Raw genomic sequence first — 55,860 nt, 5'->3', positions numbered from 1 at the left:
GTCCTGCGCCGAGATGGGCAACGGCATCTGTGTGGTCGGAGCCAAGAACAAGCCCCTCGAGGACGTCACCATCGCCCGGATGACCGTCACCGGGTTCTCCCGGATCGGCGTCATGTCGGTGGGCACGTCCAACCTGAACGTGCACGGCGTGGCCGCCGTGAAGAACGGGCAGTGGGGCCTCGCCGAGGAGCGCTCGGTGCACAGCACCTACCGCAACAACGTGGCCCGGGGGAACGGCGACGCCGGCCTGTTCCTCGCCAACTCCGTCATGACGGAGAAGGGCGCCACCGACACCGACGGCACGGTGGTCGAGCACAACCTGCTGGAGAAGAACCGGATCGGCGTCACCGTGCGCCGGCTGCGCAACCTGACCGTCTCGGACAACTCGGTCACCGGCAACTGCGCGGGCGTGTTCGTCGTCGGCGACGAGAACAAGCCGAAGGCCGGTCACATCACCGTCGCCGACAACCAGGTCGTCAAGAACAACAAGTACTGCAAGAAGACGGCCCGGCTGGCCTTCCTGCAGGGCTCCGGCATCGTGCTGACCGGCACCGAGGACACCCTGGTGACCGGGAACACGGTCACCGGCAACTCCGGCAAGTCCCCGCTGTCCGGCGGCGTCGTGCTCTTCAAGAGCTTCGTGGGCGCCAGCAGCGACAAGAACCAGGTCACCCGCAACAAGCTGTCGGGCAACGCCCCCGCCGACCTGGTCAACCAGGAAGCCACCAAGCACGGCAACTCCTTCAAGCAGAACACCTGCAAGAAGTCCAAGCCCGCGGGTCTGTGCTGACCGGACGGCCGTACGACACCCCCACAAGGAAGGAAGGCGGCACATGACCGCACCAGCACGTGACCTCTCGGCGCCGCTGAAGCAGGCGCAGGCGGAGGGCGCACCGCCGCCGTCGATGCGGCTGCGCGAGCTCGTGTTCGGGGCGGCGTGTGCCGCCGCCGTACGCGCGGCCGCCCGGCTGCGCGTCGCCGACGCGCTCGGGGACGCCCCGATGACCGTGGAGAGCCTGGCCTCCACGGTGAAGACGGACCCCAAGCCGCTGCGCCGGCTGCTGCGCGCCCTGTCCTGCTACGGCGTCTTCGCCGAGCGCCCGGACGGGACGTTCGCCCACACCGACACCTCCCGGCTGCTGCGCGAGGACGACCCGCACAGCCTGCGCTACATCGCCCTGTGGTGCACCGAGCCGTGGACCTGGGACGCCTGGCCGAAGCTGGACGAGGCCGTGCGCAGCGGCCGCAACGTCGTCGAGGACCTCTACGGCAAGGAGTTCTTCGTCTATCTGAACGAGGACGCGCCGGAGTCGGCGGACGTCTTCAACCGGGCGATGACCACCTCCAGCGAGCAGTCGGCCCGTGAGGTCGCCGCCCTGCTCGACCTGTCCGGCAACCGGTCGGTCGCCGACCTCGGCGGCGGGCAGGGGCATGTGGTGGCGAGCCTGCTCGACAAGTACCCGGCGATGAAGGGGTACCTGCTGGATCTGCCGAAGGTGGTGGAGAAGGCACTGCCCCGGCTGCGTCCGGGCGGTGACCTGGAGGACCGGGCGCGCATCGTGCCCGGTGACATCCGGGAGGCCGTGCCGGTCGACGCGGACGTCTACGTCATCAAGAACATCCTGGAGTGGGACGACGAGTCCACCGCGCGGCTGCTCGCCAACGTGATCGCGGCGGGCGGACCGGGCGCCCGGGTCGTGGTGATCGAGAACCTGGTCGACGACACCCCGTCGATGCGGTTCAGCACCGCGATGGACCTGCTGCTGCTCCTGAACGTCGGCGGGGCCAAGCACACCACCGACAGCATGGTGCGCCGGCTGACCGACGCGGGGCTGACCGTCCGGGACATCAGTCCCGTCAACCCGTATCTGCACGCCTTCGACTGTGTGGTGCCCGCCTGAGCGGCGGCTCCCCCGCACACGCCGGTGCCGGGCCCGCGTCGTACGCGGGTCCGGCACCGTTGGCTGGACGGCGGTTCAGGAACCGCCCTCGCGCTCCCAGAGGTAGAAGCGCTGCGCCATCGCGTCCTTCGGGGAGCGCCAGGTCTCCGGGTCGTACGCGCTGACGTACGCCTGGAGACGGTCGCTGACGTCCCTGAACTCGGGGTGCGAGGTGACCTTGGCGATGGCCGGTCCCGGCTCGCGCTCGGACTCGATGAGGTGCATGTACACATCACCGAACTGGAAGAGGCTGCGCCGGGTGACCCCGACGAGGTGCGGCAGCTCTCCCCGGTCGGACTCCGCGAACACCTTCGCGATGTCGGGCGCGGAGCCCGGTGCCATACGGGCGACGATCAGGGCCTGGTGCACGTGTCTCTCCGTTCCTAATCTTGCGACGGCCGGCTCAGTCGGCCAGGGCCGGGTCGGGGCGACGGCCGGTGGCCGCCTTCTCGATCTTGTCCCGGATCAGGGCCATCTGGACCTTGGAGTTCCGGTTGATGTTGTCGGTCATCCACTCGTCGTCGACGGGGGCTTCCGGCTTCATCGCGAAGTCCTGGGTCCAGACCATGCGGGTGCCGGCCGGTACCTCCTCGTACCGCCAGAGGATGTTCATGTGCGCGAAGGGGCCGGTCTCGACGCGGCGGGCCCGGACGCTCAGGCCGGGGCGGTCGGTCTCGCGCTCGGAGACCCAGCTCCACACCTTGCCGTTCTCGTCGGGGTGCATGGTCAGCCGGAAGGTGACCTTGTTCCCCTTCTCCTCGAGGATCTCGGCGCTGGCGTACTCGCTGAACAGCTGCGGCCAGTTGGCCACGTCGTTGGTCATGTCCCAGACCAGGTCGACGGGCGCGGCGATGGTGATCTCGTTCTGGGTGTGTCCGGTCATGTCAGGCTCCCGCGGGCATGGCGCTGTTGACGAGGTCGAGGAACTGGCGGGGCGTCTTGCACCGCTCGGCGTCGACCGGCATGGGCACGCCGTGCCGGTTCTCCAGCTCGCCGACGATGCCGAGCAGGCCGAGCGAGTCGACACCGAGGGCGTCGAAGCCGCTGTCGGACCGCTCCTGCAGGTCGGTCGGGGAGACGGTGACGCCGGCGGCCTTCTTCATGAGTTCGGACAGTTCGTCCACGGTGATGCTCATAGGGAACTCCTTCTTCTCCGCTGCTGGGCAGCTGTTTCTCTCCGGATCACCCGGCCGCGCCGTGGCGCAGCACGAGCGCCGAGTTCGACCCCATGAGTCCCCGGCTGAGGACCAGCGCCGTGCGTGGTGCGGCGGCGCGGGCGCTGCCGGTCACGAGGTCGAGGTCGTGGCAGATGTCGAAGACACCCGGGGTCGGCGGGATCAGGCCGTGTTCCATCGCGAGCACCGCGGCGGCGGTGTCCAGGACGGGGGCCGCGCAGTAGCCCCGGCCGATCCCGGTCTTGGGTGCGGTGACCGGCACGCGTCTGCCGTGCGCGCCGAGGGCGTCGGTGATGGCCAGCGCCTCCGCCCGGTCGGCCTCCGGGACGCCGAGGGCGTCGGCGAAGACCACGTCGACCTCCTCGGGGGCGCAGCCGGCCTCGGCCAGTGCCCCGCGGATCGCCTGGGCGAGCCCGGCCCGGGACTCGGCCCAGCGGGAGGCCCCGGTGAAGGTCGAGGCGTGCCCGTCGAGGGTGGCCCGGACCGGCAGCCCGCGCCGACGGGCCGAGCCGGTGTCCTCCACGACGAGCATGGCGCCGCCCTCGGCCGGCACGAACCCGCAGGCCTGCTCGGTGAAGGGACGGTAGGCCCGGGCCGGGTCGGTCTCCCGGCTGAGCTCCTCGTAGCCGAGCTGACAGACCACCGAGTACGGAGCTATCGGCGCCTCGGTGGAGCCGGCCACGATGACGTCCGTGCCGCGCCGCACCGCGCGGGCGGCATGGGCGAGGGCGTCCAGGCCGCCGGCCTCGTCGGCGGCGACCACCGAGCAGGGTCCCTTGAAGCCGCGCCGGATGGAGATCTGGCCGGTGCTGGCCGCGTAGAACCAGGCGATGGACTGGTAGGGGCCGACGAACCGGCTGCCCTTGCCCCACAGCTGCTGGAGCTCGCGCTGGCCGAACTCGCCGCCGCCGGAGCCGGCCGCGGTGACCACGCCGATGTCGAACGGCGAGCCGTCGGTGTCGGCGCGGCCGAGCCGGGCGTCCTCCAGTGCCAGGTCGGCCGCGGCCATCGCGAAGTGCGTGAAGCGGTCGGTCTGGACGATGAGGCGTTCCTCGACGGCGGCCGCCGGGTCGAAGTCACGGACCTCTCCGGCCACCTTCATGGGCAGGTGCTCGCAGCCCTCGCGGGTCACCTTGTCGAGGACGTTGCGTCCCTCCTGGACGGACTTCCAGAAGGTCTCGGTGCTGGATCCGTTGGGCGCGACGACACCGATGCCGGTGACGGCCGCCCGCCGGGCAGGCGGTTCGCTCATCGTGTCCGTCCTCTCTGCCGGGTCAGGACCACCGCGGACTGGAAGCCGCCGAACCCGCTGCCCACGGACAGGACACCGCTCAGCGGCCGTTCGCGGGCGACGCGCGGCACGTAGTCGAGGTCGCACTCGGGGTCGGGGGTCTCGTAGTTCGCGGTGGGCGGGACGACCTGGTGGGCCAGGGCGAGCACGCAGGCGACGACCTCGATGGCGCCGATGGCACCGAGCGAGTGGCCCACCATGGACTTGATGGAGCTCATCGGCGTGCTGTACGCGTGCTGTCCGAGCGCCTTCTTCACGGCTGCGGTCTCGTGGCGGTCGTTCTGCCGGGTGCCGGAGCCGTGCGCGTTGACGTAGTCGATGGCGGTGGGGTCGAGGCGGGCGTGGTTCAGGGCGGTCTCGATGGCGCGGGCCATCTCCAGGCCCTCGCTGGTGAGACCGGTCATGTGGTAGGCGTTGCCGAAGGTGGCGTAGCCGTCGAGCTGGCAGTAGATGTGCGCGCCGCGGGCCTTGGCGTGCTCCAGCTCCTCCAGCACGAGCACCGCGCCGCCCTCGCCCATGACGAACCCGTCACGGCGGTTGTCGAACGGGCGCGAGGCGTGCTCGGGGTCGTCGTTGTTCGGGGAGGTGGCCTTGATCGCGTCGAAGCAGGCCATGGTGATCGGGGAGATCGGGGAGTCCGAGGCACCGGCGATGCAGATGTCGGCGCGGCCCTCCTGAACGGTGTGGAAGGCGTAGCCGACGGCGTCCAGGCCCGAGGTGCAGCCGGTGGACACGGTCTGCACCGGACCCTGGGCGCCGAAACGTTCCGCCACCGCGGAGGCCAGAGTGCTCGGGGAGAACGCCCGGTGCAGCTGGGGCTGCGCCTGCCGGTGGTCCACGTCCCAGCGCTGGCCGGCGCCGCTCACCAGGACGTAGTCGTGCTCCAGACGGGTGGTGCCACCCACGGCCGTCCCCAGGGAGACCCCGACCCGCCAGGGATCCTCCCGGCCGAGGTCGAGCCCCGAGTTCCGGACCGCCTCGTCGCCGGCGACCAGGGCGAACTGTATGTAACGGTCCGCCCGTGCGATCTCCTCGGCGTCCAGGCCGTGCGCCGCCGGGTCGAAGTCGCACTCGGCGGCGATCCGCGACCTGAGGCCGGAGGGGTCGAAGAAGGTGATACCGCGCGTCGCGGTCCGGCCGGAGGCGAGCAAGTCCCAGAACGCCGGTACGCCCACACCCCCCGGAGCCACGATGCCTATGCCCGTAACCGCCACGCGCCGGGTCACGACCGGACCTGCCCCACGGCGACGGCTTCCGTCTCCTCCGTGTCGACGTGACCCTGGCTGGGGCGCGGGGCCAGCGGGCCGAGGTGGAAGACGATCCGGGCCTCGACATTGCCCACGTTGCGGAAGCGGTGCTTCATGTTGATCGGGATCATCAGTCCCTGCTCGGGCCGCAGCGGGTGCGGCTCGCCGTCCAGGTCGACCTCCAGGTCGCCGCAGACGACGTACACGAACTCCTCGGAGTACGGGTGGTAGTGCTCGCCGATGCGGTCGCCCGGCTGCACGATGGCCACGCCCATGAAACCGCTGGTGGAGCCCACCGTGGCGGGGGTCAGCATGGCGCGCAGATCGCCGCCGCGCTTGGTGTTGGGCTCGACCTCGCTGAGGTCCACGATCTTCGGAATGGGCTGCATGTCTGCGTTCCTCCCTGGGGGTGATGCGGCGGTGGGGGGTCAGGCGTCCGGCGAGCGGCGGTCGGTGATCAGCTGCATGCGCACCGCGTCGCCGGCCAGCAGGGCGGTCAGGGCGTGCGCCGGGGTGACGTCCACGGGCGTGCCGGGCCGCTGCTCGACCAGCCGTACGACGACGTCGTCGCGCTGGAAGACCGTGCTGTGCAGCACCGGGCTCCCCGGGTCCTCGGCCGCGCCCTCGTCCTGCTGCGCGAGCAGCTCGGCCAGCCGCATCCCGCAGCCGGGACGGGCCGGGTAGTACAGCGCGTACCGCTCGCCCTCGGCCGGTTCCTCGGCGCCGACGTGGTGGACGGCCGGCAGCGCCGCCCGGGTGAAGAACACCCGTGCGGAGTCCTGGTCGTCGAGGTCGCGGTCCTGCTCCAGATAGGGGTTGATGGCCTCCTCGACGGCCCGCACCTCGGGCTGCCGGGCGACATGGCGCAGGGCGGCCATCAGGTCGCCGCGCACCTCGATGGCCCGCACCACCCGGTTGCCGTGCATGAAGAGAGAGGTGCGGCACAGCCGGGTGGAGTCGTCGACCTTCGCCTCGGGCGAGGCGTAGTCCGCGAGGATCCTCGCGACCTCGGCCTCGCTGCCCGGCCGGACCGTGAAGGTGAGCGCGTGGCGGATCACGCCGTCGCCCATCCGCGGCTCGGCCTGCAGGGTGCGTACGGAGTCCGCCGCCGGGCCGCCGGTCTCGCGGACGACGTGGAAGCGGAGCGAGCGGGTGTCGCGGACGCAGTTGTGCAGCGGCTTCACCATCTCCACGTGCTCCTCGCTGTTCACCCAGGCGAGGAACGGCGGGGCGCTCTCCCACTCGCTGGTGATCAGCCACTGCGAGGGGTTCTCGATCGACTGGCAGAGCTGGTCGCTGACGTGACCGGGTACCTGGGCGACCTGGTTGCACAGCTGCTCGTAGGCCTCCAGGAACTGCTGCTGTGCGCCGTCGTAGACGTCCACCAGCAGGACGACCCGGAGCCGGGAGCCGTCGAACACGGACTGGGAGACCCGGGTCGACAGCGGGCGGGTCGTTCGGGTCGGCTTTTCCGAAACCTTTTCCGAGAGCGTCGTCATGCTTCGTACATCTCCTTCGCGGGGGCAGCGGCGGGCGCCTTCGCCGATGACGCGGCGTCAGCGCTTCTTGATCCTGTGCCGGTCCTCCGAAGCGCGCGACTCGCGTGAACCAGGTGGGTGATTGAGCACGCGGAACCCCTCCCGAGGGGGCCCGGACGGGCATGGACGTTCCAACGCACCTGACGCACCAACCCCCGCCTCTGGAGTGCCCGATGCACCAGAAAACCGATCACCAGGTCCCCGTCCTCGTGGTGGGCGGCTCCCTCGTGGGCCTGTCCATGTCCCTCTTCCTGGGCCGACTGGGCGTCCGCCACATGCTCGTCGAGAGACACTCCGGGACCTCGATCCACCCACGCGGCCGGGGCAACAACGTGCGCACGATGGAGCTGTTCCGGAAGGCGGGCATCGAGCCCGACATCAAGGCCGCGGCCTCACTCCTCGCGGAGAACCACGGCATCCTGCAGACCCCGACGCTGGTCGGCGACGCCGGCGAATGGCTGTTCAAGGAGATCGACCCGGGCGGCGGACTCGCCCGGTTCAGCCCCACGGGCTGGTGCCTGTGCAGCCAGAACGACCTGGAGCCGGTACTCCGCCGCTCGGCCGAATCCCTCACCGGCGAGCTGCGCTACTTCCACGAGATGGAGTCCTTCGAACAGGACCCCGAAGGAGTGACGGCGTACGTCCGCGACCGTGACTCCGACCGGATGTACACCGTCCGGGCGGACTACCTGGTCGCCGCCGACGGTCCGCGCTCCCCGGTCCGCGGCCGGCTCGGCATCGGCCAGACGGGCCCCGGCGACCTGTTCGCGAACGTCAGCATCACCTTCCGCTCCAAGCTGCTGGCCCGCACCGTCGGGGACCGCCGCTTCATCTGCTGCTACCTCACCGACCCCGAGGCCGACGGCGCCCTCCTCCCCGTCGACAACAAGGAGCGCTGGGTCTTCCACGCCCCGTGGCACCCCGAACGCGGCGAGACCCTCGACGAGTTCACCGACGAGCGCCTGACCCGGCACATCCGCCGGGCCGTCGGCGTCCCCGACCTCGACGTCGAGATCACCGGCCGGGCGTCCTGGCGGGCGGCCGAACGCGTGGCCGAACGGTACGCGTCCGGGCGGGTCTTCCTGGCCGGCGACTCCGCGCACGAGATGTCCCCGACCGGCGCGTTCGGCTCCAACACCGGCATCCAGGACGCCCATAACCTGGCGTGGAAACTGGCGGCGGTCCTCGACGGCTGGGCCGGCCCCGGACTCCTGGACTCCTACGACGCCGAGCGCCGCCCGGTCGCCCTCGCCACCAGCGCCCGCGCCTCCGCCCGCTCGGTGGAACACAGCCACCCGGGCTTCGCGCCCGCCCCCGGCATCGGCGCCGGCAAGCGCGGCGGCATCCTCAACATCGTCCTCGGCTACCGCTACCCGAAGGGCGCGGTACTCGGCGCCGACCCCGGCCAGCCGGTCGTACCCGATGGGATGAACCTCACCGGCCGGTCCGGCAGCCGGGCCCCGCACCTGTGGCTGCGCCGCGCGGGCGACCGCATCTCCACGCTGGACCTCTACGAACGCTCACTCGTCCTGCTCAGCGACGCCGGTTCCCCCTGGCACATGGCGGCCCGCCGGATCGCGGACACGGAGCGGGTACGCCTGGACGCGTACGGCATCGGGCCGACGGGCGATCTCGTGTACGACACCGAAGACACCGACTGGGCGGCAGCCCACGGTGTCACGGCCGACGGCGCGGTACTCGTCCGGCCCGACGGATTCGTCGCCTGGCGCGCGGAGGGCCCGGCGGAGGGCGACGCGGAGGCGGAGCTGCGGGAGGTACTGGGGCAGGTGTTGCGGAAGAGGTGAACCGGGGTGGGGGCCAGGAAGCTGCCGCGACTGCGGCGCCCCGTAAGGGACGCTGGGGGTACCCCCGGCCGAAGGCTGGGGGAGGAACTGCGCGACCAGCCCCCACCGGCCGGCAGCCGAAGGACTGCCTCAGATCCGTACCTCTACGGTCTTCGCCAGCCGGTCGTGCAGCCCCCTGCCGTCCCGGTCCCACACCAGCGCCGGCACCGCGAGGCACAGCAGCACCGTGCGGGCGATCGCGCGCAGCGGCTGCACCCGGCCCGTCTCGACGCCGACCACCCGCAGCCCGAAGAGCCGCTTACCCGGCGTGAAGCCGACCGTGCCCACCGTGAGGACGCCCAGGACCAGAAAGACGAGCAGCGCCCAGTTGCTGGTGGCGGGGCTGTAGCCGTCGGTGATCAGGCCGTATGCGATCAGCACGCACAGCGCCCAGTCCACGACCAGCGCGCCGAGCCGCCTGCCGGGGCGGGCGATGGAGCCCGGTCCCTGCTCCGGCAGACCGAGCTGCTCGCCCCGGTACCCGAACTCCGCGCCCGCCTCTTCCATGGCCGCGCGGGGTCCGGAGAGCCACGATCCGATTGCTTGCCTGTTGTCCACCCGTCAACGGTACTGCCCGGGTGTCGGCCCGGGTTCCGGCGGGGTGTCCGGGGGCTACGGTGAAACGAGCCCGGTTAACTTCAGCGAAACAAATGGGTCACGCCCGAGAAATCACCCGTCCCTAGGGTCGAGGACAACGTGTGCCACCGCACTGGCCGCACGAACGAACTACCACCCCGGCACGGGAACGGCCGGGAGTAGGAGGAGCTGGATGTTCCAGAACGCCGACGAGGCCAAGAAGTTCATCGCGGACGAGGACGTCAAGTTCATCGACGTCCGTTTCTGCGACCTGCCGGGCGTCATGCAGCACTTCACGCTGCCCGTCGAGGCGTTCGACCCGGACGAGGAGCTCGCCTTCGACGGATCGTCGATCCGTGGTTTCCAGGCGATCCACGAGTCCGACATGGCGCTGCGTGCGGACCTGTCGACCGCCCGGCTGGACTCGTTCCGCCGGGACAAGACGCTCAACATCAACTTCTTCATCCACGACCCGATCACGGGCGAGCAGTACTCCCGCGACCCGCGCAACGTGGCGAAGAAGGCGGAGGCGTACCTGGCGTCGACCGGTATCGCAGACACCGCGTACTTCGGCCCCGAGGCCGAGTTCTACGTCTTCGACTCCGTCCGTTTCGCGACCTCCGCGAACGAGTCCTTCTACCACATCGACTCCGAGGCCGGCGCCTGGAACACCGGCGCCCTGGAGGACAACCGTGGTTACAAGGTCCGTTACAAGGGCGGTTACTTCCCGGTCCCGCCGGTCGACCACTTCGCCGACCTGCGTGCCGAGATCTCCCTGGAGCTGGCCAAGTCCGGCCTCCACGTCGAGCGCCAGCACCACGAGGTGGGCACCGCCGGCCAGGCGGAGATCAACTACAAGTTCAACACGCTGCTCGCCGCCGCGGACGACCTGCAGCTCTTCAAGTACATCGTGAAGAACGTGGCCTGGCGCAACGGCAAGACCGCGACCTTCATGCCGAAGCCGATCTTCGGTGACAACGGCTCGGGCATGCACGTCCACCAGTCCCTGTGGGCCGGCGGCTCCCCGCTCTTCTACGACGAGGCCGGCTACGCGGGCCTGTCGGACACCGCCCGCTACTACATCGGCGGCATCCTCAAGCACGCCCCCTCCCTCCTCGCCTTCACCAACCCGACGGTGAACTCGTACCACCGTCTGGTCCCGGGCTTCGAGGCCCCGATCAACCTGGTGTACTCGCAGCGCAACCGCTCCGCTGCGATGCGTATCCCGATCACGGGTTCGAACCCGAAGGCCAAGCGCGTCGAGTTCCGCGCGCCCGACTCCTCCGGCAACCCGTACCTGGCCTTCTCCGCCCTGCTGCTCGCGGGCCTGGACGGCATCAAGAACAAGATCGAGCCGGCCGAGCCGATCGACAAGGACCTCTACGAGCTGGCTCCCGAGGAGCACGCGAACGTCGCCCAGGTCCCGACCTCCCTCCCGGCCGTCCTGGACCGCCTGGAGCGCGACCACGAGTTCCTGCTCGCCGGTGACGTCTTCACGCCCGACCTGATCGAGACGTGGATCGACTTCAAGCGCACCAACGAGATCGCCCCGCTGCAGCTGCGCCCGCACCCGCACGAGTTCGAGCTCTACTTCGACGTGTGATCGACGCCTGGGCCGTTCCTCGGCGCCCCCGTTCCGGTTTCTCCGGGCGGGGGCGCCGTCGTATCGTGCATCGGTACTGATGTTCGAGACGGGGGAAGAGGATGACCCAACAGGGGGACGAGGAGCGCGAGTTCGATCTGCGCTGGGCCGCCGAGGCGGAGCACAAGGAGCCCTCCGCGCGGGCGCGGATGCTGGCCGCGCGATGGAAGGAGAACCCGCCGGAGCCGGCGCCGTTCCGGGCGGATCCGGGGCCGGTGGCGCCGCGGCGCTCGCCGTGGATGTCGACGGCTCTGGTGCTGGGGTGTGTGGCGGCGGTGATCCTGCTGCTGGGGTACATGCAGACACGGGCGCCGTACTAGCCGCGTAAAAGGGGGACCCGGGCTCACAGGGAGCCTTTGCCGCCACTAGGGACGTTCGGAACCTTCCCATGGGTCCGGACAGGTGCACACTGGACAGCGGGACGAGTGCCTGACTGCGGGGTGAGGCGAGATGCAGAGCCGCTTCCGGAGCGACCGGCGGCTGACCGTACGGATGACGGTCACGCTGTTCCTGCTCGGGCTGTTGTACGTGGGCTTCGTTGCCGCGTTGATCGTGCTGCTGAAGTCGTGGCTGCTGGTCGTGGTGCTGGTGGGCGCGATGTTCGTGGCGCAGTTCTGGTTCTCCGACCGGATCGCGATGTTCGCCATGCGCGGGCGGGTCGTGGAGCGGGAGGAGTATCCCGAGCTGCATGCCGTGGTGGACCGGCTGTGCGCGATCGCGGACATGCCGAAGCCGGTCGTCGCCGTGTCCGACATGGACATGCCGAATGCGTTCGCGACCGGGCGGAATCCCGATCATGCGGTGGTCTGCGTGACCACGGGGCTGCTGCGGCGGCTGGAGCCCGCCGAGCTGGAGGGTGTGCTCGCGCACGAGCTGTCGCACGTGGCGCACAAGGACGTCGCCGTGATCACGATCGCGTCCTTCCTGGGCGTGATCGCCGGGCTGATCGTGCGGTTCGCCTTCTACTCGCAGGTCTTCGGCGGAGGCCGGCGGGACCAGAACACGGCCGCCGTGTTCGCCGCCGTCATCGGGGTCTCCGCGGCCGTGTACGCGATCAGCTTCCTGCTGATCAGGGCGCTGAGCCGGTACCGGGAACTGGCCGCCGACCGCGCGGCCGCGCAGCTCACCGGCCGGCCGTCCGCGCTGGCGTCGGCACTCACCAAGGTCTCCGGCGACATCGCCCGGATCCCGACCAAGGACCTGCGCACCGCCCAGGCCTTCAACGCCTTCTACTTCACCCCGGCCACCGGCAAGGAGCCCGGCATCGAGCGCTTCTTCTCCACCCACCCGCCCCTGGAGCAGCGGCTCGAGCAGCTGGGCCGGATCTCGGCGGAGCTGGGCGAGGCGGCGACGCCCGGGAAGGCCGGGTGAGCATGGGGTTCCTGGACATCCTGCTCGGCCGTACGAAGCCCGTCGCCCCCGACCTCGACCAGCTGTTCGCGCTGCCGTCGGCGGCGGTGACGCTGCAGGCCGCGGCCGGGTTCACACCGACCGGCGTGGGCGCGGTGTGCTTCGCCACGGTGGAGGGCGCGGCCTTCGAGCAGACGCACCGGGAGGTCCAGGCGCTGCTCGACGCGGATGCGGACCGCGCCGGTCCGCCGGTGGAGCTGCACCAGGACGACTACGGATACTCCTGGCTGATCTCCCGGCGCACCCCCGACCAGCTCCCGCAGCTGGTCAACGACCTGCACGCGGTGAACAGCTCGATGGAGGTCAACGGCTTCGGCCCGCAGCTGCTCTGTTCCCTGGCCGCCTTCGAGGACGAGCGCGAGCGCGGGCTCGCGCTCGTCTATCTCTACAAGCGGGGCACCTTCTATCCCTTCGCTCCGCTGCCCGGGTCCGGTCAACGGCGGGACAGCGCACTGGAATTGCAGGTGAAGGTGGCACTCGCGAACGACCTGAGGACCGAGCAGGACCTCAGCCGCTGGTTCCCGGTGTGGGGTGCCCCCGGCCTCTGACCGGCCGGGAGCACCTGCCTGCTACTTGCCCTTCTCGTTCTGCTGGCGCCGGACCTCGAAGGGGCGCTCGCGACGGTAGCGGCGCTCCCACTTGGCCTGCTGGTCACGGCGGTCGCGGTAGGTCTTGTAGTCGCTGGCCATGCCCCCTCCCCCGCCGGACGAACCGCCCGACGAGGAGGCCGACGACGAGTTCCGCCCGTACTGGACGTACAGGAAGAGCAGGGCGACGGCGGCGAGCCACCAGTTGTGGTTGCCGAAGCCGAGGATGACCAGAACGACGGTTCCGGATAGGACGATGGTGCCCATGACGGGTCTCCGTGGCGTGGGTGTGTGAGCGGTCGACGGATCCGACGGCACGCGGGGGACGGGCGGCCGTCCGTCGGTGCGTAGCAGAGTAGCCCCGAGTCCATGGGCTGCGGCCGCCCCTGCGGAAAGCGGTGGTCGACGACTCCGCAACGCGTGTCCAGCGTAGGGAGACGGTCACTCGGTGTGCATCCCGTTTTCCGGGCCGGCGCCCGCGTGCGTGAATATGCGGCATGGCCGAACTCATCGATTTCACGTGCCCGTACGACGGCGAACGGCTCCACGGGGTGCGGGCACCCGGTGCCGACGGCCCCACCGCCGTCCTGCTGCACGGCGCCGGCAACGGCAGCGAGAAGCGACTGCGGCCGCTACTGGCGGAGTTCACCGCCCACGGCTGCCGGGCGCTGGCCTTCGACTTCTCGGGGCACGGCGAAAGCACCGGCGCACTGCGGGAATTGAGCCTGCGCCGCCGCTTCGCGCAGGCGACGGCCGTGATCGACGCCCAGGTGGCCCCGGACGGCCCGCTGGTCCTGGTGGGCTTCAGCATGAGCGGGCAGACGGTCGCGGATCTGGTACGGCACTACGGCGGGCGGGTCCGGGCGATCGGCCTCTGCTCACCCGCCGTGTACACCCCGGAGTCCTGGGACGTCCCCTTCGGCGACGGCACCGGCCGCTTCACCGAGCTCATCCGCACCCCGGACGCCTGGCGCGCCTCCCCCGCCCTGGAGGCGCTGCGCTCCTACGGGGGCCGCTCGGTCCTCGCGGTCCCGGCCGTGGACGCGGTGATCCCGCCGGCGGTGACTTCGGCCGTCCAGGACGCGCTGGCCGCCCGCTCCCGGTACACGCGCTTCGAACTCCCGGACGCGGGGCACCGGTTGGGCCTCTGGTTCCGCGATCATCCCGAGGACCGGCGGGAGTTCGTGCGGATGCTCCTGGAGCGGCCCGCCGGCCGGCTCAGATCCCCGGGGCCGCCGTCAGGACGCCCGCGGTGACGGCCGCGCCGAGGGTGGCGTGGTCGGCGGCGGTCTGGTCGGCGTAGGCGAGGGCGAAGTCGGTGACCGCGTGGTCGAAGGTGTCGGTACCGCCCAGATAGGCGGCGACGGCGATGCGGTCGCCCGAGCGGGCATGGGCGCGGGCCAGCGTCGTACCGCACAGGGCGGCGTAGACCCGCAGGCCCTTCGGGTCCATGGCGGCGACCTCCGCGGCGCCCTTCATGTCACGCAGCTGACGCCAGTAGAAGGCACGGCCCTGGGGACCGGTCATCCAGCCGAGGAAGACGTCCGCGGCGGCCTGCAGCAGCCGCTGCCCGGCGACGACCCGGTGGCCCGGGTGGGCGTACGGTCCGCTCGGCAGATGCGGCTCCAGTACGGACGTCCGGGCCTCCTTGATCTGCAGGAAGAGCGGGTCGTCGGCGTCCCGGCCGGCGAGGAGCACGATGAAGCAGCGAGTGCCGACGCTGCCGACTCCGACGACCTTGCGGGCCGCGTCGACGAAGCGGTAGCGGTCCAGGAGGAGCCGGCGCTCCTCGGCGAGGGTGGAGCGGTAGTCGCTGAAGATCTTGCGCAGCGAGGCCATGTCGGAGGCGCCGGCCGGTTCGAGCAGCGGCGGGTCCTGGATGATGCGGCGCCGGCCGCCGACCACCTCGGTGAGCGTGCCGAGCGCGTGCAGGCTGGTGCGGCGCCGGGCCCGGGTGAGGCTGTCCTCGATCCGGCACCGGCGGCGCGCGGAGCGGACCAGGGGCAGCAGTCCTTCGGCGTCGATCCGCTCGTACCAGACGGCCAGCTCGCCGAGGCCCGCCAGCCGCCGTATCGCGGTCCGGTACCCGGCCACCGCCGCCCGGGTCGCGGCCCGGGCCTGCGGATCGCTGTGCCCGTTCTCGCGGGCGGCGACGGCGACGGAGACGGCGAGCCGTTTGACGTCCCACTCGAAGGGGCCGGGGAACGTCTCGTCGAAGTCGTTGAGATCGAAGAGCAGGGCCCGTTCCGGGGAGGCGTACAGCCCGAAGTTCAGCAGATGCGCGTCGCCGCACAGCTGCACGGCGAGTCCGGAGTGCGGCTGTGCGGCGAGGTCCGCCGCCATCACGGCGGCCGCGCCGCGCAGGAACGCGAACGGCGAGGCGGCCATCCTCCCGTACCGGATGGGCAGCAGCTCGGGCACCCGGTCGCGGCCCTGCCGTTCCAGGACGGTGACGGGGTCGGGCCGGTCGACGGGCGGCAGCCAGAAGGCGTGGGTGGAGCGGGGGGCGCGTTTGCGGGCGGCCTTGCCGCGGGCGGCCCGGTCGGCGGGTGTGGTCACGCTGCGCTCCCCTCGGTCGACTGCTCCCTCCGTCACCTGCTGATCGCAGTGAACGGGAGGGACAGGGGCGTCCGCATGCCGGGTCCGCCGAACAGGTGACTGTCAGAGGCGTCGGGCAGGATGCGGTACGGGAGTCCACGGGGGTCTGGAGGTCGGTATGGGCGGCGCGGAGCGGCACATCGGGGTGGCGGAGCGGCGGGCCCGGCTGGCGGTGCGCCACCGGCTGGCGGGTCCGGCGCGGGCGGCGGGCCCGGAGGAGGTCGCGGACTCGCTGGTGGCCCTGCACGGCTCGGATCCGGCGACGGTGTACCTGGCGGTGGGGGCGCGGCTGGCCGACGCGGCGAAGACCGTGCCGGAGACGGAGCGCGCGCTGTACGCGGACCGCACGCTGGTGCGGATGCACGGCATGCGGCACACGGTGTTCGTGTTCCCGGCGGACCTCACGGCGGTCGTGCACGCCTCCACGGGCCTGACCGTGGCCGCCCGGGAGCGGGCCGCCCTGCTGAAGGACATGGCCAGAGCCGGTGCCCCGGACGCGGCCTGGCTGGCGGAGGTCGAGACGTCGGCGCTGGCCGCGCTGGCCCGGCGCGGCCAGGCGACGGCGGCGGAACTGGCGGCGGACGAGCCGCGTCTGCGGGAGCAGTTCGCCTACGCGGCCGGCCGGAGCTACGAGGGGGTCCACACCGTCTCGACGCGCCTGCTGCGGGTCCTGGGCGTGGAGGGCAGGGTGGTGCGGGGCCGGCCGCTGGGCTCGTGGACGTCGAGCCAGTTCCGCTGGGCGGTGGCGCCGGAGCATCCGGAGACGGACCCGGCCGAGGCCCGGGCCGTCCTGCTGAACCGCTGGCTGGCCGCCTGCGGCCCGGCCACGGAGGCGGACCTCCAGTGGTGGACGGGGTGGCGGGTGACCGAGGTCCGCCGGACCCTTGCGGCCGTCGGCGCCCGGCCGGTCTCCCTGGACGACGGCACCACGGGCTACGTCGCGGCCGACGACCTCGCCCCGGTCCTTGCCCCGCCGGAACCCTGGGCAGCCCTCCTGCCCGGCCTCGACCCTACGGCGATGGCCTGGCGGCAACGGGACTGGTACCTGGCGCCGGAACTCCGCCCGCCGCTCTTCGACCGCAGCGGCAACGTGGGGCCGACGGTGTGGTGGAACGGGCGCGTGGTCGGCGGGTGGGCGCAGCGGGCCGACGGGGAGATCGTCTGGCGGTTCCTGGATCCCGGTGTGCGCCGGGAGGCCGAGGAGGCGGTCGCGGACGCGGCGGCGCGGTTGCGCGGCTGGGTGGGGACCACAAAGGTCACACCGCGGTTCCGGACGCCGCTGGAACGGGAGTTGAGCGGCTGAGCACGGCGGGGGTGCCGGGCGCCGGGCGCCGTACGAGCGCACGGCACCCGGCGCCGGCGGTTCAGCGCGAGTAGCGCATCAGGGCCCGCACCATGTGGCACGTCGTGTCCGACGGCGGGTGGATGCCGATGTCCTGCGCGGTGCTCCGTATCGTCTCGTTGCGCGCCTGGTGGGGCAGGTAGACGCCGGAGTCGAGCAGGGCGATGGCGAGGCGCATGGCCTTGAGGCGGCGGTTGTGCGTGACATACCAATCGCGTGGCCGCCCGGCCGGCAGCGGGCGCTTCTCCGCCGGCGCGTAGGGCGAGTCGAGCAGGACGGCGCGCTTGGCGGTGGACTGGGTCGGCAACGGCTTCGGCTTCAGTGCGGCAGCGGGCACGGGCATCCTCCTGTCGCGGACGGAGAGCCTCCGGACGCCCCGGCGACCCTCTCGAACACTGCTTCCAGTGTACTGGCCACCACTGACAACGAGACAGCCCGCGAGGCACTGAACAGCCCAGGTGGGAAAGGGTATTTCGGCTGGGGCGGAATGGACTCGGGATACTCCCACGACACTCCCCCAAATCGAACAGAGCGGCTCCGGACGGCGGCTCGCGTACGGTCTTGCGCATGGAGATCTGGATCAACCCCGCCTGCTCGAAGTGCCGTAGCGCGATCGGCCTGCTGGACGCCGAAGGGGCCGACTACACCGTCCGCCGCTATCTGGGGGACGTGCCGGGCGAGGACGAGATCAGGGCCGTACTCGAACGGCTCGGGCTGGAGCCGTGGGACATCACCCGCACCCAGGAGGCGGTGGCGAAGGAGCTGGGGGTGAAGGAGTGGGCGCGGGACGCGGCATCGCGGGACCGGTGGATCGCGGCCCTCGCCGAGCACCCCAGGCTCATCCAGCGGCCGGTCATCACCGCCGACGACGGGACGGCGCTCGTCGCCCGCACCGACGAGGCCGTGCGGGAAGCGCTGGCCAGGAAAGAGAGCTGAACAGTCGTCATCACAGATGTGACACAGGTTACTTCGGCAACTCCTGTAACCGCTGAGTAACGCCGTTCGGTATTTCGTACCTACCGACGTACGCTCCCCCACTTCCTCAGGAGGCGCGCATGTCGCGTAGGAGAACCCTCAGCGCAAAGAAGAAGGTGGCGCTGCTGGTCAGTGCCGCCGCAGTGGCGGGCGGCGGGGCCTTCGCCCTGGCGTCCACCTCGAACGCCGCGCAGACGCCGCAGAACGCCAGGACACTGTCCTCGGCCGCGGACTCGACCGTCTGCTCGGGGCTGGCCACGGCCCTCGGCAACAACGAGAAGTTCATCGCCGGGCAACAGGCGAACCCGGACGCCCAGTCGGCGGCCCGGATCGCCAACCGGCAGGCGGTCATCGAGCAGATCAAGGTCCAGCAGAAGGCGTCCGGTTGCGTCGTTGGGGAGTCGGCTCAGGGCTCCCAGGCGGCGAACGGGACGCAGACGGGCCAGACCGGTCAGCAGGCGGCCACGCCGGCGCCCTCGAAGAGCGCGGCCACCGGCAACACCGGGGGTGCCGCCGCCTCCGGTCAGCAGGTCTGCAAGGGCTCGACCGTCACGCTCTCCGGTGAGGCCGGCGCGCCGGCCGCCTCCAGCAACCAGTTCCCGGCGGGAACCACGCTGAAGGTCACCAACCTGGACAACAACAAGTCCACGACGGTGAAGGTCACCTCGGTCTCCGGCAGCTGCGTGCTGCTCAACAACGCGGCCTTCGAACAGGTCCGGGAACCCGGCAAGTTCCTGATCCGCCGCGCCGTGATCGAGAAGGTCGGCTGACCGGAGGAACAGGCTGAGGCACGGTCGCCGGCTTTCACGGAGGGAAAGCCGGCGACCGCCGCGCACGGACGACGTACGGCGTCCGAAATGGGCTTCGTACCCCGCCCGCACCGGCCTCACAACGTGAGCCGCACCACAGAACCACCAGGTAACACGGGGTTCACATTCGAGCAATGATCGGGAAATCGCCTGTTGACAGGCTCGCGCACATCAACGCTGGCGCCCCAGTGCCGTAGCGCCGCAGCACCCGCATGTGCGCCCGACCCACCCCGAAGGATGTGGCCCGTGACCTTCAAGGCTGAGTACATCTGGATCGACGGCACCGAGCCGACGGCCAAGCTGCGTTCGAAGACGAAGATCATCTCGGGCGCCCCCGCCGGTCTCGACGCGCTGCCGATCTGGGGCTTCGACGGGTCCTCCACGAACCAGGCCGAGGGGCACTCCTCGGACCGTGTACTGAAGCCGGTCTTCACCTGCCCGGACCCGATCCGCGGCGGCGACGACATCCTCGTCCTGTGCGAGGTCCTGGACATCGACTTCACCCCGCACGCCTCCAACACGCGCGCCGCGCTGACCGAGGTCGCCGAGAAGTTCGCCGCGCAGGAGCCGATCTTCGGCATCGAGCAGGAGTACACCTTCTTCGACGGGTCGCGTCCGCTGGGCTTCCCCGAGGGCGGCTTCCCGGCCCCCCAGGGCGGCTACTACTGCGGTGTCGGCGCCGACGAGATCTTCGGCCGCGAGATCGTCGAGGCCCACCTGGAGAACTGCCTGAAGGCGGGCCTCGCGATCTCCGGCATCAACGCCGAGGTCATGCCCGGCCAGTGGGAGTTCCAGGTCGGCCCGGTCTCCCCGCTGGAGGTCTCCGACCACCTGTGGGTGGCCCGCTGGCTGCTCTACCGCACCGCCGAGGACTTCGGCGTCTCCGCCACCCTCGACCCCAAGCCGGTCAAGGGCGACTGGAACGGCGCCGGCGCGCACACCAACTTCTCCACCAAGGCGATGCGCGAGGGCTACGACGCGATCATCACCGCCTGCGAGTCGCTCGGTGAGGGCTCCAAGCCGCTCGACCACGTCAAGAACTACGGCGCCGGCATCGACGACCGCCTGACCGGTCTGCACGAGACCGCCCCGTGGAACGAGTACTCCTACGGCGTCTCCAACCGCGGTGCCTCGGTCCGTATCCCGTGGCAGGTCGAGAAGGACGGCAAGGGCTACATCGAGGACCGCCGCCCGAACGCCAACGTCGACCCGTACGTCGTGACGCGGCTGATCGTCGACACCTGCTGCTCCGCCCTGGAGAAGGCCGACCAGGTCTGATCCTCGGACAGTTCGTCAGAAGGGGCGCCCACCACGTGCGGTGGGCGCCCCTTCCGCATGCCCGCGAGCGCGTCCGCACCGCCGCCGGGCCGTCCGCAGTGTGGGACGGCGGCCCGGACAAGGCGACCGGGCCCACCCGGCCGACCTGGCACAAACCCCTGATGGGGTGGGGCGGGCAGCGTCAACATCTCGCCAAGGAGGCGTCCAAGCAGTGAGAGGAGGGTCCTGTTTCCGGGCTGTGTCTGCTTCAATGGGCCCATGGCCAGCTTCCAGAAGGACACCGCGACGGGTCGCCATGACCTGGAGCCGTTCTGGCCTTCCCGTCAGCACCACGACTTCGACCGGGTGTGTTGCCGCGCGATGAACGCGCGGGCCCTCTAAAGCCGTACACCCCGGCCTTCGGCCAGCGCGGAACGCAGTACGTCCCCGGCGCGCCCGACCACGCATCGCGGCCGTCGTCCCGACCGACGAACTCCTCGCGCGAAAGAGCTGACGTCTCATGGCGACCACTCGTTCCCTCTCCCCCGCCCCCGCCCTCGCCTCCTCACCGGCCCGGCACCGGCTGCGCGCCGTCGACCGGGACGAGGTCGTGGACATGACGGACCTGCTGCCGCCGGGCGCCACCTGGCTGCCCGCCCCGCAGCACACCCTGCCCACCCTGCCGGGCCAGCCGCCGATGATCGGCTACCTGGTGCTGGTCCCGGCGGACCAGCAGCCGCCGTTCCTGCCGGTCGCCGTCCCGGACCGCCCGGAGCCGGCCGCCGCGCCGGACCCGGCGGCCGAGCAGGGCGGCCCGCGGCCGCTCGTCACCGTCGACACCGCGCAGCGCACCGCCCAGGTCGACGGGCGCGAACTCGACCTCACCTACCTGGAGTTCGAGCTCCTCGCCCATCTGGTGACGCACCCGAACCGGGTGCACACCCGCGACCAGCTGGTCACCACGGTCTGGGGCTACGGCCATGTCGGCGACGGCCGCACGGTCGACGTCCATGTCGCCCGGCTGCGCCGCAAGCTCGGCGCGGAGCACCGCAAGGCGATCCAGACGGTGCGCCGGGTCGGCTACAAGTACACCCCGCCGACCGGCCGCTGAGGAACCCGCTCTGCCCTCGGCAGAGTCCCGTTCCCCCGGCCGCCGCGGCCGGGCACGATCACCGGCATGAGACTTCTTGTGCTGGGCGGTACGGAGTTCGTGGGACGGTCGGTCGTCGAGGCGGCGCTCGGGCGCGGCTGGGAGGTGACCGTCCTCAACCGGGGACGCAACCGGCCCACGCCCGGGGTGCGGTCGCTGCACGGCGACCGCACCGCGCCCGGGGGCCTCGCCGCCCTCGACGACGGCACCGAGTGGGACGCGGTCGTGGACACCTGGTCGGCCGCGCCCCGGGCGGTACGGGAGGCGGCACGGCTGCTGCGGGGCCGCGCCGGACGGTACGCGTACGTGTCGAGCATCTCGGTGTACGCGTGGCCGCGCCCGGCCGGTTACACCGAGGAGGCGGCCCTGGTGACGGGGGCCGCGGCGGACGCGGAGCAGACCGAGTACCCGCAGGACAAGCGGGGCGGTGAGCTGGCCGCCGTCGAGTCCTTCGGTGCGGACGGCTCGGTCCTCGTACGCGCCGGGCTGATCCTCGGGCCGTACGAGAACGTCGGCCGGCTGCCGTGGTGGCTGAACCGGATCGCTCGCGGGGGCCCGGTGCTGGCGCCGGGCCCCCGCGACCTGCCCGTCCAGTTCGTGGACGCCCGCGATCTCGCCGAGTGGACCCTCAGCGCGGTCGAGCGGGGCCTGTCCGGGCCGTACAACCTGATCGGCCCGCGCGGCATCACCACGATGGGCGGGCTGCTGGAGGCCTGCCGGCGGGTCACCGGCTCGGACGCCGACCTGCGCTGGACGGACCCGGAGCCGATCCTCGCGGCCGGCATCGAGCCGTGGACCCAGCTGCCCGTGTGGGTGCCGCAGGACAGCGAGTCGTACGACGGTGTGCACCGCGCGGACGTGACGCGGGCGCTGGCCTCGGGGCTGGTGTGCCGGCCGGCGGAGGAGACGGTGGCCGACACGTGGCGCTGGCTGCGGGGTGTCGGGGGTACGGGGCCTGTGCGGGCGGACCGTACGGCGCCGGGGCTGGACCCGGAGGCCGAGACGCGGGTGTTGGGGGTTCCGGGGGGTGGGTCGTGATCAGTCTGCGGGCCGGTGGGGCTGGTCGCGCCCACGCGGCGGAGCCGCATATCTGACACAGCTCCGCGCCCCTTCGGGTGCGCTTCACGTCCCCGGGGTGTACTTGGCACCACCCCCTGACAAGGGGCTTCGGGCCAGTGACCGTCGGCCGGACGGTCGGACAGACTGGCGCCATGACGACGAACACGAACGGCGGCGGCTTTCGCGCGAGAGCGCGGGAGGTGTTGCTGGCCGCCGTGCGGGGGCTGGTGCTGGCGCTGGTGATCCTGCCGGTCTCGGTGCTCTGCTTCACGCTGACCGCCATCTCCCTCGCGCTGATCCCGATCGGCGTCGGGATCGTCACGACGCCGTGGGTCCTGGGCGGGGTGCGGGACGTGGCGGACGTGCGGCGGCGGCTCGCGTACGAGTGGTGCGGGGTGCGGATCCGGTCGGGGTACCGGGCAGTCCCGGAGGGCGCCAACCCGTGGACCCGGACGCTGGTGATGATCCAGGACCGGCAGGTCTGGCGGGACCTGCTGTGGCTGCAGGTGGACATGACGGCCGGGTTCGTGACCGCGCTGCTGCCGGCGGTGCTGCTGTTCTACGCGGTCGAGGGGTTCGCGTTGGCGGCCGGGCTGTGGCGGGTGCTCGCGGACGGGGAGACGTACTGGTACGAGTTCGTGCCGGTCAGTGACCAGCCGACCGCGCTGGCCGCCGCCGCGCTCGGCGCCGTCTTCCTCGTCGCCGCCTTCCGGTACGCCCCGGCCCTGCTGACCGCCCACTTCCGGCTCACCGCCGCCGTCCTCGACCCCGGCAAGGGCGAACTCGTGGAGCGGGTACGGGTGCTGACCGAGACCCGCAAGGACGCGGTGGACACCTCGGCGGCCGAGCTGCGCCGGATCGAGCGGGACCTGCACGACGGGGCGCAGGCCCGGCTGGTCGCCATGGGCATGGACCTCGGGACCGTCGAGATGCTCATGGACCGGGATCCGGAGCAGGCCAAGCGGCTTCTGGCCCAGACCCGGCAGGCGTCCGTGGAGGCCCTGGGCGAGCTGCGGGACCTGGTCCGGGGGATCCATCCGCCGGTGCTCGCCGAGCGCGGGCTGGGCGACGCGGTGCGGGCGCTGGCGCTGCGGCTGCCGGTGCCGACGGAGGTGACGGTGGAGCTGCCGGGCCGGGCGGACGCGCCGGTGGAGTCGGCCGCGTACTTCGCGGTGAGCGAGGTGCTCACCAACGCGGTCAAGCACTCCGGCGCCGACCGGATCTGGGTCGACCTGCATCACGTCAAGGAAGGCGGCGGGATGCTGCGGATCTCGGTCACGGACCACGGCCGGGGCGGCGCGGTGATCGGCGCCGGGTCCGGGCTCGCCGGGGTCGAGCGGCGACTGGGCACATTCGACGGCGTCCTGGCCGTCAGCAGCCCCGCGGGCGGTCCCACCATGGTCACCATGGAGATCCCGTGCGCGTTGTCCTAGCCGAAGACCTGTTCCTGCTGCGCGACGGACTGGTCCGGCTCCTTGAGGCCTACGGTTTCGAGATCGCCGCCGCCGTCGAGTCCGGCCCCGAACTCACGCGTGCGCTGGCCGAGCTGGAGCCGGACGTGGCCGTGGTGGACGTACGGCTGCCGCCCACGCACACCGACGAGGGGCTGCAGTGCGCGCTCAGGGCGCGGCGGGACCGGCCGGGGCTGCCGGTGCTGGTGCTCTCCCAGCACGTGGAGCAGCTGTACGCGCGGGAGCTGCTGGCCGACGGCAGCGGCGGGGTCGGCTATCTGCTGAAGGACCGGGTGTTCGACGCGGAGCAGTTCGTGGACGCGGTACGGCGGGTCGCGGCGGGCGGTACGGCGATGGACCCGCAGGTGATCCAGCAGCTGCTGTCCCGGCGGGCGGACGACCGGCCGCTCGGGGGCTTGACAGCGCGCGAGCTGGAGGTCATGGAGCTGATGGCGCAGGGCCGTTCGAACGCGGCGATCGCCGCGCAGCTCGTGGTCACAGAACGGGCCATCGCCAAACACACCTCCAACATCTTCACCAAACTCGGACTTGAGGTGTCGGACGACGACAATCGGCGCGTCCTGGCGGTGCTGGCCTACCTCGACCGCGATCGCTGATTTCCCCGGAACTTCCGCAGCTCAAACGGCAGTTGTGCCGCAAGTGCGTAACAAAACTCTGATGAATTTGTGAGGCGGCTGAACACCTCTGAGATGAGGTGCGTATGAGAAGGCGCCGCTTCACTCCTGTCGGGCGCCTCGATGCCGCCCCGCAAGGAAGGTCTGAGGAGTTCCATGGGACGCAACATACGCAAACGCCGTTCGCCGCTGGCTGTCAAGGCCATTGCCGCATCGGCGGCCCTAGCAATCGGCGGGGGCGGGCTGCTCTGGGCGCAGATGAATGCTTCGGCGCACGAGTCGAACAACTCTGCACAGAACTACACGAAGGCCGCTGCCGCCACGGTCGCAACGATCTCGTGCCCGGACGTCGGTCAGAAACTGACGAGCGTGCCGGACAAGGCCAAGCAGGGGGTGGCGACGGAGCTGGCAAACCTCGACAAGCAGATCACCGAGGCCTACTCCCGGCTCGCCTCCACCCGCCAGGCGCAGGCCAATGACGCCAACTTCGTGCAGAACGCGATCGTCGGCCCCCTGAAGGAGAAGCGGGCGGCCACGATCGACCGGATCCGGCTCGACATCACGCGGGTCGGCGGGCAGTTCAACAGCTCGCTGTCGCAGCTCGCGGCCTGCACCACGCAGACCGCGAACCAGACCACCGCGGGCGGTGGCCAGAACAACGGCGGCCAGAACAACGGTGGCCAGAACAACAACAACGGCCAGAACAACGGTGGCAACAACGGGCAGGCCTCGGCCGCCCCGAGCGCCAGCGCGAGCACCCCGGTCGACGTGGGCATCGGCGGGCAGGCCGGCAACGGCCCGACCGCCGCGGACTTCGTGGACATCACGAAGGTCGCCGCGAACGTCCAGGGCAAGCCGCAGAACGGCCAGCAGGCCTCGACCGGTTCCTTCACCACCAGGTGCGGTGTGAACGCGAACAAGAACCACAACACCGACAACGTGATCGTGGCGCCCGGCGTGACCAACGGCGCGCACCACCTGCACGACTACGTCGGCAACCAGAAGGTCGACGCGTTCGCGACCAACGACACGCTGATCGCGGACCAGACCAGCTGCCAGAACCAGAGCGACCTGTCGGCGTACTACTGGCCGGTCGTCCGTGAGCAGGACGGCTCCCAGGACTTCGACCAGAACGCGGCCGGCGGTGGCACCGAGGGCAACGTCGGCAAGATCCTGACCCCGGTCAAGGCCCAGATCAAGTACGTCGGCTCCCCGGCCAGCAAGGTCACCGCGATGCCGCAGTTCCTGCGCATCATCACCGGTGACGCCAAGACCACGACCAACGGTCTGGCCAACGCGAACGCGCACTGGAGCTGCACCGGCTTCGAGAACAAGGTCCAGCTGACCGAGCAGTACCCGATCTGCCCGCAGGGCAGCCAGGTGGTCCGCACCTTCGCCTTCCAGAGCTGCTGGGACGGCAAGAACATCGACAGCGCCAACCACCGCACGCACGTCGCGTTCGCGGACCCGGCGAGCGGTGTCTGCGGCAACGGCTTCAAGGCGATCCCGCAGCTGACGATGCGTCTGGTCTACAACGTCACGCCGCCCAGCATCGTCAACGGCCAGGTGAAGAACGCCTACGCGGTGGACGGCTTCCCGGAGCAGCTGCACAAGTCGGCGACCGACCACGACGACTTCATCGCGGTCTTCAAGAACAACCTGGCGAACACCATCGCCAACTGCATCAACTCCGGCAAGAAGTGCCAGTAGCCGGTAACACCGGCTGACCGGTAGCCGGTAGCACGAAGAAGCGGGCGGTGGGACTCTCCCACCGCCCGCTTCCGTGTGTGCCGCGCGGCCTCAGCTGGTGTGCTTGCTGTGGTCGGTGCCGATCTCCTCCCAGCCGCCCAGCGTGGGCCGCAGCGCCTTGACCACCTTGTCGGTGCCGACGGCGACCCACTTGCGGCCGACGAGGTAGTAACCGCCGTAGTCCTTGGCGTCGTTGATCCACTCGCGCTGGCCGCGGTCGGTGGCGAAGGTGGCGAAGACGAACTTGCCGGCGGAGGTCTTGCAGATGGCCTGGCGGACCTCGTCGGAGTCGATCTGCATGTCGGGGGTGCACTTCACCTTGGCGGCCAGGCTCTCCAGGCTGCCGGTCGCCGTGACCGGCACCTTGGTCTCCGCCTTGCCGTCTCCGGATCCACAGCCCGCCAGCGCCAGTACGGCCACGGCGCCGGCCACGGCGAGCATCGGTCGGGTCAACCTCATCTGTTCCTCCGGTCGCATTGCCGGCCCCGGTGCCTTCGGGGGCCCGTCCCCTTCGATACGGCTGTGCGGCGCGAAGCGCTCACATCGTGCCGATACGGCAGTGTCACCTGTGTGGCGGTGACCAACCAACGGGTCGCTCGTTCTTCAGGACGTGCAGTCACAGCATGTAGCCCAGCGTCACGCAGCCGTCGCCACCGGAGCCCTCGGTCCGGCGGTCGATGTCGAGCAGGCCGAGGCCGCGCTCGTCGAGCACTACCCGCGGCTGGTCCGGCTCGCCTATCTGGTGCTGCCGCCGGGTCTGGCGCGCGGCCGTCGCGTGCTGACCGCACACTCCCTGGTCCAGCGGGCGCTGCCCCGGAGCCGCCGGCAGGCCCCGGTGATCCCGGCCCAGTCGACCGGCCGCGACACCGACCCCGGGTACGCCCTGGTCCGCCTCGAAGCGGTGCGTACGGCGCTGGAGGCGGGCCTGCCGCTGAGGTTCACCGCGTGGCCCAAGCGCGCCCAGCTGCCGCCGCTGCTCCCCCAGGTGTGGGGGCTCCGGCTCTTCCCGCGCTCCGGCGGCGCCGACGAACTCGCCCTGGACCAGCGGCTCGCCGCCCTGTCCGGCCCGGCTCGGGCGGCCTACGCGCTGCGCGGTCTGGAGCAGCTCCCCGACGGCGACGTCCGCAAGATCCTCCGCGCGGCCGGGGTCGAGCACCCGGAGGGCGCGCTCGCCGAGGCGAACGGCGTCCCGGCCGAGTACCCGCTGCTGGACTCCCCCGAGTTCGACCCCTGTTCCCTGCAGGCCCGGCCCACCGACCTGATGCGGCGCCGCCAGCACACCAAGGCCGCGCTGGCCGCGGCCGCCGCGCTCGCGGTGTGCAGCGCGCTGGTCGTACTGCCGGGCGGCGGCTGGGGCGCCGACGGTGCCGCCGCCCCGCCGTACGCGCGGAACGCGGCCGCCGAGGCCGCCCTGGACCCCGCCCAGGTGACGAAGATCCCCGCCACCGCCTGGCAGACCGCCACCCGCGCCGACTTCTCCGTCTGGCCCGCGCGCGGCGCGCTCACCGGCAACACCTCGCTGCTGCGCCGCGCCCTCGCCGTCTGGGCCCGCCCCGGCGCCACCGTCCGCGTCTCGGCGACCCCGGGCACCCAGACCGGCGGCCCCGCCGGACCGCCTCAACTGCTGTACGCGGGCGTGGTCGACAGCGCCCGGGTGGTGGTCTTCTACGACGGTCTGCGCATCGCCCGCTACGCCGAACCGAAGGACGGCACCGCGGGCGCGGCCCTGGACTTCGCCCGCGTCGACGGCGCGACCGACGCGGAGGCCGGCGCGCTGGTCCTCGGCCGCGCCGACGGCAACGTCCGGTATCTGACGGCCCCGTGGGTGACCAAGGCGGCCGAGCGGGACCTGATGAAGCCGACCTCGGGGGCGATGGACCTCGGGCTGACCGACGGGGTGACCGGGCCGATGGCCAGTCCCGCGATGCAGCAGGGGGCGTGCACCTCCTGGAACGTGCTGCAGCTGACCGACGCGGACGGCACCCGGCTCTCCACCGACCTCGGCGAGCTGGTCCCGGCGCATCTCACCTCGGGGCGTCCCGGGTACACCGGCGAGGCCTCCGGTGCGGCCGGGCTGCGCGACTGGGCGCCGTTCGCCTGCTCGCTGGCCGCGGAGCGCTCCGCCGGGGTGCGCAGCGTCAACGCCTGGGCGTTCGCCGAGCAGACGCTGCCGGAGGCCGGCGGCACCGGGGCCTGGGTGTGCACCCGCGCGGAGACCTGGCGGGGCGACGGAACGGTGTCGCTGGCCCAGTTCCGGACGCCGGGCAGCCCGTACGGGGCGGTCGCGGCCAAGGCGTCCGATGTGACGGCGTGCGGTCCGCGCGATCCGCAGGTGCTGGCCGGGGTGCTGTGGAAGTCTGGGGGCGGGCAGTGGTACCTGCTGGCCGCGGGCGGCCGCGACACCGCGTCGATCCGGGCGACCGGCGGGGTCACGGCCTCGGCCGAGGGGACGCAGCTGGTGGCCAGGGCGAAGCAGGGAGCGCAGGCCGATCTGACGGGGACGCTGGAGGACGGGACCGAGATCAACGGGCTGCGCTGAGCATCCCTTGCTGACATCGGTGTAAACAAGCTCCGTCCCAGGGGTTCTCAGCGGATCTACCCGTCAGTACATTGACGCCATGTCCAACAAGCAGCCCCAGCCGGTCGCGTCCGAGCACACAGCGCTCAAGGCCCGCAAGGTGTCCTTCGCCTGGGAGGACACCCCGCTGCACTGGGTGCCCGGCGATCCCTTCGCCACGCACACCATCAATGTGCTGCATCTGCTGCTGCCGACCGGCGAGCGGTGGTTCGTGCACGTCTACAAGCAGGTGCTGCCGCTCATCCGTGACGAGCGGCTGCGCGAGGACGTCATCGGGTTCATCGGGCAGGAGGCGATGCACTCCCAGGCCCATGACGAGGTGCTGCCCCATCTCAAGGAGCTGGGTCTCGACCCGACGCCGTACACCGCGCAGGTCGACTGGTTCTTCGAGAAGCTGCTCGGCGACCGGACGCTGCCGCCGGGGCGGGCGAGGCGCTGGTGGCTCCTGGAACGGGTGGCGCTGATCGCGGCCATCGAGCACTACACCGCCTTCCTCGGCGACTGGGTGCTCAACGCCGACGAGCTGGACCGGCGCGGCGCCGACCCGATGATGCTGGACCTGCTGCGCTGGCACGGCGCCGAGGAGGTCGAGCACCGGTCGGTGGCCTTCGACCTCTTCGTGCACCTCGACGGCGGCTACCGGCGCCGGGTGCGGACCTGGGCGACGGCGTTCACGGCGATCGTGTTCCTGTGGCAGCGCGGCGCCCGCTTCTTCATGGCCAACGACCCCACGCTGACCGAGGGCCAGGCCCGGTTCCGGGACTTTCACCTCGCGGGCCGGCGCGGCACCCTCCCGGCCACCGGCGACATGCTGAGGTCCATCCCGCGCTACCTCAGCCGCACCTACCACCCCTCCCAGGAGGGCTCCACCGAGCAGGCCGTCGCCTACCTGGCCTCCTCCCCCGCCGCGCTGGCCGCCGAGCAGGAGGGCAAGTGATGACACCGAGGCTGCGCACCGTCGTCGCCGTCGCGGGCGCCGCGCTGCTGGTCAAGCGGGCGATGCGGCGCCGGATCGAGGCGTCCCCGCTGTGGCCGATGCCGGCGCTGGACCCGCCTACCTCCGGGCAGCCGCGGTCCCGGGCGCTGCGGCTGCTGGTCGCCTCGCACCAGACGGTCGCCGACGGGGTCGTACAACTGCGCCTGGAAGGGCGGCGGTTGCCGGGCTGGGAGCCCGGCGCCCATCTCGACGTCGTCCTGCCCTCGGGACTGGTCCGGCAGTACTCGCTCTGCGGGGACCCGGCCGACACCTCCTCGTACACGATCGCCGCACGGCTGGTCGCGGACGGGCGGGGCGGTTCGCGGGAGGTTCACGAGCAGGTCGTCGAGGGCATGGAACTGGAGGTGCGCGGGCCGCGCAACCGCTTCCCGCTCGTCGAGGCCGCGTCGTACGTGTTCGTCGCCGGGGGCATCGGCATCACCCCGATCCTGTCGATGGTGCGGGCCCTGCCGGAGGGCACGGAGTGGCGGCTGCTGTACTGCGGGCGGAACCGGGCCTCGATGCCGTTCCTGGAGGAGCTGGCCGACGACGACCGGGTCACGGTCCTCGCGGAGGACGAGGACGGACGCCCTGACCTCGACGAGCTGACGGTTCCCGAGGGCGCGGCGGTGTACTGCTGCGGCCCCGAGGGGCTGATGGCGGCGGTGGAGGAGCGGTTCCCCGCCGTACGGCTCGAACGGTTCGCGCCGCGTACCGACACCGGCGGCAACCATCCGTTCGAGCTGGAACTCCGGCGCAGCGGGCGGACGTTGACCGTCCCTGCCGACACGACCGTGCTGGCGGCGGTGCGGGCGGAGCTGCCCGACACGGCCTACTCCTGCGCCCAGGGGTTCTGCGGGACCTGCCAACAGCGGGTGCTGGAAGGGGAAGTGGAACACCGGGACGAGCTGCTGACGGACGCGGAGCGCGCGGACTCGATGTTGATCTGTGTATCGCGGGCGCGAAGTGGGAGACTTGTGCTGGATCTGTGAACGCCCGTGCCGGGTCAGGTCCGTGGGAGGCCGGATCCGATCGGTAAGGTGTTCGTATGAGTACCGGGGTACGCCGCAGAATGGGAGTCGACGAGCGGCGGCAGCAGTTGATCGGCGTCGCCCTCGAACTGTTCAGCCGCCGCTCGCCCGACGAGGTCTCCATCGACGAGATAGCCGCGGCCGCGGGTATCTCGCGGCCGCTGGTCTACCACTACTTCCCCGGCAAACTCAGCCTGTACGAGGCCGCGTTGAAGCGTGCCTCGGAGGATCTCGCGGGGCGGTTCGACGAGCCACGGGAGGGGCCGCTCGGGGCCCGGCTGCTGCGGGTGATGCGCCGCTTCTTCGACTTCGTCGACGAGCACGGGCCCGGTTTCGCCGCGTTGATGCGCGGCGGCCCGGCGGTCGGCTCCTCCGCGACCAACGCGCTCATCGACTCCGTGCGGCAGGCGGCCTACGAGCAGATCCTCACGCATCTGGAGGTCACCGAGGCCCCCGCCCGCCTCGAACTCGTCATCCGCTCCTGGATCTCGCTCGCCGAGTCGACCGCGCTGATCTGGCTGGACGGCCGCCGCATTCCGCGCGGCGAGCTGGAGATCCAGCTCGTCCATGACTTCGCCGCGCTGACGGCGGTCAGCGCGGCGTACGACGAGGAGATGAGCGCGCTGGTGAAGCGGATGGTGCAGGACGAGCCGGGGGACGGACCGTTCGCGGATCTTGCGGGGCGGCTCATCGCGTTGGCCGGGTGAGCAGGTGGGTCGTGGGGCGGCTGCGGGTCGGTGGGGGCTGGTCGCGCCCACGCGGCGGCAGCCGCACATCAAACACAGCCCCGCGCCCCTGACGGGGCGCTGCGGTTACCCCTCGTACTTCCGGTACGACGGGTCCAGGTCCCTGACCTCTGCCGAGGCGTGCAGGACGTAGCCCTCCGGCTTCAGGTGGTCGCGCAGCAACGCCAGGGTCGCCTCGGTGAGCTTCGCCTTCGTCTCGTCGGTGCGGCCGGCGAGGAGGCCGAAGGTGACGTGGACGATGATGTGGCCGCCGTCCTGTTCGTAGGCGTAGGCCGTGGCGTCGGCGGCGCGGAAGAGGGTCTTGCAGGCCTCGGGCTTGGCGGCCGCGATCTCGACGACGGCGGTGTGCAGTGCCTTGGCGAAGCCGGCCCGGTCGAAGGCGGCGTCCGCCGTGGCGGAGTAGTCGACGGTGATCTGCGGCATGAGCACTCCTGTTCTACGGCAACTGGGGTCCAGCCTAGAGCCAGGGCCCGTCATGCGGGGCGGCTGAAGCGGTGGGCGGCCCAGAGCAGGGCCATGACTCCGCCGGCCGGCAGGAGGCCGCCCTCCAGGAGCAGGGGAGGCTGCCGACCGGCCCGCTCGACGCCCACGGTGGTCGCCTGGTGCGGTACCCGCAGCCCGATGCAGCGGCGGAGCAGGTCCACTCCGTAGGCGAGCGGGTCGACGGCGGACAGGGTGTGGGCCCAGCCCGGCAGGTTCGCCAGCGGGAAGAACACAACCACACCAGCAGCCCCTGGTCCGAAAGCCGTCGCCGGCCGACGAAGGCGCCATAGCGGTAGTGCACCAGGCTGTTCGGGGCATAGGCCTGGTCGGACAGGATCCGGGGGCCGGCGAGTCCCAGCGTGTCGGAGGATGGGTATACGGTGATGAACTTGCCCGAACTTCCGCCTGGCGTGGCACGGGAATTGAGCGCGCTCACCTGTTCGGGAGACCGGACGAACTTGAATCCCGAATCCTCGCGGAGCAGCACTTCCAGGGCCTTCTCAAGCACTTCCGGCGCGGAGGCGGCCGTCGGCGCCGGCGCCCGTGGTCCGTAACGCCCGGCGGAGCAGACTTTCGAGGTCGACTTCGGTTGCGTGGCTCGTCATGCGTGTCCCTCTCAACGGCGGGAACCGCTGGCTGGAATTTCTCCTCGGCGAGAAAAATCGGAACAATAAACAGTGTGCACCAATTAACTCTGAATCAAATCCCGGCGGCAAAGAGGGATTCAGGAGACCTGCGGTTAGGTGAGTCGGCGGTTCGGCGGGTGTGTCGGGAAGGCCGGCCTAGCTCCGCGCCAGGCTCAGCGCCAGCAGGGCGACGTCGTCCTCGCGGTCGCGGCCGAAGCAGGCGAGGAGGGTGTCGCAGAGGGCGTCCAGGCCGGGCAGGGCGCCGACGGCGGCGGAGCGGAGGTGTTCCATCGAGACCGTGAGGTCGGTGCCGCGGGTCTCGATCAGGCCGTCGGTGACCATGAGGAGCCGGTCGGCCGGCTGGAGGACCAGCTCGGTGGGCGGCGGGTGGGGCAGGCCCACCCCGAGCAGCGGACCGGACGCCTTCACGTACTCGGCGCTGCCGTCCTCGCCGAGTATCAGCGGCGGGATGTGGCCCGCGTTGGCGATGCGGGTGCGTCCGGTCGCCGGATCGATCAGGGCCAGGCAGACGGTGGCCGTGACCTCGGCGTGGTAGTGCTGCAGGAGCTGGTCGAGCCGTTCGGCGAGCGCGGCCGGGTCGCTCTCCGCGAGGCAGTAGGCGCGCAGCGCGTGCCGCAGCTCGACCATGACGGTGGCCGCCTCCAGCGAGTGCCCCACGACGTCCCCGACCGCGGTGAGCACCTCGTCGCCGACCCGGAGCGCGGCGTAGAAGTCGCCGCCGATCTCGGTCTCCTGGGAGGCGGGCTCGTAGCGCACCGCTATGTCGACGCCCGGCAGCTCGGGCAGCTGGTGCGGGCGGGGCAGGAAGCTGTGCTGGAGGGTGAGCGCGACATGCCGCTCCACCTGGTACATGAGCAGGGGCTCGGCGGTGAGCGCGGTGGCCTCGGCCAGCTGGGCCAGCAGCGCCTCGTTCTCGGGGTTGATCCTGCGCTGCCCGCGGGTGGGCGTGGCCAGGCACACCGGGACCTTGCCGTCCTGGGTGAGGACCAGGGTCAGCCGGGCGTCGTGCTGGACGCCCGGCCGGAAGAACCCGGTGGGCCACAGCGGCGCCGGCACGGTGGTGATCCGCACCCCGGACTGCCCCCGGGTGAGCCGCCGCAGCAGGCCGGCCACCTCCCGGTGGGCGCCCTCGTCCGGGAGGGCGAGGGAGGTGCGCTCCCGGCACAGGCCGCGGTACAGCTCGTCGTCCTGGTCGAGGACGAAGACGGCGGCGGGGGTGCCGAGGAGGCGGGCGGCGCCGTCCGCGGCGGCGTCGGCCAGTTCGTGCAGCGAGCGCGCCGACTGGATGGAGACGATCGTCTCCGACAGCAGTTTCAGCCGCCGTACCAGCGCCTGGTCGTCGGCGCGCAGCCGGGCGGCGCGGACCGCGGCCCGGACCGCCGCGTCGATGTCCTCCGGCTCGGCGGGCACCGTCAGATACGCCTCGGCCCCGCTGTCCAGCCCCGGGCAGCGGTCCGCCGGGGCGACGGCGAGGGCGGAGAAGTGCACGACGGGCAGCCCGGCCATGTGCGGCCGTTCCCTGAGCCGGCGGCACAGCTCGAAGCCGCTCATGTCCGGCAGCTGCACGTCTATGAGAGCCACGTCGGGCAGGCGGCCCTTGCGCAGCCGTACGTCGAGTTCGCTGAGCGCCTCCGCGCCGCCGCCGACCGCGACGACCTCGTGCCCGGCCCGGCGCAGCACGGTGCCGATCGCGTACCGGCTCGCGGGCTCGTCGTCCACGACCAGGACGGTCGTGTCTGTCAGCTTGCCGTTGACGTCCATTCTCCCAGCCCCTGGACAACGCCGGTGGGGCAGCACCCGGTACCGGGCCTGCCCCACCAACCTAGCGCCACTGTCACCTGGTCCGGGAGAACACCGCCACTGTGCGTCCCGGGACAAGGAACGTACCCGTATCCGCCGCATACGAAGCGGACTTGACAACGGAGTCCGCCCCCGAGGCCTGCACCGGGTGCAGCCGGTAGCCGGTACCGGCCAGGGCCGCCACCCGCTGCTCCTGCTGTCCCGGCGTCGCGTTGAACACGACGACGAGGTCACCGAGCTGCATGGTGATCACACCGGGTGTCTCGTCCTTCCCGGACAGCGGGAAGGAGAGCTTCGACTGCACCTGTCCAGCCGTGTCCAGCGAGAACGCGCTCTCGGTCGTACGGATTCTCAGCAGATCACGGTAGGCGGCCGAGGCCCCCTCGATCTGTGCGCAGCCGACGCTCACCGAGCTCAGCAGCGGCTTGGCGTACGGCCACTTGGACTCGTTGTCGGCGGCCGTCGGCAGCCCGCGCCCGAAGCCGTTGCCGTCGGCGCAGTTCCAGTGGATGGCGTTGAACCAGTCTCCGCTGTCGAAGGAGTTGCGGTCCAGGGACTTGGAGCGCAGCAGGTCCGTGCCCGCCTGGGAGAGCGAGGGGCCCTGCGAGAGGGCGGCCGTGGCCATCGCCAGGACCTGCATCCGGGCCCGGTCGGACGCGGAGGTGTCCTTCGGCAGCTTGTACGTCAGCGCGTCGAACAGGGACTCGTTGTCGTGCGCGTCGACATAGGCGAGGGCGTCACCGGGGGCGTCCGCGTATCCGGCGGGCGAGCCGTTGTAGTCGACCTCGGCGCCGGTGACCTCCTTGCCGTCGTCGTCGGTGAACCGGTACTTCGCGAGGTTGCCGGTCAGACCGACCTTGATCAGGTCCTGGTAGTGCAGCAGCCGGGCCTTCTGCTCGGCCGTCGTGCCGTTGGCGGTGGAGGAGTTGGGATCGGTGTACAGGCCGGAGGCGAAGCCCTGGATGCCGGGGTCGTCGTCGAAGGGGCCGCCGCCGCGGACGGCGTCGCGGGCCCGGTCGGAGAAGGTCGCGATGCCCGTCCCCGCCATGTTCTGCTGGGTGGCCTGCACGAACCGGGCGTCGTTCGCGACCTCGCCGAAGTTCCAGCCCTCGCCGTACAGGATGATCTTCTTGCCGTCGACGCCGTCCTTCTTCAGGGTCAGCGCGTCGAGCGCCTTCCTGACCGCCAGGATGTTGGCCTTCGGGTGGTGGCCCATCAGGTCGAAACGGAAGCCGTCGACCTTGTACTCCTTGGCCCAGGTGACGATCGAGTCGACCACCAGCTTGCCCATCATGGCGTTCTCGGGCGCGGTGTTGGAGCAGCAGGTGCTGTTGGCGACGCTGCCGTCGGCGAGCAGCCGCTGGTAGTACCCCGGCACGATCCTGTCGAGGACGGACGTGTCCGCCTGCCCGCTGGCCGCCGTGTGGTTGTAGACGACGTCCATGACGACCCGGAGCCCGTCCTGGTTGAGGGACTTCACCATCTCGCGGAACTGGACCGTGCGCGCGGTGCCGTCCGGGTCGGTGGCGTACGACCCCTCGGGGACCGTGAAGTGGTACGGGTCGTAGCCCCAGTTGTAGGCGTCCTTGGCGGCGACCGCCGAGACGCACTCCTGCTGCTTCTCCGAGTCGGCCGCGTAGGAGGCGAGGTCGCAGTCGGGGCTCGCCTGGTCGGCCTTCTTCTCGGGCACGGTGGCGAAGTCGAAGGCCGGGAGGAGATGGACGTAGGAAGTCCCGGACTCGGCAAGCGCCTTGAGGTGCTTCGAGCCGTCGCTGTTCTTGTCGGTGAAGGCGAGGTACGTGCCCCGGTCGGCGGCCGGGACCGTGGAGTCGGCCACCGAGAAGTCCCGGACGTGCAGCTCCTGGATCTGGGCGTCCTTCATCGGTACGGCCTTGGGCTTGGTGTACGTCGACCAGCCGCCCGGCGCGAGGGACTTGTCGTTCAGGTCGACGACGAGACTGCGCTCGGAGTTGGCGGTGAGGGCGACCGAGTAGGGGTCGGTGACCTTGTTGGTGACGATCTTCCGGACGCTGGGCGCCCAGACCTTCACGACGTACCGGTAGGGCTTGTTCTTCCAGGACCCGGGGCCGGTGACGGACCAGACGCCGGTGGCGGGGTCGCGGCGCATCGGCTTGACCGCGCCGTCGAGTTCGAGCGCGACGGACTGCGCGGTCGGGGCCCAGACGGAGAGGGTGGGCTTTCCGTGGTGGAAGACCGGGCCGAGGGCGGCCTTGGTGGCCGTCGCGTACACGTCGTCGAGGACCCCGGCGATCTGTACGCCGGTCGCGGCCAGCACCGCGCCGTTGGCAGCACGCTGGGAGGCGACCAGCTGACCACTGAGTGCCTCGCGCACCCGGTCGCGGTCGCGCGGGTCGACCGACCAGGCCGTGTAGTCCTTCAGGTGCGGGAACTTCGCCTTCTGCGCGTCGGTGAGGGTGGTCTTCGTCAGCCGCAGCCAGCGTTCGTCGTCGCTGGTCAGCGTCCCGTCCTTGACGGCGATCGAACCGTCGTGGGAGTACAGCAGCTGGGTGGAGGCGGCACCGTCCACGCCGTTCCAGGCGACCGTGTCCCGGTCGATCCAGATCGCCTTGGAGGTGGTCAGGTCGAGCGCGGCGGCGCTGCCGGCGGGCTGCGGGAGCAGGTGCTTCTCCTGGCCGTTCAACAGCCACACCTCGTAGCCGTCGGACTTGAGGTCCAGCGACTGGTCGGCGGAGAGGTCCTTCTCGTCGCCCTTGTGGATGATGTAGCTGAGGCTGCCGGCACCCTCGGTGAGCGGTACCTCGAAGACCGCGCCATAGGCGTCAGTCTTCACCGGCTTCAGGGGGTTCGACCAGTCGGTGGGGTTCGCGGCGCCCGTCCAGACGTGCAGGCCCCAGCCGTCGTAGTCCCCGTCGGCACGGTGGTAGTGGATGACCGCCTTGGTGGTGTCCTGGGCCGGGTAGTCGGCGGTCGGCTTCTCGGTCAGGACGTCCGCCTTGCCCTGCTCGATCCAGACCTCGCCCGTCTTGGTGACGTCGATGGAGCGGTCGGCGGAGACGTCCTTGTTGCCGTCCTTGTCGACGACGAGGAAGCCGACGTTCGAGGCGCCGGACTTCAGCTTGACGTAGGCGAAGGCGCCGTACGCGTCGCGGCCGACGAAGGGGTGGCCGGCGGGCCAGGTGGTCGCCTCGCCGTCGGCGAGGTCGCCCCAGGCGTACAGGCCCCAGTCGTCGTAGTCGCCGTCGGTGCGCTTGTAGTGGACGACCGCGTAGTCGCGGGAGGAGGCGGTGGGGGTCTCGGCCGCGGGCGGGGTGCCGGAGGTACTGGCCGCGAGTGCACTGGCGGTGTGCCCGGCGGAGTCGACGACGACCGCCTTGTAGCGCAGCGCGGTACCGGCCGGGACGTCCTTGGCGATGGTCTGGGTGACCTTGTAGGGGGCGTGGTCGGCCGAGCCGAGGGTGGTCCACTTCCCGTCGCCGACCTGGGCGGCGAAGACGACGCGGTCGAGCTGTCCGCCGCTGACGTCCGCGGTGAGGTCGACGGTGCCGGTGGCGCCGGCGGCCGGGGCGGTGAGGGTCAGGGCGGGGGCCGTGGTGGGCTTGGCGAGGGGGCCGGTGGCCTTGTAGACGACGGCGGACTCGGCGGGGACGGTGACGGTCGCGCGGTTGTCCGTGCCGGAGGTGACGGTGCCGTCGGTGCCGTAGAGCGCGCGGTAGCGCATGCCCGCGGAACCGGTGGTGAAGGTCGCGGTCTTCGCGGTGTCGGCGTTGTTGAGGGCGACGACGTACTCCTGGCCGGTCTGCGCGTCCGTCCGGGTGAACGCGTAGATCCCGGCGCCGTCGGCCGCGTAGCGCTCGGTCTGGACGCCGTCGGCGAGGGCGGGGTTGGCCGCGCGGAGCTTGGAGAGAGCGCTGATCTGCTGGTAGAGCGGCGCACTGGTGTCGTACGAGTCGCCGGCGGCGGTCCGGTCGGTGCCGATCTCGTCGTCGTCGAGGTAGTCGGCGACCTTCGAGGCGAACATCGTCTGCCGGGCGTCCTTGTCGCCGCCGGAGCCGGTGAAGCCCTGTTCGTCGCCGTAGTAGACGACCGGGTTGCCCCGGCTGAGGAACATCACCTCGTTGGCGAGCTTGTCCTTGGCGAGCAGTTCGGCGTCCGTGGCCTTCGGGTTGTCCTGCTCCAGGAAGGATCCGATCCGGCCCATGTCGTGGTTGCCGAGGAAGGTGACCTGCTCGTAGGCGTTGGCCTTGTCGGTCGTGTACTTGTAGTCGTCGCCGAAGACCGCTGACAGCTTCTGGGCGCTGCCGCCCTGGGAGGCGTAGGAGCGGGCCGCGTCCTGGAAGGGGAAGTCGAGGGTCGCGTCGAGCCGCCCCTGGGTGACGTACGGCGAGGTGATCGACGTGTCGGCGGAGTAGACCTCGCCGAACATGAAGAAGTTCTTACGCCCGTGCCGGGCCGCGTACTGGTCGAGCGCGGTCGCCCACTGCGTCCAGAACTCCATGTTGACGTGCTTCACGGTGTCGATCCGGAAGCCGTCGATGTCGAAGTCCCGCACCCAGCGTTCGTAGATCTTCTCCATCCCGCCGACGACCTCGGGCCGCTCGGTCCACAGGTCGTCGAGCCCGGAGAAGTCGCCATAGGTGGTGGACTCGCCGGCGTACGTGGAGTCGCCCCGGTTGTGGTACATCGTCGGGTCGTTGAGCCACGACGGCACCTTGCTGTCGCTGGTGACCGTGGGGATGCGGGGGAAGGAGGCGGTGGAGACCGCCGGGAACTTCTTCTTCCCGTCCGCGTAGTCGGCGTCGTCGAAGGGCTGCCCGTCCTTGGTCAGGTAGGGGAAGGCGCCTTTGGAGAGGTAGTCGTAGGACTTCTCCTCGTAGTCGACGACGTCGGCGGTGTGGTTGGTGATGACGTCGAAGAAGACCTTCATGCCCTTGGCGTGCGCCTTGGAGATGAGGGTTTCCAGGTCCTTGTTGGTCCCGAAGTGCGGGTCGACCTGGGTGAAGTCGGTGATCCAGTAGCCGTGGTAGCCGGCGGAGGCGTTGCTGCCCGTCCCCTGGACCGGCTTGTTCTTGAAGATCGGGGCCATCCAGATGGCGGTGGTGCCGAGCCCCTTGATGTAGTCGAGCCGGTTGGTCAGGCCCTTGAGGTCGCCGCCCTGGTAGAAGCCCTTGTCGGTGGGGTCGTAGCCGGTGGAGAGGCGGGAGCCGGTGAGGCCGCCCTTGTCGTTGCCCGTGTCGCCGTTGGCGAACCGGTCCGGCATGACGAAGTAGAACTGCTCGCGGGTGTCGTCGTGCCGGGCGGGCGCGGCGGCCAGCTTCGCGTCGGAGGGCGGTGCGGGCGGGGCGGCGGCGTGTGCGGCGAGGGGCTGCACGAGCGCGGCGGCGAGGGCGGCGGCGGCCACGGCCGCGACCCGTCTGACTTGTATCACTGGCGTGAACTCCTAGCGACAGCGGCTCTCTTGGGTCCGACCCCGCGTGACGGTATCGCTGACGAAAGGTTTACAGCAAGAGGCTTGAAACTCACAGCAAGAACTTTCACCGGTCGTATTGACGCGATGTCTCAACTGGCCCACGCTCCAGGGTTGTTGAAGCCCGTCCCTCTTGTTTCGGAGCCGCACATGACCGGACACCGACCCCCGGGTGTCTTCAGACGCACGGCCGTCGCGATCGCCGCGGGCGCCCTGGCACTCGCGGGCGTCGTCGCCCTGCCGGCCACCGCCGCGCAGGCGGACACCACCGCCCAGGGCGACGTGATCGCCAACCTCTGGGAATGGAACTGGAACTCGATCGCGTCCGAGTGCACCAACGTGCTCGGCCCGGCCGGGTACGGCGCGGTGCAGGTCGCCCCGCCGTCCGAGTCCCTCAAGCAGTCCAGCTACTACTGGTGGGACGTCTACCAGCCCTACTCGTACACCCTGAACAGCCGCTTCGGGACGGCGACGCAGTTCGCCGCGATGGTCACCGCCTGCCACACCGCGGGCGTGAAGGTCTACACCGACGCGGTGATCAACCACACCGCCGCCCAGACCGGCACCGGCTACGACGGCACCACGATCACCAACAAGTACGACACCCCGGACTGGGACCCGAGCGACTACCACACCTCCGCCGACTGCCCCACCTCCGACCTGACCATCCAGGACTACTCGAACCTCACCCAGGTCCAGAACTGCGAACTGCTCGGCCTGCCCGACCTCAAGACCAGCGCGGACAACGTCCGTTCGGGCCTCGCCGCCTTCCTCAACAAGCAGATCGCGCTGGGCGTCGACGGCTTCCGCGTCGACTCGGCCAAGCACATCCCGGCCACCGACATGGCGGCCATCGTCGCCAAGCTGAACACCACGACGTCGGGCGCGGCGCCGTACATCTTCGACGAGGTGTACCCGGGCTCGACCCCGCAGCCCAGCGACTACTACGGCTCCGGTGACGTCCTGGACTTCACCTACGCGAGCAGGATGAAGTCGGCCTTCCAGGGCAACGTGAGCGACCTGTCGTCCCTGGAGAGCAGCGGCATCCTGCCCGCCGCCAACTCGGTGTCCTTCGTGACCAACCACGACACCGAGCGCAACGGCCTGCACATGAGCTACAAGGACGGCGACAGCTACAAGCTCGCCAACCTCTTCGAGCTGGCCTACAAGTGGTCGACGCCGACCATCTACTCCAGCTGGCAGTGGACCCAGAGCGACCAGGCGCCGCCGAACTCGTCCGGCTTCGTCACCGACACGAACTGCTCCAGCGGCTGGAACTGCCTCGACCGCGACACCGCCGTCGTCGGCATGGTCGCCTGGCACAACGCGGCCGGCAGCGCGGCCGTCTCCAACTGGCAGACCATGTCGTCCGACGTCATCGGTTTCGGCCGCAGCGGCGCCGGGTTCTTCGCCGTCAACAACGGCTCGTCGTCGGCCACCTACACCTTCGCGACGGGCATGGCCGACGGCACGTACTCCAACGTCATCGACGGCGGTGCCTCCACGGTCACCGTCTCCGGCGGCAGCGCGAGCATCACGATCCCCGCGAAGGACGCCGTCGCCTTCTACAACTCCTCCTACACCTGCACCGTCGGCTGCGACGACAGCGGCAGCGGTGGCGGCGGCTCCACCTCCACGGTGACCGCGACCTTCAACGAGTACGCCTCCACCACCGCCGGCACCAACGTCTACGTCGTCGGCTCCATCGACGCCCTGGGCGCCTGGGACACCTCGAAGGCGATCCAGCTCTCGTCCTCCGGGTACCCGATCTGGTCGGGCGCGGTGAGCGTGCCGATCAACACGTCCTTCACCTACAAATACATCAAAAAGGACAGTTCAGGCAATGTGACCTGGGAGTCCAATGCCAACAGATCGGCGACCACCACCACGTCGGCGGTCTCCCTCAACAACTCCTGGAACGTGGCGAACGCCGACGCCACCGACGTCACCTTCAACGAGTACGCCACGACCACCTACGGCACCAACGTCTACGTCGTGGGCTCCATCGCCTCCCTCGGCTCCTGGAACACCGGCGACGCGATCCCGCTGTCCTCGGAGTCGTACCCGACGTGGAGCAAGCTGGTGATCGTCCCGAAGAGCACCACATTCACGTACAAGTACATCAAGAAGGACTCGTCCGGGAACGTGACCTGGGAGTCGGGCACCAACCGGTCGTACACGACCGGCACCTCGTCCGGCTACACGGCCAGTGACACCTGGAAGTAGCACTCCGTCCGACCGATGAGCGGGCCGCCACCGGGTACTTCTCCCCCGGTGGCGGCCTCTCACGCGCCCGCTCCCCCGTCCACCTGCAGCACCGCGCCGGAGACGAAGGAGGCGCGGTCGCTGAGGAGCCAGGCGGCGGCTTCGGCTATCTCCTCGGGGGCGGCGGTGCGGCGCAGGGGGGTCACGGTCTTCATGTGGTCGATGACGCCGGGGGTGGCCGCGTCCCAGTCGCGGACCATCTCGGTGAGGGTGCCGCCGGGGGCGACGGCGTTGACGCGGATGCCTTCGGGGCCGTAGGTGACGGCGGCGGACTGGGTGAGGCTGTTGACGGCGCGCTTGAGGGCGCCGTAGACGGGGAGGACGGGGTTGGCGCGCAGGCTGCCGATGGAGGAGTTGTTGACGATGGCGCCGGTGCCGGCGGTGGCGCGGATGGCGGCGATCTCGGCGGTCATGGCGAGCCAGACGCCCTTGAGGTTGACGGCGGTGAGGTGGTCGAAGTCGGCCTCGGGCAGTTCGTCCAGGGGGCCGGGGTGCTGGGCGATCGCGCCGTTGTTGAAGGCGAGGTCGAGGCGGCCGTACCGGTCCACCGTGGCGTCGACGGCGGCGCGGACACTGTCCGTGTCGGCCAGGTCGCAGACGGCGTAGTCCGCGGTGCCGCCCGTCGCGCGGATCTCCTCGGTCACCCTCTTGAGCTGGTCCTCCGTGCGGGCCGCCAGCAGGACCCGGGCGCCCTCGCGGGCGAAGAGCCGGGCAGCGGCCGCGCCGATGCCGCGTCCGGCGCCGCTGATGAAGGCGACCTTGCCGGTCAGCAGGCCCTGGTAGGTAATCGCAGTGTTCTCCATGGCTTCGAGCCTGGGCCCGGGCCTACGGCTCATCCAGGCACCGGCGGTACCTGGATGGGCTCGGGTGACCGGGGCACACTGGAGGCGTGGACAGGCAAGAACTCGCGGCGTTCCTGCGGAGCCGGCGTGAGCGGATCTCCCCCGCCGAGGTGGGGCTGCCGCGCGGCCCGCGGCGGCGTACGCCCGGGCTGCGGCGCGAGGAGGTGGCGCAGCTGGCGTTCATCTCGACGGAGTACTACACGCGGCTGGAGCAGGCGCGGGGGCCGCGGCCGTCGCGGGAGGTGCTGGGCGGTCTGGCGCGGGCGCTGCGGTTGTCGGACGCCGAGCGCGTCCATCTGCACCACCTCGCTGGAGCCCCGCCGGCGCCGCCGCCCGGGCCGCCGCGTGAGGTGCGGCAGAGTCTGCTCGACCTGCTGGGCCGGCTCCCGCAGGCCGCCGCCTTCGTGACGTCCGCGACCTGCGAGGTGCTGGCCTGGAACGATCTGGCGGCCGCCCTCATGGAGGACTTCTCCGCACGGCCGCCGCGCGAGCGCAACCTCATGCGCCGTGCCTTCCTCGACCCGGGCCCGGAGGGTCGCAGGCTGTACGGGGTGTCGGACGTGGACGCCTTCGCGCGGCACTCGGCGCGTCGGCTGCGGGCCACCGCGGCCCGCTATCCCGACGCGCCCGAGGTGACCGGTCTGGTGGCGGAACTCCTCGCCGGGAGCGAGGAGTTCCGACGTCTGTGGGAGTCGCACGAGGTATCCGCCGAGCCCACCCTGACCAAGACCTTCCGGCACCCGGTGGTGGGCCCGGTGACCGTCAACTGCGACGCCCTCGACATCACCGACCGGGACCAGCAGGTCGTGATCTACACCGCCACCCCGGGTTCACACTCGGAGGAGGCGCTGCGGCTGCTGTCGGTGATCGGGACGCAGCGGATGGACGATCAGCAGGTGGACTTCCCGGCGTAGATCGCCAGTGCGGTGTTCCAGGCCAGGGTGGCGGTGAACTGTCCGGAGCTGTTCACGGTCACGCTCGTGTTGTTCTGCACGTTGCAGTACGTCCCCGCCGGCAGCGAGGTCTGGTAGGTCCGGGACAGTGAGCTCGACTCGTGGTTGATGGCGACGTATCCCTTCGCGCCCCGCCCGAAGGCGATCGCGTCGCCGCCGTTGTCCCACCAGTTCGTCATCGACTCGCCGCGCACCGCGTTGCGGAAGGCGACCATGCGGATGATCTCCGGCCAGGCGTGCTGGCACTTCCAGCCGTTCTGCCAGCAGGCGTTGACCACACCGTTGTTGGGCGGTCCGGCGTCGGTGTCCGACCACTCGTAGCCGGAGTTGATGTCCGGGGCGCCGTAGGGGTAGGCGAGCATGAAGACGTTGGCGAGCGTGTAGTTCGCGCCGTCCTTGTAGTTGAGCGTGCTGCCGTTGCGCTCGGTGTCGTGGTTGTCGACGAAGACGCCCGCGACCGAGCTGCTCAGGTAGCCCCAGCCCTCGCCGTAGTTCTTCAGGTAGGCGAGGTTCTCGTTGTTGAAGACGCGCTTGAGGTCGTAGGCGTAGCGGAACTCCTGGACGTCCCCGTTGCCGGTGTACTCGGTGGGCTGGACGGCCTCCCCGGAGCCGTAGATGACCTCCTGCTTCCAGTACACGGACGGGTTGGTCAGCCGGGTCTTGATGTTGGCGAGGTCCTCGGCCGGGATGTGCTTGGCCGCGTCGATGCGGAAGCCGTCGACGCCGAGGCCGAGCAGGTCGTTCATGTAGCCGGCGATGGTCTTGCGGACGTACTCCTCGCCGGTGTCCAGGTCGGCCAGGCCGACGAGTTCGCAGTGCTGGACGTTCCAGCGGTCGGCGTAGTTGGAGACGAGGGAGGTGCAGTCGTCGAAGTCGTAGGAGGAGTACAGGCCCGGGTAGTCGTACTTCGTGTACGACGAGCCGCCGGTGCCGGTGCCGCTGCCCGCCGACATGTGGTTGACGACGGTGTCGACGACGACCTTCACACCGGCCGTGTGGCAGGTGCTCACCATGTTCTGGAAGGAGGTGCGGTCGCCGAGCCGTCCGGCGATCTTGTACGACACCGGTTGGTACGACGTCCACCACTGCGAGCCCTGTATGTGCTCGGCGGGCGGGGAGACCTGGACGTATCCGTAGCCGGCGGGGCCGAGGGTGTTGGTGCACTCCTTGGCGACGGAGCCGTAGTTCCACTCGAAGAGGACGGCGGTGACGTCCTTGGTGCCGGGCGGGGAGGCCGATGCGACGGACGGGGTCATGACAACGCTACAGGCGGCCAGCGCCAGTGCGGCGGAGAGGGTCTTACGTGCCATGTGGGGTTCCTTCACCATTGAAGGCTCTTGCAGAAACCTTGCTGAAACCTTGCGGTTGCGCAGATGCTAAAGGCCCGCCACTCAGTTGGGTAGCGGGCCCTGTGAAGTTGCTGCAAGAAGTTACCGAGTGACGGCCAGTCAGAACATCAGGCCGTCGTCCACCACACGGTCGTGTCGGCCGGCACCTTCGCCTCGCCGTCGGCCTCCGTCAGCTCGCCGCTGGCCAGCAGCACCCGGCCGTAGGCGGGCACCGTCACCGACTCCCCACCGGTGTTCGCGACGCACACGAACTCCCCGCGCCGGAACGCGAGTACGCCCTCCGGGGCACGCAGCCACTCCACCGCGTCGCCGGCGCCGAGGTCGGGCTGGGCACGCCGGGCGCTCAGCGCGGCGCGGTACAGCTCCAGCGTCGAACCGGCCACCCCCGTCTGCGCCTCGACACTCAGCTCGCCCCAACTGGCGGGCTGCGGAAGCCAGCTGCCCCCGTCGCCGAAGCCGTACGAGGAGCCCTCCCGCGTCCACGGGATCGGCACCCGGCACCCGTCGCGGAAGCCGTCCTGGCCGGCGCCCCGGAAGTACGCGGGGTCCTGGCGGACCTCGTCGGGCAGGTCGACGACGTCCGGGAGGCCCAGTTCCTCGCCCTGGTAGACGTAGGCCGAGCCGGGCAGCGCCAGCATCAGCAGCGTCGCCGCGCGGGCCCGGCGCAGCCCGAGGTCCCGGTCCCCCGCCGTACGGATCTGGGTCCCCAGTCCCGGCGGGTTGGCGAACCGGGTGGCGTGCCGGGTGACGTCGTGGTTGGACAGCACCCAGGTGGCGGGGGCGCCCACCGGCCGCATCGCCTCCAGGGTGCGGTCGATGACCGTGCGGAGTTCCTTCGCGTCCCAGGCGGTGCTCAGGTACTGGAAGTTGAAGGCCTGGTGCAGTTCGTCCGGGCGGACGTAGTGCGCGGTGCGCTCGACCGTCGGCGTCCACGCCTCGGCCACGAAGATCCGCTCGCCGGCGTACTCGTCGAGGACGTGCCGCCACTGGCGGTACACCTCGTGCACCCCGTCCTGGTCGAAGAACGGCATGACATCGTTGCCCAGCAGCTTGAGTTGGTCGGCGTCCCCGATGTCCGGGAGCCCCTCGGCCTTCACCAGGCCGTGGGCGACATCGATCCGGAACCCGTCCACGCCCATGTCCAGCCAGAACCGCAGGATGGAGCGGAACTCGTCGCCGACGGCCGGGTGTTCCCAGTTGAAGTCGGGCTGCTCGGGAGCGAAGAGGTGCAGGTACCACTCGCCGTCCGCGACCCGCGTCCACGCGGGCCCGCCGAAGATGGACTCCCAGTCGTTGGGCGGGAGTTCGCCGTTCTCCCCCTTCCCCGGTCGGAAGTGGTAGCGGTCGCGCGACGGCGATCCCGGCCCCTCCGCCAGCGCCCGCTTGAACCACTCGTGCTGGTCCGAGGAGTGGTTGGGCACCAGGTCGACGATGATCCGCAGACCCAGCGCATGCGCGTCCCGGATGAGGGCGTCCGCGTCCAGCAGGTTGCCGAACATGGGGTCCACGGCCCGGTAGTCGGCGACGTCGTAGCCGGCGTCCGCCTGCGGCGAGGCGTAGAACGGGCTGAGCCACACGGCGTCGACACCGAGGTCACGCAGGTACGGGAGTCTGGCGCGTACGCCCTCCAGGTCCCCCATCCCGTCGCCGTTGCTGTCGGCGAAGCTGCGCGGATACACCTGGTAGATCACCGCGTCCCTCCACCAGTCCCGGCGTCTGGCGACGGTGGCGATGGCGGGGGCCGGTGCGGCGGAATGCTGCTGGCTCATGGCGTCCTTGATGCGTCGTAACTGGGTCATCGGGTCAGAGGTGGGGTGTAGAGGCGGCCGTGGTGACAGCGGGGTCGGATGGTCACCACGGCCGCCACCCGTGCCCCGTAGGGGCGCGGGGAACTGCGCGACCAGCCACAACGGCGCCGCAGACGAACGACGGCCGAAGCAGCTTTTCCGCAACCGGCGTTACCCCTTCGTGCCGCCCGCGGTAAGCCCGGTCACCAGGTTCTTCTGCACGAGGTAGAAGAACACGGCCACCGGTATCGCGATCAGCACCGCCGTCGCCGTCATCAGGTTCCGCTGCGCGTCGTGCTCACTGATGAAGCTCTGCAGCCCCACCGCGAACGTGTACTTGTCGTCGCTGAGCATGAACGTCGACGCGAACGCGACCTCGCCGAACGCGGTGAGGAAGTTGTAGAACGCGGCGACCGCGAGGCCGGGCTTGGCGAGCGGCAGGATCAGCCGGGCGAAGGTGCCGAAGGGGGAGAGTCCGTCGACGCGGCCGGCCTCGTCGATCTCGAAGGGGATCGTGTCGAAGTAGCCCTTGAGCAGCCAGGCCGTGTAGGGCACGACGGTGGTGCAGTAGACGAGGATCAGGCCGAGGTAGCTGTCGATGAGGCCGAGGTTCGACAGGATCTGGTACATCGGCACGATCAGCACGGCGATCGGGAACATCTGGGTGACCAGCAGCAGCCACATGAACTTCCGGTAGCCCGGGAAGCGCATCCGGGAGACCGCGTAGCCGGTGGTGGAGGCGAGGATGAGCCCGATGACGGTCGTACCGCCGACGACGATCATCGTCGTCTTGAACCAGTCCCAGAAGCCGGTGTGCTGGAGGACGAAGGAGTAGTTGTCCAGCGTCATCTTGTGCCAGATGCCGCTCGGGTGGAGGTAGTCGTCCTTGTCCGGGCCGAGGGACAGGAAGATCAGCCAGCCGACCGGGAAGAACGCGATCAGGCTCGCGACGCCCAGGATGCCGTGGGTGACGGCGGTGCCGAGCGGGCCGCGCTCGCCACGGCCGCGGGGGCGGCGGGTGCTGGTCACGGGGGTCTCCTCGGCGACCTGGGCGGAGGTCTCGACAGTGGTCGTACTCATGGGAACTCCTGCCTCAGATCGCGAGCTGCTGGTCGTTGCGGTTGAGCCAGCGGCGGTAGAAGGAGGTGAAGACGATCAGGATGGCCAGCAGCAGCATGCCGTAGGCGGCGGACTGGGCGAAGTCACGCGGCTGCTGTCCGAAGCCGAGGAAGTAGGCCCAGGTGACCAGGATCTGCGCGTCGGGGGCGGTGTTGCCGAACAGCAGGAAGATGACGGCGAACTGGTTGAACGTCCAGATGATGCCGAGCAGTACGACGGTGGAGCTGACGGACCTCAGCCCCGGCAGGGTGACGTACCGGAAGCGCTGCCAGGCGCTCGCGCCGTCCATCTCGGCGGCCTCGTACAGGGTGCCGTCGATGGCCTGGAGGCCGCCGAGCAGCGAGAGCATCATGAACGGCACACCGCACCAGGTGTTGACCAGGATCGCGGCGGCCCGCTGCCAGAACGTGTCCTCCAGCCAGTCGGGTTGCGGCAGATGGAGGAAGTGCAGGGCCGCGTTGATGATGCCGCCGTCGGCGAGCATGAACCGCCAGCCGAAGACGGTGACGAAGGTGGGGACCGCCCAGGGCAGCACCAGGACCATGCGGTAGAAGGTGCGGCCGCGGAACTTCTCGTTGAGCAGCAGGGCGAGGGCGAGGCCGATGGTGTAGTGCAGGGCGACGCAGAGCGCGGTCCAGACGATCGTCCACAGGAAGTGGGACCAGAAGCGGTCGTAGGACGTCGGGCCGAACAGGATGTCCTTGTAGTTGTCCAGGCCGATGAACTTGTAGGTGGCGTCGATGTGGTTGACGCCGATGGTGCGGGCGGTGTTGAGGCTGTTGGCGTCCGTCAACGTCAGGTAGAAGCCGTACACCAAGGGGTAGACGACGAGCGCCCCGAGCACGACGGCGACGGGGGCGACCATCGCGTAGGCGTACCAGTACTTCTGGTAGCCGTTCCTGATCCGCTGGCCCAGCCCGGGGCGGGGCGCGCGGTCACCGTGGCGTTTGCCGGTCGCGCGGTCGATGGCGACTGTCATGGTTCGACACCTTCTGGAAAATCCGGGATGGGCGGGCTGGGCGGGCCGGGTGGCCTGGACACAGGCCGGTGACCGCCGGAGCGCTCCCCCCATGGTCAGGGCGCTCCGGCGGTCACGCGGGGTCTACTTGCTGAAGTCGGGGACGAGCTTCTCGATCCCGAGTTCGGCGGTGCTCAGGCCCTTGTCCAGGGACTCCTTGCCACCGGCGACCTTGGTCAGCTCGGTGCCGACCGGGCCCCACAGGGAGGAGTACTCGGCGAGCGCCGGGCGCGGCTGGGCGGAGGAGAGGACGGCCTGGTAGCCGGCGATGCCCGGGTCGGCCTTGACCGCGGTGGTGTACGCGTCGGAGCGGGTCGGCAGGGTGGAGTTCTTCAGGGCGATCTCCGTCTGGGACTTCGCGGAGGTCATGAAGGCGACGAACTTCTCGGAGGCGGCCTGGTGGGCCTTGTCGATGCCGGCGTAGATCGAGAGGTTGTGGCCGCCGGTCGGGGCGCCCGCCTTGCCGGTGGAGCCGGCCGGGACGGTGGCGATGCCGAGGTTGGACTTGTCGCTGAACGCGGAGCCCTTGTAGAAGTTGGTGATCTCCCAGGGACCCTCGATGGTCATGGCGACCTTGCCGTTGACGAAGGCGTCCTGGCGGTGGGCGTAGGCGTCGGCGGTGGTGTCCGCCTTGTGCAGGCCCTTGCCGGAGTAGAGGTCCAGCCAGGTCTGGTAGCCCTTCTTGGCCGCCGCCGAGGTGATGGTGATCTTCTTGGCGGAGGCGTCGACCATGTCGGTGCCCTCGCCGTAGAGGAAGGGCTGCGTGTAGTACGCGGCCTCGGGGCCCCAGTAGCCGGTGGTCTTGGCCTTGTCCTGGATCTTGGCGGCGTCGGCCTTGACCTCGTCCCAGGTGGTGGGGGCCGCGGTGATGCCGGCCTTCTTGAACAGCGCCTTGTTGTATACGAGCGCGAGGGTGTCGGTGACCAGCGGGACGCCGTAGGTCTTGCCCTCGTACTGGGCCTGGGTGATCAGGCTGGACTGGAACTTGTCCTTGTCCGCGAGGGCGGCGGTGCCGTCCAGCGGCACGAAGTAGCCGGCCTTGGCGAAGGCGGGGGTCCAGCCGACCTCGGAGCGCAGCACGTCGGGGGCGCCCTTGCCGGACTGGGCGGCCGTGTCGAACTTGTTCTGCGCCTGGTCGAACTGGACGTTGACGTACTTGACCTTGATGTCCTTGTTGGCGGCCTCGAACTGCTTGATCAAGGCCTGGTACGTCGGTGCCTCATTGGTGGCGTTGGAGGTGTCCCACCAGGTGATGGTGACCGGGCCGTCCGACTTGCTGTCGCTGTCGCTCCCGCCGCACGCCGTCGCCGTGAGGGCGAGGGACGCCACCAGCGCGGAGGCCGCTATGCCACGCCGCATGAGTTCTCCTTGAGGGTGAATGCCCGAGTGATACGGGAGCGGCCCCGTCCGCCGTTCCCGCCGTCGTGCCGACTGCGCCGTTGCTGCGGCGGCCGGGCGTCAGGGAACGTAACAGCGATGTAAGCCTTACGAAAGACCTTGCAGCAAAAAAGTGCAAGAGATCTCCGAAGTTATCCGGGCGTGACCTCTCGGCGACCGCCGTGAGACGCTTGTTTACAGCGGTAGAGCGCTACGGTGGCGACTTGTGCAAGACTCTGCAAGCTCTTGCCGCCACGTTTCATGAGGGAGTGCGATGACGCAGCAGCCCGGACCGGGCCGCCCCCCAAGCCGCATCAGGCGCCCGATCGGTGTGCAAGGGGACATACGGCCGGTACAGTCCAGTGCCGTGACCACACGGCTTGCCGACATCGCAGCGCAGGCGGGGGTGAGCGAGGCGACGGTGAGCCGGGTTCTGAACGGGAAGCCGGGCGTCGCCGCCACCACCCGCCAGTCCGTGCTGGCCGCGCTCGACGTCCTCGGCTACGAGCGCCCGGTACGGCTGCGGCAGCGCAGCGAGGGCCTGGTGGGCCTGATCACCCCCGAGCTGGAGAACCCGATATTCCCGGCGCTTGCGCAGGTGATCGGGCAGGCGCTGACCCGGCAGGGCTACACCCCGGTGCTCGCCACCCAGACCCCGGGCGGGTCCACGGAGGACGAGCTGACCGAGATGCTGGTGGACCGCGGGGTGGCCGGCATCATCTACGTCTCCGGGCTGCACGCGGACACCACCGCCGACATGCAGCGCTACGAGCGGCTGCGGGCGCAGGGCGTGCCGTACGTGCTCGTGGACGGTTTCTCGCCGAAGGTGCAGGCGCCGTTCATCTCCCCCGACGACCGGGCCGCGATGACCCTGGCCGTCACCCACCTCGTCTCCCTGGGCCACACCCGGATCGGCCTCGCGCTCGGCCCGAAGCGGTTCGTCCCTGTGCAGCGCAAGATCGAGGGCTTCGTGCGGGCGATGCAGGACCAGTTGGGCCTGGCGACGGACGTGATCGAGTCCGAGTTCGTCCAGCACTCGCTGTACACCCTGGAGGGCGGTCAGGCGGCCACCACGGCGCTGATCGACCGCGGTTGCACGGCGATCGTCTGCGCCAGCGACATGATGGCGCTCGGCGCGATACGGGCGGCCCGGCAGCGCGGCCTCGACGTCCCCCGGGACGTCTCGGTGGTCGGCTTCGACGACTCCCCGCTCATCGCCTTCACCGACCCGCCGCTCACCACCGTCCGCAAGCCGGTACCGGCGATGGGCCAGGCCGCGGTACGCACCCTGCTGGAGGAGATCGGGGGCACCCCGGCTCCGCACAGCGAGTTCGTCTTCATGCCGGAGTTGGTGGTACGCGGTTCCACGGCGTCCGCGCCGAACCTGGGAAACAACCGTGCAGTACTCGCGAAGTAGTCGCGCTGCCGTAGAACATGCGGCGTGAACCCAACCTTGGGATGATCTGTCGAAGACGCCTTTTCTGGCAGACTCTGTACCTATGAGTGACTCGACCGTGACAGAGCCGGAAGGTCGCGTACAACAGACCCTTCCGCGGACCGTCACGGGCGAGGGAGAACAGGGGTTCCTACGACGGCTGCGCACGCCGCGCCGGCCCCGGCTCTGGTTCGAGATCCTGCTGATCGCGGTGAGTTACTGGACCTACTCGCTGATCCGCAACGCGGTACCGGAGCAGAGGGCGCAGGCGCTGCGCAACGCGGACTGGATCTGGCGGACCGAGCACCACCTGGGGATCGCCGTCGAGGAGTCGGTCAACCATGCCGTGAACTCGGTGACTTGGCTGATCGTCGGGATGAACTACTACTACGCGACACTGCACTTCGTGGTGACGCTGGGCGTCCTGGTGTGGCTCTACCGCAGCCATCCCGGCCGCTACGCGGCGGCCCGTCTCGCCCTCTTCGCCACGACGGGCGTCGCCCTCCTCGGCTACTACCTGTTCCCGCTCGCCCCACCGCGCCTGATGACCGGGGGCGGCTTCGTCGACACGGTGACGGTCCACCACACCTGGGGCTCGATGGCCTCCGGCGACCTCAAACACATGTCGAACCAGTACGCCGCGATGCCGTCCATGCACATCGGCTGGTCCCTGTGGTGCGGCCTGACCGTCTTCGCCCTCGCGTCGGTCCCCTGGGTACGCCTCCTCGGCCTCCTCTACCCGACCGCCACCCTCCTCGTCATCGTCGCCACCGCCAACCACTTCTGGCTCGACGCGGTCGGCGGCGCCCTCTGCCTCACCTTCGGCTTCACCGTGGTCCGCCTCTGGTACGGCGCCCTCCCGTACGCCCTTCCCCGGCAGCCGACGGGGGTGACTCTGCTGCGGAGCCCTGCGGGCGGCTGAGACGGAGTCCGGAAGGAAAGCCGACGGCTGGTCTGAACCGGCGGTTCTCACCCGCCTCAGCCCTCCGGCGGCTCACTCCCCCCGGTGCACCACGTGTCCCCCGGTGACCGTCAGTCGTACCGGGGCCTCGGTCAGTTCGTCTGGCGGGGCGGTCACCGGGTCCAGGGCCAGGGCCGTGAGGTCGGCGCGGTGGCCCACTGCGATGCGGCCTGCTACGGCCGCCTCCCCCGCCGCCCGCGCCGCATGGCTCGTGCAGCCTTCGAGGGCCTCCAGGCCGGTCAGGCCCGCGGAGGCGGACGCCGCGCCTCTCGGGGCGCGGGCCGTGGCGAGGACGGACCGTATGTCGTAGGGGGCGATGGGCCAGTCCGAGCCGAGGGCGACGGTCGCGCCCGCGTCGCGGAGGTCGCGGAGGCGCCAGGCGCGGTCGGCGCGGTCGGCGCCCAGCCGGCGGGACCACTCGTCCGTGCCGTCGGCCCGGGTGTACGCGGTGTGCGGAGGCTGCATCGACGCGGCCACCCCCAGCTCGGCGAAGCGCGGCAGCAGCGCGTCCGGCGCCGTCTCGATGTGCTCGATCCGGTGCCGGCCGGCCGCGCCGGGCCCCAGCCCCGCCACCACGTCCAGGACGTTCCGTACCGCCGCGTCCCCGATGGCGTGCGTGGCCGTGCGCACCCCGGCCGCGTGCAGGTGCCGTACGGCCGCCGCGTACGCCTCGGGGTCCGGCCAGAACGCCTCCGTGCCCTGCCCGTGGCAGTCCGCGTGCTCCAGCCAGGCGGTGCCCCCTTCCACCGTCCCGTCCATGAAGAACTTGACCCCGTCGACCGTCCAGTGCCGGCCGCCCCGCCCCTGCGCCGCGACCAGCTCCGCCAGCCCGGCCTCGTCCACACCCGGCATGCACCAGGGCGCGAAGCGCAGCCGCAGCGGCAGGACGGTCTCCTCGGCCACCGCCCCGACCAGCTCCGCGTCCCCCGCGTCCATGACGTGCGCCCCGGTCAGCCCGGTGGCCGCCATCGCGGCGAGCAGCTCGACCAGGCGGGCCCGGCGGGCCGCGTACGACGGGCGGGGCATGGCCCGCTCGACCAGCTGCATCGCCGCGTGCTCGACGAGGTGCCCGGTGGGGCGGCCCTCGGGGTCGCAGACGACCTGCGCCCGCTGGGCGAAGGTCCGCGCGCCCGTGACCCCCGCCGCGGCCAGCGCCGCGCCGCCGACGAGGGCGGAGTGGCCGTCGTAGAGCCGGAGGAAGGCGGGCGCGCCGCCGAGTACGTCCTCGACGAGGGCGCGGTCGACGGGGCGGCCCTCGAACGCGTTGTGGTCGAGGCCGAAGCCGATGACCCAGCCGTCGATCCGTTCGGCGCCGGTGAGTGCCGCCCGCAGGCCCGCCAGGTCGCGGACGCCCGACAGGTCGGCGCCGGTCGCCATGTCCAGGCCCCACACGGGGTGGCTGTGGGCGTCCACCAGGCCCGGCACCAGGTGCGCGCCGTCCAGCGCCACGACCTCGGTGCCGGGCCCCCGCCAGTCCCGTACGTCCCGCTCGTCGCCGACGGCGGCGATCACCCCGTCGCGCACGGCGACGGCGGTGGCGCACGGCCGGGCGGGGTCGAGGGTGCGGACCTCGGCGCCGGTCAGGATCAGGTCGGGGGCGGCGGTGGCGGTCATCGCGCGGTGAACTCCTTTGTTCTGTCGGGTTATTCGGCGGGCTCTGCGGCGAAGTCCGCGTACACGTCCGGCCGTTCGCGGCGCAGCCACCACGCGAGGCCCAGGCCCGCGACGAAGACGGCGGGCGCGATGACGATCAGCAGGGTGTTGACCGTGCTCGACGCGCCGGTGAACAGGTCGATGTGGGTGATGACGAGCCCTATCGCGGTGGCGAGGAGGACGGCGGCGACGGTCGGGGCGACCACGGTGCGCAGGGTGCCCTCCTCGTGCCGTACCCGGCGGAAGTAGCAGGGCACCGCGATCGCGGCGAGCAGCTGGAGCGCGAACAGGCCGATCATTCCCGGGGTGTTGACCCACAGCAGCAGCTGGTTGTACGGGTCGGCGCCCGCCGCCCAGAAGCCGAGCACGACCACGGCGCCGAGGACGGTCTGGGCGATGCCGGCCATGTACGGGGAGCGGTGGCGCGGGTGGATCCTGCCCAGGGAGCCGGGCAGCACGCCCTCCTCGGCGAGGGCGAGGGCGTAGCGGTTGATCGCGTTGTGGAAGGCGAGGAGCGAGGCGATGATGCTGGTCACGATGAAGACGTGCATCAGGTCGGCCGCCCAGCCGGCCACGTAGGTGGTGATGGCGGTGAAGAAGAGGCCCCCGGGGTCCTTGGCGGCGGCCGCGATGACGTCCTGGTTGCCGAAGGCCTGGATGATGATCCACACCATGAAGGCGTAGAAGAGGCCGAGGAACGCGACGGCCACGTAGGTGGCGCGCGGGACCGTGCGGTCGGGGTCGCGGGCCTCGCGGCGGTAGATGACGGTCGACTCGAAGCCGGTGAAGGCGGCGAAGGCGAAGGCGAGGACCACCGCCGTACCGGAGACGAACACGTGCTGCGGGGCGAAGGAGGCGGCGGACAGGCCGTGTGCGCCGCCCTTCACCAGCACTCCGCCGGCGAGCAGGACGAGGATGCCGGTCTCGGCGACCAGCAGCACGCCGAGCAGCTTCGCGCCGAACTCGATGGAGCGGTAGCCGCCGTAGCCGATGAGGAGGAGTCCGGCGAGGGCGATCGGCAGCCAGGGGACGTCGATGCCGAAGAGGGCCTTCGCGGTGTCCCGCCCTGCGCTGCCGAGCAGGCCGTAGACGCCGATCTCCATACCGTTGTAGCCGATC

General features: G+C 70.7%; 51 protein-coding genes (2 of these 51 cut by a window edge). 27 read left to right on the top strand and 24 right to left on the bottom strand.

The window, feature by feature from the left end; translation table 11 throughout:
• Together ACFZDK_RS07775 and ACFZDK_RS07770 are read left to right on the top strand one after the other, a co-directional pair.
• A protein-coding gene (locus tag ACFZDK_RS07775; protein WP_390970805.1) for a NosD domain-containing protein crosses the window boundary here: on the top strand, positions 1–790 show its 3' portion. The gene continues 296 nt to the left of window position 1, outside the view; the window shows 790 of its 1,086 coding nt (coding positions 297–1,086); its start codon lies beyond the left edge, outside the window; its stop codon occupies positions 788–790.
• A gap of 43 nt (positions 791–833) precedes the next feature.
• Positions 834–1,901 (top strand): methyltransferase, encoded by a 1,068-nt coding sequence (locus ACFZDK_RS07770; protein WP_390970803.1) that lies wholly within the window; start codon positions 834–836, stop codon positions 1,899–1,901.
• Positions 1,902–1,976: 75 nt separating this feature from the next.
• Here the strand turns inward: ACFZDK_RS07770 and ACFZDK_RS07765 are convergent, their stop codons facing one another.
• From ACFZDK_RS07765 to ACFZDK_RS07735, 7 genes are read right to left on the bottom strand one after another with little or no spacing between them, the layout of a single operon-like run.
• A complete protein-coding gene (locus tag ACFZDK_RS07765) occupies positions 1,977–2,309 on the bottom strand; it encodes a TcmI family type II polyketide cyclase (RefSeq protein WP_390970801.1) in 333 nt (110 codons plus the stop codon).
• A gap of 34 nt (positions 2,310–2,343) precedes the next feature.
• Positions 2,344–2,823 (bottom strand): SRPBCC family protein, encoded by a 480-nt coding sequence (locus ACFZDK_RS07760; protein ID WP_390970799.1) that lies wholly within the window; start codon positions 2,821–2,823, stop codon positions 2,344–2,346.
• A 1-nt stretch (position 2,824) separates the two neighbouring features.
• On the bottom strand, positions 2,825–3,076 hold the full coding sequence (locus ACFZDK_RS07755) for an acyl carrier protein (RefSeq protein ID WP_355726020.1): 252 nt from the start codon (positions 3,074–3,076) through the stop codon (positions 2,825–2,827).
• Between the two features lie 46 nt (positions 3,077–3,122).
• On the bottom strand, positions 3,123–4,367 hold the full coding sequence (locus tag ACFZDK_RS07750) for a beta-ketoacyl synthase N-terminal-like domain-containing protein (RefSeq protein WP_390970797.1): 1,245 nt from the start codon (positions 4,365–4,367) through the stop codon (positions 3,123–3,125).
• Positions 4,364–5,632: a beta-ketoacyl-ACP synthase II gene (locus ACFZDK_RS07745; protein WP_390970795.1), complete on the bottom strand. Its 1,269-nt coding sequence runs from the start codon at positions 5,630–5,632 to the stop codon at positions 4,364–4,366. The genes ACFZDK_RS07750 and ACFZDK_RS07745 overlap by 4 nt, the downstream gene beginning before the upstream one ends.
• The gene (locus ACFZDK_RS07740; protein ID WP_355726012.1) at positions 5,629–6,042 is read right to left on the bottom strand and encodes a cupin domain-containing protein; all 414 of its coding nucleotides are present in this window, start codon (positions 6,040–6,042) and stop codon (positions 5,629–5,631) included. The genes ACFZDK_RS07745 and ACFZDK_RS07740 overlap by 4 nt, the downstream gene beginning before the upstream one ends.
• 39 nt (positions 6,043–6,081) lie before the next feature.
• Positions 6,082–7,152, bottom strand: a complete 1,071-nt coding sequence (locus ACFZDK_RS07735) for a SchA/CurD-like domain-containing protein (RefSeq protein WP_390970793.1) — start codon at positions 7,150–7,152, stop codon at positions 6,082–6,084.
• Positions 7,153–7,364: 212 nt separating this feature from the next.
• On the opposite strand from ACFZDK_RS07735, the gene ACFZDK_RS07730 reads away from it, so the two are divergent.
• Entirely contained in the window at positions 7,365–8,996 is a 1,632-nt protein-coding gene (locus ACFZDK_RS07730; RefSeq protein WP_390970792.1) for an FAD-dependent monooxygenase, read from the top strand.
• Positions 8,997–9,125: 129 nt separating this feature from the next.
• On the opposite strand, the gene ACFZDK_RS07725 is transcribed toward ACFZDK_RS07730, so the two are convergent.
• Entirely contained in the window at positions 9,126–9,593 is a 468-nt protein-coding gene (locus ACFZDK_RS07725; protein ID WP_390970790.1) for an RDD family protein, read from the bottom strand.
• 211 nt (positions 9,594–9,804) lie between these two features.
• Here ACFZDK_RS07725 and glnA point away from each other — a divergent pair, with 211 nt between their 5' ends.
• The 4 genes from glnA to ACFZDK_RS07705 all read left to right on the top strand — a co-directional run bounded on the left by glnA (position 9,805) and on the right by ACFZDK_RS07705 (position 13,211).
• Positions 9,805–11,214, top strand: a complete 1,410-nt coding sequence (gene glnA, locus ACFZDK_RS07720) for a type I glutamate--ammonia ligase (protein WP_390970788.1) — start codon at positions 9,805–9,807, stop codon at positions 11,212–11,214.
• Positions 11,215–11,315: 101 nt separating this feature from the next.
• A complete protein-coding gene (locus tag ACFZDK_RS07715; protein WP_390970786.1) occupies positions 11,316–11,573 on the top strand; it encodes a hypothetical protein in 258 nt (85 codons plus the stop codon).
• A gap of 130 nt (positions 11,574–11,703) precedes the next feature.
• A complete protein-coding gene (gene htpX / locus ACFZDK_RS07710) occupies positions 11,704–12,624 on the top strand; it encodes a zinc metalloprotease HtpX (RefSeq protein ID WP_390970784.1) in 921 nt (306 codons plus the stop codon).
• Between the two features lie 2 nt (positions 12,625–12,626).
• A complete protein-coding gene (locus tag ACFZDK_RS07705; RefSeq protein ID WP_390971588.1) occupies positions 12,627–13,211 on the top strand; it encodes a hypothetical protein in 585 nt (194 codons plus the stop codon).
• 21 nt (positions 13,212–13,232) lie between these two features.
• Here ACFZDK_RS07705 and ACFZDK_RS07700 read toward each other — a convergent pair whose 3' ends face one another.
• On the bottom strand, positions 13,233–13,517 hold the full coding sequence (locus ACFZDK_RS07700; RefSeq protein ID WP_390970782.1) for a hypothetical protein: 285 nt from the start codon (positions 13,515–13,517) through the stop codon (positions 13,233–13,235).
• 230 nt (positions 13,518–13,747) lie between these two features.
• On the opposite strand from ACFZDK_RS07700, the gene ACFZDK_RS07695 reads away from it, so the two are divergent.
• Positions 13,748–14,506 carry an alpha/beta fold hydrolase gene (locus ACFZDK_RS07695; protein ID WP_390970780.1) on the top strand — a complete coding sequence of 253 codons (759 nt, stop codon included), beginning with the start codon at positions 13,748–13,750 and terminating at the stop codon, positions 14,504–14,506.
• Here the strand turns inward: ACFZDK_RS07695 and ACFZDK_RS07690 are convergent.
• Positions 14,469–15,809 carry a DUF2252 family protein gene (locus tag ACFZDK_RS07690; RefSeq protein WP_390970778.1) on the bottom strand — a complete coding sequence of 447 codons (1,341 nt, stop codon included), beginning with the start codon at positions 15,807–15,809 and terminating at the stop codon, positions 14,469–14,471. The genes ACFZDK_RS07695 and ACFZDK_RS07690 overlap by 38 nt on opposite strands.
• Positions 15,810–15,966: 157 nt before the next feature.
• Here ACFZDK_RS07690 and ACFZDK_RS07685 point away from each other — a divergent pair, with 157 nt between their 5' ends.
• Complete coding sequence (locus tag ACFZDK_RS07685) at positions 15,967–17,151, top strand: DNA glycosylase AlkZ-like family protein (protein WP_390970776.1); 1,185 nt, start codon at positions 15,967–15,969, stop codon at positions 17,149–17,151.
• 61 nt (positions 17,152–17,212) lie between these two features.
• Here the strand turns inward: ACFZDK_RS07685 and ACFZDK_RS07680 are convergent, their stop codons facing one another.
• Complete coding sequence (locus tag ACFZDK_RS07680; RefSeq protein WP_390970774.1) at positions 17,213–17,527, bottom strand: hypothetical protein; 315 nt, start codon at positions 17,525–17,527, stop codon at positions 17,213–17,215.
• A gap of 230 nt (positions 17,528–17,757) precedes the next feature.
• Between ACFZDK_RS07680 and ACFZDK_RS07675 the strand changes: the two genes are divergently transcribed.
• The 10 genes from ACFZDK_RS07675 (at position 17,758) to ACFZDK_RS07630 (ending at position 26,236) form a co-directional block, all read left to right on the top strand.
• Complete coding sequence (locus ACFZDK_RS07675; protein ID WP_390970772.1) at positions 17,758–18,126, top strand: ArsC/Spx/MgsR family protein; 369 nt, start codon at positions 17,758–17,760, stop codon at positions 18,124–18,126.
• Between the two features lie 119 nt (positions 18,127–18,245).
• On the top strand, positions 18,246–18,935 hold the full coding sequence (locus tag ACFZDK_RS07670) for a hypothetical protein (protein WP_390970770.1): 690 nt from the start codon (positions 18,246–18,248) through the stop codon (positions 18,933–18,935).
• A gap of 285 nt (positions 18,936–19,220) precedes the next feature.
• A complete protein-coding gene (glnII, locus tag ACFZDK_RS07665; RefSeq protein ID WP_390970768.1) occupies positions 19,221–20,252 on the top strand; it encodes a glutamine synthetase in 1,032 nt (343 codons plus the stop codon).
• 35 nt (positions 20,253–20,287) lie between these two features.
• On the top strand, positions 20,288–20,467 hold the full coding sequence (locus ACFZDK_RS07660; protein ID WP_390970766.1) for a hypothetical protein: 180 nt from the start codon (positions 20,288–20,290) through the stop codon (positions 20,465–20,467).
• A gap of 43 nt (positions 20,468–20,510) precedes the next feature.
• A complete protein-coding gene (locus tag ACFZDK_RS07655) occupies positions 20,511–20,633 on the top strand; it encodes a hypothetical protein (RefSeq protein WP_355729704.1) in 123 nt (40 codons plus the stop codon).
• 118 nt (positions 20,634–20,751) lie between these two features.
• Positions 20,752–21,342 (top strand): winged helix-turn-helix domain-containing protein, encoded by a 591-nt coding sequence (locus ACFZDK_RS07650; protein WP_390970764.1) that lies wholly within the window; start codon positions 20,752–20,754, stop codon positions 21,340–21,342.
• Positions 21,343–21,408: 66 nt separating this feature from the next.
• A complete protein-coding gene (locus tag ACFZDK_RS07645) occupies positions 21,409–22,419 on the top strand; it encodes an NAD-dependent epimerase/dehydratase family protein (RefSeq protein ID WP_390970762.1) in 1,011 nt (336 codons plus the stop codon).
• A 173-nt stretch (positions 22,420–22,592) separates the two neighbouring features.
• The gene (locus tag ACFZDK_RS07640; protein WP_390970761.1) at positions 22,593–23,873 is read left to right on the top strand and encodes a sensor domain-containing protein; all 1,281 of its coding nucleotides are present in this window, start codon (positions 22,593–22,595) and stop codon (positions 23,871–23,873) included.
• Positions 23,858–24,508 (top strand): response regulator transcription factor, encoded by a 651-nt coding sequence (locus tag ACFZDK_RS07635; protein WP_359225918.1) that lies wholly within the window; start codon positions 23,858–23,860, stop codon positions 24,506–24,508. Before ACFZDK_RS07640 ends, ACFZDK_RS07635 begins: the two co-directional genes overlap by 16 nt.
• 174 nt (positions 24,509–24,682) lie before the next feature.
• Positions 24,683–26,236: a DUF1996 domain-containing protein gene (locus ACFZDK_RS07630; RefSeq protein ID WP_390970758.1), complete on the top strand. Its 1,554-nt coding sequence runs from the start codon at positions 24,683–24,685 to the stop codon at positions 26,234–26,236.
• A 90-nt stretch (positions 26,237–26,326) separates the two neighbouring features.
• Here ACFZDK_RS07630 and ACFZDK_RS07625 read toward each other — a convergent pair whose 3' ends face one another.
• Positions 26,327–26,734 (bottom strand): hypothetical protein, encoded by a 408-nt coding sequence (locus tag ACFZDK_RS07625; protein WP_390970756.1) that lies wholly within the window; start codon positions 26,732–26,734, stop codon positions 26,327–26,329.
• A gap of 151 nt (positions 26,735–26,885) precedes the next feature.
• On the opposite strand from ACFZDK_RS07625, the gene ACFZDK_RS07620 reads away from it, so the two are divergent.
• The 4 genes from ACFZDK_RS07620 to ACFZDK_RS07605 all read left to right on the top strand — a co-directional run bounded on the left by ACFZDK_RS07620 (position 26,886) and on the right by ACFZDK_RS07605 (position 31,567).
• The gene (locus ACFZDK_RS07620) at positions 26,886–28,814 is read left to right on the top strand and encodes a hypothetical protein (RefSeq protein WP_390970755.1); all 1,929 of its coding nucleotides are present in this window, start codon (positions 26,886–26,888) and stop codon (positions 28,812–28,814) included.
• Between the two features lie 79 nt (positions 28,815–28,893).
• Positions 28,894–29,790, top strand: a complete 897-nt coding sequence (locus ACFZDK_RS07615; protein WP_390970753.1) for a metal-dependent hydrolase — start codon at positions 28,894–28,896, stop codon at positions 29,788–29,790.
• Complete coding sequence (locus ACFZDK_RS07610) at positions 29,790–30,821, top strand: 2Fe-2S iron-sulfur cluster-binding protein (protein ID WP_390971587.1); 1,032 nt, start codon at positions 29,790–29,792, stop codon at positions 30,819–30,821. Before ACFZDK_RS07615 ends, ACFZDK_RS07610 begins: the two co-directional genes overlap by 1 nt.
• A gap of 56 nt (positions 30,822–30,877) precedes the next feature.
• Positions 30,878–31,567: a TetR family transcriptional regulator gene (locus tag ACFZDK_RS07605; protein WP_390970751.1), complete on the top strand. Its 690-nt coding sequence runs from the start codon at positions 30,878–30,880 to the stop codon at positions 31,565–31,567.
• A gap of 105 nt (positions 31,568–31,672) precedes the next feature.
• Here ACFZDK_RS07605 and ACFZDK_RS07600 read toward each other — a convergent pair whose 3' ends face one another.
• The 4 genes from ACFZDK_RS07600 to pulA form a co-directional block, all read right to left on the bottom strand.
• Positions 31,673–32,029 carry a 5-carboxymethyl-2-hydroxymuconate Delta-isomerase gene (locus ACFZDK_RS07600; RefSeq protein ID WP_390970749.1) on the bottom strand — a complete coding sequence of 119 codons (357 nt, stop codon included), beginning with the start codon at positions 32,027–32,029 and terminating at the stop codon, positions 31,673–31,675.
• 50 nt (positions 32,030–32,079) lie between these two features.
• Entirely contained in the window at positions 32,080–32,328 is a 249-nt protein-coding gene (locus ACFZDK_RS07595; RefSeq protein ID WP_390970747.1) for a hypothetical protein, read from the bottom strand.
• 543 nt (positions 32,329–32,871) lie between these two features.
• Complete coding sequence (locus tag ACFZDK_RS07590) at positions 32,872–34,497, bottom strand: SpoIIE family protein phosphatase (protein WP_390970745.1); 1,626 nt, start codon at positions 34,495–34,497, stop codon at positions 32,872–32,874.
• Positions 34,498–34,570: 73 nt separating this feature from the next.
• The gene (pulA, locus tag ACFZDK_RS07585) at positions 34,571–39,943 is read right to left on the bottom strand and encodes a pullulanase-type alpha-1,6-glucosidase (RefSeq protein WP_390970742.1); all 5,373 of its coding nucleotides are present in this window, start codon (positions 39,941–39,943) and stop codon (positions 34,571–34,573) included.
• A 189-nt stretch (positions 39,944–40,132) separates the two neighbouring features.
• On the opposite strand from pulA, the gene ACFZDK_RS07580 reads away from it, so the two are divergent.
• Complete coding sequence (locus tag ACFZDK_RS07580; protein WP_390970739.1) at positions 40,133–42,208, top strand: carbohydrate-binding module family 20 domain-containing protein; 2,076 nt, start codon at positions 40,133–40,135, stop codon at positions 42,206–42,208.
• A gap of 59 nt (positions 42,209–42,267) precedes the next feature.
• On the opposite strand, the gene ACFZDK_RS07575 is transcribed toward ACFZDK_RS07580, so the two are convergent.
• Complete coding sequence (locus ACFZDK_RS07575; protein WP_390970737.1) at positions 42,268–43,050, bottom strand: glucose 1-dehydrogenase; 783 nt, start codon at positions 43,048–43,050, stop codon at positions 42,268–42,270.
• An 86-nt stretch (positions 43,051–43,136) separates the two neighbouring features.
• Here ACFZDK_RS07575 and ACFZDK_RS07570 point away from each other — a divergent pair, with 86 nt between their 5' ends.
• Positions 43,137–44,003, top strand: coding sequence for a helix-turn-helix domain-containing protein (locus ACFZDK_RS07570; RefSeq protein WP_390970735.1), 867 nt, complete (start codon positions 43,137–43,139; stop codon positions 44,001–44,003).
• Here the strand turns inward: ACFZDK_RS07570 and ACFZDK_RS07565 are convergent.
• The 5 genes from ACFZDK_RS07565 to ACFZDK_RS07545 form a co-directional block, all read right to left on the bottom strand.
• A complete protein-coding gene (locus ACFZDK_RS07565; protein ID WP_390970733.1) occupies positions 43,979–45,352 on the bottom strand; it encodes an alpha-amylase family glycosyl hydrolase in 1,374 nt (457 codons plus the stop codon). The genes ACFZDK_RS07570 and ACFZDK_RS07565 overlap by 25 nt on opposite strands.
• Positions 45,353–45,498: 146 nt before the next feature.
• Positions 45,499–47,160, bottom strand: coding sequence for an alpha-amylase family glycosyl hydrolase (locus tag ACFZDK_RS07560; protein WP_390970732.1), 1,662 nt, complete (start codon positions 47,158–47,160; stop codon positions 45,499–45,501).
• 189 nt (positions 47,161–47,349) lie between these two features.
• Positions 47,350–48,258: an ABC transporter permease subunit gene (locus tag ACFZDK_RS07555; protein ID WP_390970730.1), complete on the bottom strand. Its 909-nt coding sequence runs from the start codon at positions 48,256–48,258 to the stop codon at positions 47,350–47,352.
• A 13-nt stretch (positions 48,259–48,271) separates the two neighbouring features.
• Entirely contained in the window at positions 48,272–49,276 is a 1,005-nt protein-coding gene (locus ACFZDK_RS07550) for an ABC transporter permease subunit (RefSeq protein ID WP_390970728.1), read from the bottom strand.
• 123 nt (positions 49,277–49,399) lie between these two features.
• The gene (locus ACFZDK_RS07545) at positions 49,400–50,674 is read right to left on the bottom strand and encodes an extracellular solute-binding protein (protein WP_390970726.1); all 1,275 of its coding nucleotides are present in this window, start codon (positions 50,672–50,674) and stop codon (positions 49,400–49,402) included.
• Between the two features lie 385 nt (positions 50,675–51,059).
• Here ACFZDK_RS07545 and ACFZDK_RS07540 point away from each other — a divergent pair, with 385 nt between their 5' ends.
• Together ACFZDK_RS07540 and ACFZDK_RS07535 are read left to right on the top strand one after the other, a co-directional pair.
• The gene (locus ACFZDK_RS07540; RefSeq protein WP_390970724.1) at positions 51,060–52,109 is read left to right on the top strand and encodes a substrate-binding domain-containing protein; all 1,050 of its coding nucleotides are present in this window, start codon (positions 51,060–51,062) and stop codon (positions 52,107–52,109) included.
• Positions 52,110–52,191: 82 nt separating this feature from the next.
• Positions 52,192–53,049, top strand: coding sequence for a phosphatase PAP2 family protein (locus ACFZDK_RS07535; protein ID WP_390970722.1), 858 nt, complete (start codon positions 52,192–52,194; stop codon positions 53,047–53,049).
• Between the two features lie 72 nt (positions 53,050–53,121).
• Here the strand turns inward: ACFZDK_RS07535 and ACFZDK_RS07530 are convergent, their stop codons facing one another.
• Together ACFZDK_RS07530 and ACFZDK_RS07525 are read right to left on the bottom strand one after the other, a co-directional pair.
• A complete protein-coding gene (locus ACFZDK_RS07530; RefSeq protein WP_390970720.1) occupies positions 53,122–54,702 on the bottom strand; it encodes an amidohydrolase family protein in 1,581 nt (526 codons plus the stop codon).
• A 29-nt stretch (positions 54,703–54,731) separates the two neighbouring features.
• Positions 54,732–55,860 carry the 3' portion of an amino acid permease gene (locus tag ACFZDK_RS07525; RefSeq protein WP_390970718.1) on the bottom strand. The gene runs 323 nt beyond the window's last position, so only the last 1,129 of its 1,452 coding nucleotides appear in the window; its start codon lies off the right edge, out of view; it ends in the stop codon at positions 54,732–54,734.

The organism is Streptomyces sp. NPDC007901 (assembly GCF_042959465.1).
In the GTDB taxonomy this organism is placed as follows: domain Bacteria; phylum Actinomycetota; class Actinomycetes; order Streptomycetales; family Streptomycetaceae; genus Streptomyces.
Note: the sequence above shows the minus strand (reverse complement) of the source record. Positions and strands in the feature narration are given on the sequence as shown.

Bases quoted from the DNA above. Each gene is read 5' to 3' on its own strand.
- ACFZDK_RS07770 (WP_390970803.1), top strand. From the start codon at position 834: ATGACCGCACCAGCACGTGACCTCTCGGCGCCGCTGAAGCAGGCGCAG.
- ACFZDK_RS07760 (WP_390970799.1), bottom strand. From the start codon at position 2,823: ATGACCGGACACACCCAGAACGAGATCACCATCGCCGCGCCCGTCGAC.
- ACFZDK_RS07755 (WP_355726020.1), bottom strand. From the start codon at position 3,076: ATGAGCATCACCGTGGACGAACTGTCCGAACTCATGAAGAAGGCCGCC.
- ACFZDK_RS07750 (WP_390970797.1), bottom strand. From the start codon at position 4,367: ATGAGCGAACCGCCTGCCCGGCGGGCGGCCGTCACCGGCATCGGTGTC.
- ACFZDK_RS07740 (WP_355726012.1), bottom strand. From the start codon at position 6,042: ATGCAGCCCATTCCGAAGATCGTGGACCTCAGCGAGGTCGAGCCCAAC.
- ACFZDK_RS07735 (WP_390970793.1), bottom strand. From the start codon at position 7,152: ATGACGACGCTCTCGGAAAAGGTTTCGGAAAAGCCGACCCGAACGACC.
- ACFZDK_RS07730 (WP_390970792.1), top strand. From the start codon at position 7,365: ATGCACCAGAAAACCGATCACCAGGTCCCCGTCCTCGTGGTGGGCGGC.
- glnA (WP_390970788.1), top strand. From the start codon at position 9,805: ATGTTCCAGAACGCCGACGAGGCCAAGAAGTTCATCGCGGACGAGGAC.
- ACFZDK_RS07715 (WP_390970786.1), top strand. From the start codon at position 11,316: ATGACCCAACAGGGGGACGAGGAGCGCGAGTTCGATCTGCGCTGGGCC.
- htpX (WP_390970784.1), top strand. From the start codon at position 11,704: ATGCAGAGCCGCTTCCGGAGCGACCGGCGGCTGACCGTACGGATGACG.
- ACFZDK_RS07705 (WP_390971588.1), top strand. From the start codon at position 12,627: ATGGGGTTCCTGGACATCCTGCTCGGCCGTACGAAGCCCGTCGCCCCC.
- ACFZDK_RS07700 (WP_390970782.1), bottom strand. From the start codon at position 13,517: ATGGGCACCATCGTCCTATCCGGAACCGTCGTTCTGGTCATCCTCGGC.
- ACFZDK_RS07695 (WP_390970780.1), top strand. From the start codon at position 13,748: ATGGCCGAACTCATCGATTTCACGTGCCCGTACGACGGCGAACGGCTC.
- ACFZDK_RS07685 (WP_390970776.1), top strand. From the start codon at position 15,967: ATGGGCGGCGCGGAGCGGCACATCGGGGTGGCGGAGCGGCGGGCCCGG.
- ACFZDK_RS07675 (WP_390970772.1), top strand. From the start codon at position 17,758: ATGGAGATCTGGATCAACCCCGCCTGCTCGAAGTGCCGTAGCGCGATC.
- ACFZDK_RS07670 (WP_390970770.1), top strand. From the start codon at position 18,246: ATGTCGCGTAGGAGAACCCTCAGCGCAAAGAAGAAGGTGGCGCTGCTG.
- ACFZDK_RS07655 (WP_355729704.1), top strand. From the start codon at position 20,511: ATGGCCAGCTTCCAGAAGGACACCGCGACGGGTCGCCATGACCTGGAG.
- ACFZDK_RS07650 (WP_390970764.1), top strand. From the start codon at position 20,752: ATGGCGACCACTCGTTCCCTCTCCCCCGCCCCCGCCCTCGCCTCCTCA.
- ACFZDK_RS07645 (WP_390970762.1), top strand. From the start codon at position 21,409: ATGAGACTTCTTGTGCTGGGCGGTACGGAGTTCGTGGGACGGTCGGTC.
- ACFZDK_RS07640 (WP_390970761.1), top strand. From the start codon at position 22,593: ATGACGACGAACACGAACGGCGGCGGCTTTCGCGCGAGAGCGCGGGAG.
- ACFZDK_RS07630 (WP_390970758.1), top strand. From the start codon at position 24,683: ATGGGACGCAACATACGCAAACGCCGTTCGCCGCTGGCTGTCAAGGCC.
- ACFZDK_RS07625 (WP_390970756.1), bottom strand. From the start codon at position 26,734: ATGAGGTTGACCCGACCGATGCTCGCCGTGGCCGGCGCCGTGGCCGTA.
- ACFZDK_RS07615 (WP_390970753.1), top strand. From the start codon at position 28,894: ATGTCCAACAAGCAGCCCCAGCCGGTCGCGTCCGAGCACACAGCGCTC.
- ACFZDK_RS07610 (WP_390971587.1), top strand. From the start codon at position 29,790: ATGACACCGAGGCTGCGCACCGTCGTCGCCGTCGCGGGCGCCGCGCTG.
- ACFZDK_RS07605 (WP_390970751.1), top strand. From the start codon at position 30,878: ATGAGTACCGGGGTACGCCGCAGAATGGGAGTCGACGAGCGGCGGCAG.
- ACFZDK_RS07600 (WP_390970749.1), bottom strand. From the start codon at position 32,029: ATGCCGCAGATCACCGTCGACTACTCCGCCACGGCGGACGCCGCCTTC.
- ACFZDK_RS07590 (WP_390970745.1), bottom strand. From the start codon at position 34,497: ATGGACGTCAACGGCAAGCTGACAGACACGACCGTCCTGGTCGTGGAC.
- ACFZDK_RS07580 (WP_390970739.1), top strand. From the start codon at position 40,133: ATGACCGGACACCGACCCCCGGGTGTCTTCAGACGCACGGCCGTCGCG.
- ACFZDK_RS07575 (WP_390970737.1), bottom strand. From the start codon at position 43,050: ATGGAGAACACTGCGATTACCTACCAGGGCCTGCTGACCGGCAAGGTC.
- ACFZDK_RS07565 (WP_390970733.1), bottom strand. From the start codon at position 45,352: ATGGCACGTAAGACCCTCTCCGCCGCACTGGCGCTGGCCGCCTGTAGC.
- ACFZDK_RS07560 (WP_390970732.1), bottom strand. From the start codon at position 47,160: ATGAGCCAGCAGCATTCCGCCGCACCGGCCCCCGCCATCGCCACCGTC.
- ACFZDK_RS07555 (WP_390970730.1), bottom strand. From the start codon at position 48,258: ATGAGTACGACCACTGTCGAGACCTCCGCCCAGGTCGCCGAGGAGACC.
- ACFZDK_RS07550 (WP_390970728.1), bottom strand. From the start codon at position 49,276: ATGACAGTCGCCATCGACCGCGCGACCGGCAAACGCCACGGTGACCGC.
- ACFZDK_RS07545 (WP_390970726.1), bottom strand. From the start codon at position 50,674: ATGCGGCGTGGCATAGCGGCCTCCGCGCTGGTGGCGTCCCTCGCCCTC.
- ACFZDK_RS07535 (WP_390970722.1), top strand. From the start codon at position 52,192: ATGAGTGACTCGACCGTGACAGAGCCGGAAGGTCGCGTACAACAGACC.
- ACFZDK_RS07530 (WP_390970720.1), bottom strand. From the start codon at position 54,702: ATGACCGCCACCGCCGCCCCCGACCTGATCCTGACCGGCGCCGAGGTC.